Source organism: Rhodovulum sp. DZ06, assembly GCF_050586345.1.
In the GTDB taxonomy this organism is placed as follows: domain Bacteria; phylum Pseudomonadota; class Alphaproteobacteria; order Rhodobacterales; family Rhodobacteraceae; genus JBOCEF01.
In genome coordinates, this window is the sequence record NZ_JBOCEF010000019.1 from 1 (window position 1) to 57,671 (window position 57,671).

Genomic DNA, 57,671 nt, shown 5'->3' on the forward strand with positions numbered 1-57,671 from the left:
GATCCCCCTTGCATCCCCCTTCTTTTGTTTCTGGGATGGTGGCCGCCGTCGCGCCTTCCCTCGACCCGGGGCGCGGGGGGGGGGGGGGGGGGGGGGGGGGGGGGGAGGGGGGGGGGGGGGGGGGGGGGGGGGAGGGGGGGGGGGGGGGGGGGGGGGGGGGGGGTTTTCTCCCCCCCCCCCCCCCCCCCCCCGCCCCCGCCCGCGCCCCCGCCCGCGCCCCCACCCCCGACCCATGACGCGGAAACCGGGGCGGCCTGGCGCCGGGGCCGCTTGCGCCCTCTGCCCGGCGGGCCTAGCCTCCGGCCCGACAAGAGCTTTGTTGCATGGGGTGACGGGAATGACCTTCGACTTCGACCGCGTGATCGACCGCCGCGGCACGCATTGCGCCAAGTGGGACGCGATGGAGCAGATGTTCGGGGTCAGCCCCGATGACGGCATCCCGATGTGGGTGGCGGACATGGACTTCGCCGCGCCCCCCTCGGTGGCCGAGGCGCTGCGCGCGCAGGCCGAGCACGGCGTGTTCGGCTATTACGGCGATCCGTCGTCCTGCAAGGAGGCGATCTGCGACTTCTACGCGGCGCGCCACGCCTGGCGGCCGGACCCCGCCCATATCGCCTTCACGCACGGCCTCGTGGCCGGGACGGCGATCTGCGTGCAGGCCTTCACCGATCCGGGCGACTCGGTGATCCTGTTCACCCCGGTCTACCACGCCTTCCACAAGATCATCCGCGCCAACGGCCGCGAGATCCTGGAATCGCAGATGCCGATGGTGGACGGGCGCTACGAGCTCGACCTCGAGGCCCTCGAGGCGCAGCTCACCGGGCGCGAGAAGATGCTGGTCTTCTGCTCGCCCCACAACCCGTCGGGCCGGGTCTGGTCGCCCGAGGAGATCCGCGCCGTCGCCGCGTTCTGCGAGAAGCACGACCTGGTGTTCGTGTCGGACGAGATCCATTGCGACCTCGTCTTCCCCGGCGCGAAACACACTATCGCCGCCAATGCGGCGCCCGATTTCGCCCACCGCACGGTGGTGATGATCGCCTCGACCAAGACCTTCAACATCGCCGGGGCGCACATGGGCTCGGTGGTGATCTCGGACCCGAAGCTGAAGGCGCGCTTCGATGCGGCGCACATGGCCGCGGGCGCGTCCCCGAACGCCATCGGCATGGTGATGACCGAGGCGGCCTGGCGCGGCGGGGCCGACTGGCTCGACGCGCTGGTCGGGTATCTCGACGGCAACCGCAAGCTGTTCGACGAAGGGGTGAACGCCATCCCCGGGCTGAAATCGATGGAGCTGGAGAGCACCTACCTCGCCTGGGTCGATTTCTCGGGCACCGGGATGGAGGCGGCGGAATACACGCACCGCGTCGAGCAGGTGGCGAAGATCGCCGCCAACCATGGCCCCACCTTCGGCAAGGGCGGCGAGGGCTTCCTGCGGTTCAACTTCGCCACCCGCCGCGCGCTGGTGGAGGAGGCGGTCGGGCGGCTGCAGGACGCGTTCAAGGACCTGCAGTGAGGCGCCCCGCCGGATGAAGCGGAGGCCCGCCCCCGCGGCGGGCCTTTTTCGTTTCACGGATGGCGCGGATTGCGTGCATCCCGCCGCTGGCGCGGGCGGCGCGGCGTGCCAGGCTCCGCCCCCGATCAAGCGCCACGGGAGGGCTGCGCGGATGAGCGACGAGACCGGCGACGGAACCAATGCGGGGTGCCTGTGCGGCGCCGTGCGGATGCGGATCGACGGGGCGCCGAGCCGCGTCGTGCAATGCTGCTGCACCGATTGCCAGAAATCGACCGGCGGCGGCTCGGTGCTGGTGGCGCTGGCGCCGCGCGCCTCGGTGCATATCGAGACGGGCGAGACCCGCTCCTACGCCGTGCCGGGCGAGAGCGGCGCGGGCGTGACCCGGCATTTCTGCCCGCAATGCGGCACGCCGCTGTTCTCGGAGCTGGGCAAGTATCCCGACCTGCTGGCGCTGAAGGCCGGGGTCTGGGATGTGGACCCGGGGCTGAAACCCTCGGCCGTGCTGTGGGCGAGCAGCGCCGCGCCCTGGCACGTGCTGCCCGACGACATCCCGCGCTTCGACCGCGCCGCGGGCTGAGCCCGCCGCCCGGGATGCGCGAAAGGCCCGCCCGGTTCCCCGGGCGGGCCTTTTCCCTGCCGCGGCGCGGCCCCTCAGCGCGATCCGCCGGTCCAGAACCGCCGGTTGGCGCGCAACAGCAGCGCGGCCAGCCGCGCCTCGTCCATCGCGAGATCGAACAGCAGCTTCATCGGCTTCGCCCGCTGCACCGGGATCAGCCCCGAGACATCCGGCCCGTCGGCCTCCAGCTCGGCGTCCAGCGATTTCGCGAGGCCCACCATGGGGCTGTTCGAGCGGGTGGTGTGCACCACCAGCTTCTCGTGCCCCCGCGCCGCGGCGCGGTCGAGCGCGCGGGCCAGCAGCGCGTGGCCCACGCCCTGCCCGCGGAAGGGCTTCTCGACGGTGACGGCGGCCTCGACGGCGGGGCCATGCTCGTCGAGCTCCACCACCCCGCGCAGGGCGTGGTCCTGGAACCAGCCGATGACGTGGCGGTGCGGGGCGAAGGCCTCGTCCACGTGGTCCTCGAGCACCGAGGCCTTGATCGGGCCGTGGAAGCGGCGGCGCAGGTCGTCCTCCGAGAGGCGCAGGAAGTGGTCGGTCAGCTTCTCGCGCTCGGAGGAGAGCAGCGAGCGGATGATGCCCTTCGTGTGGCCCCCGGCGGCGGGCGCGGGCGCCTCGGGCGAGGGCGCGTCCGGCGCGTCGGGCGCCGCCTCGGCCCGGGGCGCGCCGGCGCGCGCGGGCGGGTCGATGGCGGCGTAGGGCGCGGCGGCGGGCGCCGCGGCGCGGTCCCCGTCCGGGGCGGCCACGGGATGCGCCGGGCGGTGGGCGGCGGCGCGGAGGATGTCGGAAAGGGCGGCCATGGGCGGCTCCTGCTCTGCATGCGGCGGATCGCGGCGCGGGCTCTTGAGCATGGCCAGTCGCGGCGGCGGTTCGCCTCCCTTGCCCCGGGAACATGCGCCCGACTTCCGCGAACGGCAACCTGCGCCCGGCGCATGGCCGCTATGGCGGCGCCGCTGCAACGCGGCATTCACCGCCGCGCCATGCGCAGGCCGGATTCGGGGCGGATTCGGGGCGGGGTCGGGGCGGGGTCGGGGCGGGGTCGGGGCGGCGCCCGCCCCCGTTCCCGGCCCCTCTTGCCGCGGCGCAGCGATGCCCGTTGACCTTCCCCGGGCAAAATCGTATCGCTTCTGCGAAATCGTGCGCAACAATCTGTCGCGCAACGCCGCAAACCCTCTCCCGGAGACGACGTCCATGAGCTTCAAGGTCCAGCCCGCCGCCCCCGCCCGCCCGAACCGCTGCCAGCTGTTCGGCCCGGGTTCGAACACCAAGCTGCACCCGAAGATGGCCGCCTCCGCCGCCGACGTGATCAATCTCGACCTCGAGGATTCCGTCGCCCCCGCCGACAAGCCGCAGGCGCGCAAGAACATCATCGAGGCGATCAACACCCTCGACTGGGGGACCAAGACCGTCTGCGTGCGGATCAACGGCCTCGACACCCCCTACTGGTATCGCGACGTGGTCGAGGTGCTGGAGGAGACCAACGGCCGCCTCGACATGATCATGATCCCCAAGGTGGGCTGCGCCGCCGACGTCTACGCCGTGGACGCGCTGGTCAGCGCGATCGAGGCCGCCAAGGGCTCGACCAAGCGCATCGCCCTTGAAGTGATCATCGAGACGGCCGCGGGCCTGGCCCACGTTGAAGAGATCGCCGCGTCCTCGCCGCGCCTCGAGGCGATGTCGCTGGGCGCCGCGGATTTCGCCGCCTCGATGGGCATGGCGACCACCGGCATCGGCGGCACGCAGGCCAATTACTACATGCTGTCCGGCGACGCGTCGTCGGAGTCCCGCGCGGTGTCCTACCCCGACCCGTGGCACCACGTGACCTCGGCCATCGTCTCGGCCTGCCGCACCCATGGCATCCTGCCGGTGGACGGGCCCTTCGGCGATTTCTCGGATGACGAGGGCTACATCGCCCAGGCCAGGCGTTCGGCCACCATGGGCATGGTCGGCAAATGGGCCATCCACCCCAAGCAGATCGCGCTGGCCAACCAGGTCTTCACCCCGTCCGAGGAAGCCGTGACCGAGGCGCGCGAGATCCTCGCGGCGATGGAAGAGGCCGACAAGGCCGGCTCCGGCGCCACCGTCTACAAGGGCCGCCTCGTGGACCTCGCCTCGATCCGCCAGGCGCAGGTGATCGTGAAGCAGGCCGAGATGATCGCCGGCTGATACGGAGACCCCGCCGCATTCCCGGCGCCGAATTGTTGCAATTGGAAAGGGCGCGTCCATCAATGGACGCGCCCGATCCTTTTCCGAGGGTCGTGAAAACGAGATGCGGCCGTCATCCGCCTGTCATCGTCCCGCGCCTACAGGGACGTCCCGGCGGCCGGCGGCGGCCGTATCCGATGACAGGGAGCCCATCCGAATGTTCCGACCTCTGCTGATCGCCACGACCGCGCTCGTCGCCCTGCCCGCCTTCGCCCAGGCGCCCGCGACGCCCGCGCAGGATCCCTGGTACCAGGACGCGCAGGCGGCGCTCCAGGACCGCCTCGCGCGCACGCCCAACACCAACCGCGCCAAGAACATCATCCTGTTCGTCGCCGACGGCAACGGCGTGGGCACCAACTTCGCCACCCGCGTCTGGGTCGGCCAGCAGCAGGGCGGGATGGGCGAGGAGCACGTCCTGCCGCACGAGCGTTTCGCGCACCTGGGCCTCTCCAAGACCTACAACACCAATTCCCAGACCCCGGACTCGGCCGGCACCGCCACCGCCTTCATGGCCGGGGTGAAGGCCCGCGCCGGGGTGATCGGCGTGGACGAGAGCGTGATCCGCGGCGACTGTTCGGGCGTCGCGGCGGGAGCGGTGCCCAGCATCGCCGAGATCCTCTCGGACCAGGGCAAGGCCGTCGGCATCGTCAGCACCGCGCGCCTGACCCACGCCACCCCCGCGACCGCCTACGCCCATGCCGCCGACCGCAATTTCGAGGATGACGGCGACCTGCCCGCGGGCTGCGCCGTGCCCGACATCGCGGCCCAGCTGCTCGAGGCGATGAAGGCCGGGACCGTCGACATCGCCATGGGCGGCGGCCGGCGCCATTTCCTGCCCGGCGACGTGAAGGGCGAGGAAGGCAAGTCCGGCAAGCGCGAGGACGGCCGCAACCTGGTGGCCGAGGCGCAGGCGGCGGGCATCGCCTATGTCTGGAACGACGAGACCTTCGCCGCCGCCGACCTGTCGGGCGGCGTCTCGGGCGCCGGGGTGCTGGGGCTGTTCGAGTCCAGCCACATGAAATACGAGCATGACCGCACCGGCGAGCCGTCGCTGGCCGAGATGACCGCCGCCTCCATCGCCGCCCTCGCGTCCCGCGGCGGCGAGAACGGGTATTTCCTGCAGGTCGAGTCGGGCCGGGTCGATCACGGCAACCACGCGGGCAACCTGCACCGCGCGGTCACCGACGGCGCCGCCTTCGCCGCCGCCATCGCGAAGGCGGTGGAGATGACCTCGGACCAGGACACGCTGATCATCGTCACCGCCGACCATGACCACGCCATCACCTTCCCCGGCTATTGCGGCCGCGGCACGCCGATCACCGGGCTGTGCATGAAGCCCTCGAAGACCGGGGTGATGCATACGGGCGAGCCGAACCTGGCCGATGACGGCAAGCCCTACACCGCGGTGCTCTATGGCAACGGCCCGGGCTCGGTGCTCAAGGAGCAGGCGGACGGCACCTATTCCGGCGCCCGCCCCGACCTGACGCAGGAAGAGGCGACCGATCCCGACTACCTGCAGCAGGCGCTGCTGCCGATGCGCTCGGAAACCCACTCGCCGGTGGACGTGGCGATCTATGCGAACGGCCCCTGGGCGCATCTCGTCGACGGCACCGTGGAGCAGAACTACATCTTCCACGTGATGATGCACGCCGCGACCGCCGAGTGACCGGCGCCTGAAGACCGGGCCGCGCGGCGGAGGGAACCTGCCGCGCGGCCCTTTCCATGTCCGACCCGCCTTGCAGGAGGCTCCGATGATCCTTTCGCGCCGCACCGCCCTCGTCGGGGGCCTGTCCCTCGCCCTCGCCCGCCCCGCCGGGGCGGCCGAGAGCTTCCGCGTGCGCGACCTGTGGAACAAGGACATGAGCTTCTCGGGCCTCGCCCGGCGGCTCGATGGCGAACGGGTCGAGGCGCAGGGCTACATGGCCCCGCCGCTGAAGGCCGAGAGCACCTTCTTCGTGCTGACCAACCGGCCCATGTCCGTCTGCCCGTTCTGCGAGACGGAGGCCGAGTGGCCGGACGACATCATGGCCGTGCACACCCGCCGGGTCTTCGACGTGATCCCCTACAACGTGCCCTGCACCGCGACGGGGACCCTGTCGCTGGGGACCGAGACCGAGGCCGAGACCGGCTTCGTGTCGCGCGCGCGGATCATCGAGGCGCGGGTCTCGCGCGGATGAGCGCGGAGGCCGGCGCCGCTTCCGCCCTGCGCGGCCTGCCGCTGGCGGTCCGAAACCTCTCGGTCCGCGCCGGGGGGCGCGAGATCCTGCGCGCCGGGGCGCTGGACCTCGCGCCCGGGCGGCTCCTCGGCCTGCACGGGCCGTCGGGCGCGGGCAAGACCACGCTGCTGCACGCGCTGGCGGGGCTCGCCGCGCCCTCGGCCGGGTCGGTGCGCTGGGGCGGGACCGACCTCGCCGCCCTCTCCCCCGCGGGGCGCGAGGGGTTCCGGCGCGCGCATATGGGCCTGATCTTCCAGGACTTCCTGCTGTTCGAGGAGCTCCCCGCCCTCGCCAACGCCGCCCTGCCCGCCGACTGGGCCCCGAGGGCCGAGCGCGCCGCGATCCGCGCCCGCGCCGCCGCCGCCCTTGCGCGGCTGGGGATCAAGGACCCGAACGCCGCCGTGGCGTCCATGTCGGGGGGCGAGCGGCAGCGGGTCTGCGCCGCCCGCGCGCTGGCCGGGGACCCGGCGATCCTGCTGGCGGACGAGCCCACGGCGGCGCTCGACCGCGCCGCCGCCGACCGGCTGACCGGGGACCTCGTGCGGCTGGCGCGGGAGGCGGGGCGCAGCGTGGTCTGCGTCACCCATGACGCGCGCCTCCTGGACGCGATGGACGAGACGCGGCGCATCGCCGACGGGCGGCTGGAGGGCTGAGGGATGGCGGGGATGGACGTCGCGCTGGACCTCTGGGACCGGCTGCCGCTGGACGTGCAGGACGGCGCCGTCGCGCTGGCGCTGCTGGCGCCGGGGCTGCTGGCCGGGGCGCTGGCCTGCCGCGGGCTGCGGCCCTGGACGGCGGCGCGGGCGCTGTTGCGGCGGAACCGGGGGCTGAACCTGCTGCTGGCGGGGCTGATGGCGCTGTCGGTGGGCCTCGGGGCTGCGCTGACGGCGCAGGAGCGGGCCTTGCGAGAGGGCGCGGCGCGGGCCGCCGACCCGTTCGACGTGATCGTGGCGGCGCCGGGGGACCGGATCTCCTTGATGCTGGCAGCCGTCTATCTTGAACCCACCGATGCGCCGCTGCTGGGGGGCGAGGTTCTGGCGCGCCTCCAGGCCGATCCGCGCGCGGCGCTGGTCGCCCCGATCGCCTTCGGGGACAGCGTGGGCGGGGCGCCGCTGGTCGGCTCCACCGCCGGGTTCGTCGCGCGGATGGGCGGGGTTGCGGAGGGCCGGGTGTTCGAGACCCGGGCCGAGGCGGTGGTGGGCGCCCTGTCGCCGCTGGCCCCGGGCGCAAGCTTCACCCCGGCCCATGGCGCGGCGGGGGCGGCGGACGAACACGCGCATGAGGGCGAGGCGTTCACCGTGGTGGGCCGCCTTGCGCCCACCGGCAGCCCCTGGGACCGGGCGGTGGTGGTCCCGGTGGAGGCGGTCTGGGACGTGCACGGCCTCGCCGACGGCCATGCGCCGGGGGCGGAGGCGGAGGCGGACCACGCCGAGGACCACGCGGGGCATGACCACGCGGACCACGACGAGCAGGACGACCACGGGACTCATGCTGACCACGGGCACGAGGCCCATGACGCCCACGACGCCCGCGCCCGCCTGATCGGCCCGCCCTTCGACCCGGCCTATTTCCCCGGAACCCCGGCCTTCCTGGTGTCGGGCGACACGCTCTGGGCCAATTACGCGCTGCGCAACGACTATGACCGGGACGGGGCGATGGCCTTCCTCCCGGGGGCCGAGCTGGCGCGCCTCCACGGGGTGCTGGGCGACGTGCGCCGGCTGATGTCGCTGATGGCCGGCGCCGCGCAGGCGCTGGTGGCGGCGGGGGCGCTGGCGGGGCTGGCCGCGCTCGCCCGCCTCTTCGCCCCGCGGCTGGCGCTGGCGCGGGCGCTGGGGGCCCCGCGGCGCTACACGCTGGCGGTGATGTGGAGCTATGCGGCCGCGCTGGTCGGCGCCGCGGCGCTGCTCGGCCTGCCCATCGGCTGGGCGGGGGCGCAGCTGGCCTCGTCGCTCGTGGCCGAGCGCACGGGGGTGGCGATGGAGGCCGCGCTCGGCTGGCCCGAGATCCGGCTCGCGGCGGCGTTCTTCTCCTCGGCCGCGGTGCTGGCGCTGGCGCCTGCCGCGCTGGCCCTGCGCCGCGACCCGCGCGAGGACCTGCGGGGGCGCTGAGGCCCTCGCCGCCTCCGCCGCCGCCCCCCGCCGCCCCTGCCCGGCGAATCCCCGAAGCGCGGCGCCGCGCCCATCCGGCGCCCAGAAAACAGGCGCCCGCCCGGCGCGGCGCCCGCGCCTTCAGCGCCGCCCGGCCATTTTCCCTGGCGCCGCCGCGTCCGCTTCACCGGACCTTTGACCCGACGGTCCAGCCGCTCCAAGCTGCGCTGCAATGCAAAAGCAAGGCAGGGAGCCTTCCATGACCCGATTCGCAACCGCCGCCGCGCTGGCCATCCTCGCCGCCGCCGCCACCCCCGCTTCCGCGCTCGAGAAAGTCACCTTCGGCACCAACTGGGTCGCCCAGGCCGAGCATGGCGGCTACTACCAGGCCATCGCAGACGGGACCTTCGAGGCCTGCGGCCTCGAGGTCGAGATCCGTCCCGGCGGCCCGCAGGTCAACAACCGCGCCCTGCTGATGGCCGGCAAGATCGACTTCTTCATGGGCGGCAACCTGCTCCAGCCCTTCTCGGCCGTGAAGGAGGGCATCCCCTTCGTCGTTGTCGCCGCGCATTTCCAGAAAGAGCCGCAGGTCCTGATGACCCACCCGGGCAAGGTGGAGAAGTTCGAGGACCTCGCGACCCTCGACAAGTACATCATCGGCGATGCGGGCTTCACCAGCTTCTTCCAGTACTTCGCCACCGCCTACGGCTTCGATCCGGCCAAGCGCGTGCCCTACACCTACAACCCCGCGCCCTTCATCGCGGATGAGGCCTCGGCCCAGCAGGGCTACGTGACCTCCGAGCCCTACGCGGTGGAAAAAGAGGGCGGCTTCGCCCCCGATGTCTGGCTGCTGGCCGATTACGGCTTCTCGACCTACGCCACCACGGTCGAGACGATGAAGCAGACGATCGCGGACAAGCCCGAGGCGGTGAAATGCTTTGTCGAGGCGTCCTCCATCGGCTGGGCCAACTACCTCTATGGCGATCCCTCGGCGGCCAACGCGCTGATCCAGGAAGCCAACCCGTCGATGACGGATGAGCAGATCGCCTTCTCGCGCGCCTCGATGATCAAGTACGGGATCGTCGATTCCGGCGACAGCCTCGAGCTTGGCATCGGCGGCATGAAGGCCGAGACCTTCAAGGACTTCTACGCCAAGATGATCGACGCAGGGGTTCTCGAGGAAGGCATCGACATCGAGAGCGCCTACACGCTCGAATTCTCCAACTCCGGCGTGGCGCTGCCGGTGAAGAAGAAGCTGCTCGGCGAGTGATGGACGCGCCGCACAGCTACGGGGGGGGCGACCGGCCCCCCTCGGACCCCGCCGGGGAAGCCGCCCGCGCCGCCCAGGCGCAGATCCGCGAAGCCCGCCCAAGGGCGCTGACCATCGAGGGCGTGAGCAAGGTCTTCGGCGGCGAAACCGTCGCCCTCCAGGGCCTGTCGCTCGAGGTCAACCAGGGCGATTTCATCTCGCTGCTCGGCCCGTCGGGCTGCGGGAAATCCACCGCGCTCAAGCTCATCGCCGGGCTGTCGGTCCCGACCGAGGGCCGCATCCGCTGGGAGGAGGGCGGCGCATCCCCGCCCCGCGGCGCGCTCGGCGTCGTGTTCCAGGAACCGACGCTGATGCCCTGGGCGACCGTGGCGCAGAACGTGTGGCTGCCGCTGCGCCTCTCGGGCCGGGCCTTCCGCGCCTGCCGGGACGAGATCGAGGACGCCCTCGCCGCCGTCGGCCTCAAGGGCTTCGGCAAGGCCTACCCGCGCGAGCTGTCGGGCGGCATGAAGATGCGCGTCTCCATCGCCCGGGCGCTGGTCACCAGGCCGTCCGTGATCCTGATGGACGAGCCCTTCGCCGCGCTCGACGAGATCACGCGCTTCAAGCTCAACAACGATTTGCTGGCGCTGCGCGACAAGATCGGCTGCACCGTCATCTTCGTCACCCACTCGGTGTTCGAGAGCGTGTTCCTCTCGGACCGGATCGTGGTCATGGCCGCGCGGCCCGGAAGGGTGATCGAGGAGCTGCACAACGACGAGCCCTATCCGCGCTCGGAGGAATTCCGCACCTCGGCCGATTACGCCGCCCGCTGCCGGGCGGTGTCGGACGCGCTGCACCAGGCGATGGAGGCCAGGGCATGAGCGAGCTTCCCGCAACCGCCGCCGCCCCCGCCGCGGCGCCGCTCCTGGATCCGGAAGAGATCGCCCGCCGCCGCCGCGCGCGGTTCGAGGCCTGGGCCCGCTGGGCGCTGCCGGCGCTGGTGATGATCCTGACCCTCGGGGGCTGGCAGCTGCTGGTCTGGGCGCGGGACATCCCGCCCTACATCCTGCCCGGCCCGATCAAGGTGGCCGAGCAGATGATTACAGACTGGTCGCTGCTCTGGGACGCCTCCTTGATCACCATGACGACCATGGCCGCGGCGCTGGCCGCGGCGGTGACGCTGGGCGTGGGGATCGCGGTGCTGTTCACGCAAAGCCGCGTGGCCGAGCTCTGCTTCTTTCCCTATGCCGTGATCATGCAGGTGACGCCGATCATCGCGGTGGCGCCGCTGATCATCATCTATGTCGACCACCAGTTCCTCTCGATGCTGATCTGCGCCTGGATCGTGGCCTTCTTCCCGATCCTGTCGAACACGACGCTGGGGCTGAACTCGGTCGATCATAACCTGCGCGATCTCTTCACCATCTACGGCGCGACGCGCTGGCAGCGGCTGATCCACCTGCAGCTGCCCGCCGCGCTGCCCTATTTCCTCGGCGGTCTGCGCATCGCCGGGGGGCTGTCGCTGATCGGCGCGGTGGTGGCGGAATACGCCATGGGCACAGGCGGGCGCGGGGCGGGGCTGGCCTTCACCATCCTCGAGGCCTCCTACCGGCTGGTGATCCCGCGCATGTTCGCCGCCCTCGTCCTGATCGCGGTGGTCGGGGTGGCGATCTTCGCGCTGACCTCGCTGATCTCGCACCTGAGTTTGCGTAAATGGCACGAAAGCGCCGTGAAGAGAGAAGTGTAAGAATGGATTTCCGCACCCTGCCGGACGCGCCCCTTCTGCGTCTGGAGAACCTGACCGCCCCCGCCTGCCTGCTGGGCGAGGCGGGGGACCTGGCCTCCGTCTCGCTGACCATCGACCGGACCGCGGGCAAGATCGTCGCCGACGCGCCCGAGGCGGTGGCGGTGGACATGGGCCGGGCCATGGTCCTGCCCTGCTTCACCGACGCGCATACGCATATCGACAAGGGCCATATCTGGCCCCGCGCCGCCAACCCGGACGGCAGCTTCATGGGCGCGCTTCAGACCGTCGGCGCCGACCGGGTGGCGCACTGGTCCGCCGAGGACGTCCGCGCCCGCGCCGATTTCGCCCTGCGCTGCGCCTTCGCCCACGGCACGCGCGCCCTGCGCACCCATCTCGACAGCATTCCGCCGCAGGACGGCATCTCCTGGCCGGTGTTCCGGGAGCTGCGCGCGGACTGGGCGGGACGGGTGGAGCTTCAGGCCGTCTCGCTGGTCCCCGCCGATTTCATCGAGCCGACGGGCGATGGCGGCGCCGCCTTCGCCGCGCTGGCCAAGGTGGTGGCGGAGGCGGGCGGCGTGCTGGGCGCCGTGACCTTCCCGGTCCCGGACCTTCCCGCCCGCCTCGACCGCTTCTTCGCGATGGCCGAGAAGCTGGGCCTCGACGCCGATTTCCATGTCGACGAGACGATGGACCCGACCTCGCGCACCCTTGTCGACGTGGCCGAGGCCGTCATCCGCACCGGCTTCCAGGGCCAGGTGAATTGCGGCCATTGCTGCTCGCTCTCGACCCAGTCCGAGGCAGAGCTGGCCGAGAGCATCGAGAAATCCGCCAGGGCCGGCCTCGCCGTCATCTCCCTGCCGATGTGCAACATGTACCTGCAGGGCCGCCACCCCGGGCGCACCCCGCGCGGGCGCGGCGTGACCGCGGTGCAGGAGCTGGCGGCGGCGGGGATCCCCGTGGCCTTCGCCTCGGACAACACCCGCGATCCGTTCTACGCCTATGGCGATCTCGACATGCTCGAGGTGCTGCGCGAGGCGGTGCGCATCGCCCACCTGGACCATGGCCGCCCCGACTGGGCCAGGGCCTTCACCGAGACCCCGGCGCAGATCTGCGGCGCGGCCCCGGCGGGCCTGGCCGTTGGCGATCCCGCCGACCTCGTCCTCTTCCGCGCCCGCGCGTGGTCCGAGCTTCTCTCCCGCCCCCAGTCCGACCGCATCGTGCTGCGCGGCGGGACGGCAATCGACCGCACCCTGCCGGATTACGCCGAACTCGACGGGTTGATGGGATGAGCGCCCCGGCGAAACCACGTGCATTCGTCCTCTACGCCCATCCCGTCCCCGACAGCTTCGCCGCCGCGGTCCACGCCGCGACGGTCGAGACGCTGGAGGAGGCGGGATGGGAGGTCGACGATTGCGACCTCTACGCCGAGGGATTCGATCCGCGCCTGACCCGCGAAGAACGCGAGGGCTATCACGACGTCGGCCCCAACCTCGAACCCGTGGCCGACTACGTGGCGCGACTCCGCGCCGCAGACGGGCTGTTTCTGTGCTTCCCCGTTTGGAATTTCGGGTATCCTGCTATCTTGAAGGGGTTCTTCGACCGGGTGTTCCTGCCCGGCGTCTCCTTCGCGCTGGAGGACGGAAAGGTCCGCCCCGCGCTGGGAAACATCCGCACGCTGGCCGCCTGCTGCACCTATGGGGCGAGCCGCTGGCGCGCGTTCCTCGCCGGGGATCCGCCGCGCAGGACCGTCACGCGGCCCCTGCGCTATTGCCTCCATCCCAGGGCCCGGACGCGCTTTCTCGCGCTCTACGACATGAACCGGGCCGACCACTCCGCCCGCGCGGCATTCCTCGCGCGGGTCAGACGCGACCTCGCGGCGCTGGACCTGCCCCCTCCCCGGGAGGCCGGCGCCGACTGACCCAGGCTTATCCTCGCATGCGCGCCCTCGTGATCCACTGCCACCCCGCCCCCGACAGTTATGCCGCCGCCGTGCGCGACACGGTGCTGAACCGCCTCGCGGCCGGGGGGGCCGAGACCCGCCTCGTCGACCTCTATGCCGACGGGTTCCGCCCGGCGATGACCCCTGCCGAATGGGCCTGCTATGACCGCTGCCCGGACAACGTGGAGCCCATCGCCGACCATGCCGCCGCCCTGCGCTGGGCCGACGCGCTGATCTTCACCTACCCGACCTGGTGGTACGGCCAGCCCGCCATGCTCAAGGGCTGGCTGGAGCGGGTGCTGATCCCCGAGGTCGCCTTCACCTCGCCCTCCGCCGGGCCGATCCGCCCGGGCCTGACGCATATCCGCAGCCTCGGGGTGTTCACCACCTGCGGGGCGTCGAGGAAGCTCACCTGGTGGGTCGGATCGCCGGGCAAGCGCACCCTGACGCGCGGGCTGCGGATGATCCTGCACCCGGCCGCGCGCACCTTCTTCGCGGCGCATTACGACATGGACGCCTCGACGCCCGAGAGCCGCGCGCGGCACCTCGCGAAGGTCGCGGCGCAGGTCGACCGGATGACCCGCAAGGCCCCCGCCAGCGCCCCCCTGCCCGAGCCCGGGATCGCCATCCCCGCCTGACGCGCCCCCTGCCCGCCCGCGCACCCGCCCGACGTTTCGAAGATGGGGGGCGCAGGGCGGGCCGGATGCGGCGGGCGAAGCCTGCCGCGATGGGCCGCTCTGCGCCCCCCTCCAAGGACCCCCCATGCACCGTTTCGACTGGGCCGCCCGCCCCGCCCCCGCCTTCGCGTCGATCGACCCGATGCGCGCCATCGCCATCCTGCCCACCGCGGCGATCGAGCAGCACGGCCCCCACCTGCCCGTCGGCGTCGACACCATGATCGCCGAGGGGATGCTGAACACCCTGCGCGCCCGCGCCCCTTCGGACATGGACCTCGCCATCCTGCCCGTGCAGGCGGTGGGCAAGTCGAACGAGCATCTCTGGGCCGCCGGCACCCTGACCCTGACCGCCGAGACCGCCCTGCGCGCCTGGACCGAGATCGGCCTCTCCGTCGCCCGCGCCGGTTTCCGCAAGATCGTCATCGTCAATTCCCATGGCGGCAATCTCGACCTCGTCTCCATCCTGTCGCGCGAATTGCGGGTGAAGGCGGGCATGCTCGCCGTCAAGTCCCAGTGGTTCGGCTTCGGCTCGCCCCAGGGGATGTATTCGGACGACGAGCGCGCCTATGGCATCCATGGCGGCGACGCCGAGACGTCCCTGATGCTGCATTTCCGCCCCGAGACGGTGGACATGAGCAAGGCCGAAGACTTCCGCTCCACCGCCGAGGACGGCGGCATCCAGCCCATCGGCGGCATCACCTATGGCTGGATGGCGTCCGACCTGAACCCCGCGGGGGTGGTCGGCAACGCCGCCATCGCGACGGCCGAGAAGGGCCGCGCCACGGCCGAGCACCAGGTGGACGGGTTCATCAAGCTTCTGCGCGCGGTCGAGGCGCATCCGCTCGACGGCTTCGCCCCCGTCGCCTGAGGGGGCCCCTCAGAACCAGACCTTCGCGCCGAAATTCAGCCCGTAGGTCCAGAAATAGTCGGTCGGGTGCAGGCGCATCCCGAACTCGGCCGACACAGTGTCCGACACCTGCCGCGACAGCGCCCAGGTGAACAGCGGCTGGACCCGCCAGCGCGTCTCCCGCTCGTCGATCTGCAGGAAGGCCGAGCGGATGTCGAGCCGGGTGCGCGAATAGAACGCCGTCGCCCCGGCGCCGAGGCGCATCTCCCAGGCCCGGTCCTCCGCCCCCCAGCGCAGGGCCGGGACCGACAGCTCCAGCCCCCCGGCCAGGATCTCCGCCTCCAGCGTCGCCCAGGTCGGGTCGGTCAGGATCCCGAACCCCGAGGGCGCGGCCAGGTCCAGCCGGTTCTCGTCATACATCACCGAGGCGCGCAGCAGCGGGATCCGCCCGCCCGGCAGCTCCAGCTCCGGCAGCTCCGCCTCGATCCAGCCGAACAGCGCCGGCTTGCGCCCCAGCCGCCACGAGAAATCGTCGGGAATGCCGTTGGGCGCGAGGTCGTAAAGCCCCCCCGCCGCGCCCTCGCCGTCCGAGCCCCCGGCCCCGCCGCCGCCCGAGCCGCCGCCGAACAGATCCTCGAGCCAGTCCTCGACCAGCGGGGCGGCGTATTCGTCATAGACGCCGATATGGGAGGTCTTGCCGAGGCCGAGGCCGATGGCGAAGCGCCGGTCTTCGGCGGCCGCGTCCGGCGGCGCGGCGCCGAGCGCCGCGGCCAGAAAAATTGCAGCGACGCGCGCGCACGGTAATGTTAATGAACTGTGCATGCAGCTTCCGGCCCTACACCCGCGCGCATTTTTCGGCAACCCGGACGCCACGCCAGACACGGCGGCAGTCTAACGAGATCTCGCGCGGAACGCAATACGGCCTTCTTGCGCTTCAGGAGTAAACATCGATGAGCGTTGGATACTATACCGGCACCCCGCCGCAGGACTTTCTGGATTTTCTTGACAGCTACCTGATTTCTTCGGGGAACGGTTCAGCCATCGACGCGCTTCTTGGCGTGATCACCACCTGGGAACTGGACGCGCCGCAGATCACCGCCATCGGCTCCACCGGCATGACGTTCACCTCGCCGACCGGCCAGACGCTGGAGATCGCCGGCAGCGGCTTCGGCCCGATCACCTCGATCACCGATCTCGAGGCCGCCTTCAACGACTGGGCCGCGGCCATGCTGGCCCTCGACGGCAGCGGCACGGCGACGCTCGACTCCATCACCCTGCGCGACGCCTCCTCCAACATCCTCGGGCAGCTGACTCTGACCGCCGGGTCGCTGGCGCTGACGGTGGGCGATCTCGAGGTCAAGTTCACCGGGTCCTTCCCGACCTCGGCCACCGCGCTCACGAACATCATCCTCGAATTCTACAGCCCGTCGGGGAGCGAAGCCGGCGGCACGTTCGACGGCGCGCTGCTGCCGCCCGAGTTCTACAACCCCGCCACCGCGCTGGCCGCCGCCTATGGCGTGACCGGCATCGAGGTGCGCGAGGCCGGCGTGCTGCAGGGCGAGGTGACCTTCACCCCCGGCGGCGCCGTGGCCACCGCCGCGGGCCATACCGGGACCATGACCGGGACCTTCCCGCTGACCCTCGCCGACTGGATCGAGGCGATGCTGAACGCCGAGGCCGGCAATTCCCCCGGCATCCTGTTCAACTCGCTGATCGTCGAGAACCCGTTCGGCGGGCAGGTGTTCGAGATCAGCTATCCCGGCCTCGACCTCGCGGCCTACGAGTGGGTCGAGGGCTCCGAGTTCGGCGACCACCTCTCGCTCGACGGCTATTACACCAGCGTCCTGGCGCTGGGCGCCGAGGGCAATGACTATATCGACGACTACCGCTGGGACGGGCTGACCTCCTGGGGCGCGATCTACGACGACATCCTCGACGGCGGCCCGGGCAGCGACGTCATCTTCTCCTATACCGGCGACGACCTGATCCTGCCCGGCGCCAATGACGGCGGCGACAGCATCCTGATCGGCCTCGGCGACAAGACCGTCGATTTCGACGCCGCCTCCGAGGCGCCGATCAGCTACTACCACCTCGACTACACCACCGCCGCCTGGGACATCATGGCCGAACAGGGCCTGGCGGGCCCGGCGGCGATGCTGTTCGACATCACCGACCTCTCCGGCCATGTCTGGAAGGGCTGGACCGGCGGGTCGGCGCGGTTCTACACCGACACCCTGCTGAACATGGACCAGATCAACGGCGACCTCGGCGGGCTCGGCATCACCGCGGGCGCGGGCGACGACGTGGCCAATCTCAGCATCTCGGCCCCGGGCAGCTGGGTGTCCTTCGAGGGCCTGCAGGGCGACGACACCATCATCGGCTCCGAGAACTGGGAAGTGCTGCGCCATGCCTCCTGGGCCGGGTCGGGCATCACCGTCACCGCCACCGGCGGCGACGCGGACGGCAACGACGGCACGGTGCTGGACGAGTTCGGCGACACCGACACCTTCGAGGCGATCGAGGAGGTCCGCGGCACCTCGTTCGACGATTACTACCACGGTTCGGTCGGCGACGACCGCTTCATCCCCTATGGGGGGAACAACTACTTCGACGGCGGCGCCGGGTTCGACCGCGTGCGCTATGACCAGAGCAACGTGCACGACGTCTATGTCGACATGCGCGACGGCAGCGCCTCGGTGCTGCGCGACACCGGCGATCCGTTCGGCCTCGAGCATTCCTTCGACACGCTGATCAGCGTCGAGCACGTGCGCATGGGCCGCGCGGGCCAGCAGACCTTCATCGGCGCCGACGTGGACGAGCGGGTCCGCGGCCGCGGCGAGTGGAACGATTACGACATGGGCGGCGGCGACGATTACGTCGAGGCCTATTACGGCGGCGAGCACTACGTGCGCGGCGGCGAGGGTTCGGACACGGTGCGCATCTACGCCGCGCTCGGCGACCTGACCGTCGACGTCCAGGCCGGCTACGTCGCCTTCGACGACGGCAACGGCTATTACGTCGAGGTCGACCGCGACGTCGAGGTGGTGAGCTTCAGCGACGTGACCGTCGATCTGCCGGTCGCCTTCGAGTACACCGACGCGGGCGTGCTGGGCGAGGTCGGCACGGTCACGGTCGAGCAGGCCGGCAGCGACCAGTGGCACACGGTCCTGTTCGCCGACACCATCGAGAACGCGGTCGTGGTCATGGGCCCGCCCAGCTTCGCCGGCGCCCAGCCGCTGAACGTGCGCGTGCGCAACGTCACCGACGCGGGCTTCGAGTTCCAGCTCGACGAGTGGGACTATCTCGACGGCGGCCACATCGCCGAGACGGTCAGCTGGATCGCCATCTCCGAGGGCGAGCACACGCTGGCCGACGGGCGGCGCATCTCGGCCGGGGAGACCTCCTCGAACCATGACTTCGCCAATGGCGCGGTCAGCTTCGACCGGGCCTTCGACGCGGCGCCGATCGTGCTGACCCAGGCCGCCTCGGTGAACGGCGCGGCCGCGGTGACCACCCGCGTCAGCGGCGTGAGCGCGGACGGCTTCAGCACCCGCGTGCAGGAAGAACAGGGCGGCGACGGCTTCCACGCCTATGAGGACATCGGCTGGATCGCGGTCGAGGCCGGGACCAACCCAGCCGAAGGCATCGTCGCCGGGATCAACGGCGCCATCGGCTCGGCCGGCGGGGCGCTCTCCTACGGGACCGGCTTCTCGGCCGCCCCCGCGCTCTTCGCCTCGATCCAGTCCTATAACGGGCCGGACCCGGCGGCGCTGCGCTACACCGCCAACACCGCCACGGGCGCGAGCGTGTTCACCGAGGAGGAGGACAGCTTCGACGCCGAGCTGTTCCACGCGAACGAGGCCGTGGGCTTCCTCGCGCTCGAGACCGGCGTTCTGGCCGGCGCCCGCCAGGGCATGCAGGCCGGGACCGCGCTGGTCGACCAGGCCGATTCCAACGAATGGCACTACGTCGCCTTCGACGCCCCCATCGCCGACGCGGTGGTGGTGATGGGCCCGCCCTCGCTCAACGGCGAACAGCCGCTGAACGTGCGGGTGCGCAACGTCACCGACGCCGGGTTCGAGTTCCAGCTCGACGAGTGGGATTACCTCGACGGCGGCCATATCGCCGAGCACGTGGGCTGGTTCGCCATCTCGGCGGGCGAGCACACGCTGGGCAATGGCGAGACCATCGTGGCGGGCCGTGCGAACACCAACCACACCTTCACCGAGGTGGACATGGGGACCGGCTTCGGCGCCGACACCCCGTTCGTCTTCGCCCAGGTCGCCTCGACCAACGGCGCGGCGGCGACCGCGGCGCGGATCCGCAACGTCGACAGCGACAGCTTCGAGGTGCTGGTGCAGGAGGAGCAGGGGGCCGACGGCTTCCACGCGGTCGAGGAGATCAACTGGATCGCGGTCCATACCGGCGTCGCGCCGGACCCGGAGGGGGTCGACTCGCTCACCGTCGGCTCCTCCGCCACCGCCGTGGACTTCGACATGTCCTTCGGCTCCACCCCCGTGGTGCTGGCGACGATGCAGAGCTACGCGGGGCCGGACCCGGCGTCGCTGCGCCTCGGCAACCTCTCCTCCTACGGGTTTGACCTGCTGGTGCAGGAAGAGACCTCGGCCGACGCCGAGATGGACCACGCGGACGAGCTGGTGGCCTGGGCCGCGATCTCGGCCGGGTACGAGATGCTCTGACCCCGCCTTCCACGGGACGGCTTCCGGCGGCCGCCGCGCGCAAGCGCGGCGGCCGTTTCGCGTTCGGGGCCCGGCGCATGTCTTCCCCCTGCCGCCCCCGCCATCGTTTCCACGCGGGAGAATGTAAAACCTGCTTTGCGGTTCCGGTTTCCGGGCCTAGGCTTCGGGCACGGGACGCGGCCGCGCACAAGGCCGGCGCCCGGACAATTCGGGAGGAATGTAAGATGAAGCTGCGCCATGCCGCCGCCGCCGTGATGCTCTCCGCCGCCGCGTTCGCCGCCGCGCCCGCGCCCGTGGCGGCCGCCGAGCCGACCCGCGTGGTGTTCCATATCGACGAGAACGACCCGCAGAAGATGAACATGGTCCTGAACAACGTTCAGAACCTGGCCTCCCACTATGCCGCCCAGGGGCGCGAGACCGAGATCGAGGTGGTCGCCTACGGCCCCGGCCTGCACATGCTGCGCGCCGACACCAGCCCGGTGAAGGACCGGATCTCGGCCATGGCGCTGGAGCATGACGCGCTGGCCTTCTCGGCCTGCGGCAACACCATGGCGGCGATGGAGAAGAAGTCGGGCAAGCCGACCGAGCTGGTCTCCGAGGCGCACATGACCCCCTCGGGCGTCGCGCGGCTGGTGGACCTGCAGCTCGACGGCTGGATCTACGTGCGGCCCTGACGCCCGCGCCCGGGGCGCCCCTGCCCGCCCGCCGGATCCCCGCGCGGGGCCGGGCGGGCGGGGGGGGCCGGTTTCCGCCGATCCCATGACCCGCGCGCCGCGCCGCCCGGGCCGCGCCCGCCAGTCGACGCAAGTCATGCGCGGCAGTCGGCGCCCGCCAGTCGGCGCCCGCCACGCCCGTCAGTCGGCGCGCGGCAGCGTCAGCGCCACGGCGGCGCCGCCGTCGATCCCGTCCTCGATCCAGGCCCGCCCCCCGTGCCGCGCCGCGACCAGCGCGCAGAGCGCTAGGCCCAGCCCCGCCCCCGCCTGCCCCGTCCCCGGCTGCTCCGCCCCAACCTGCTCCGTCCCCGGCCGCCCAGTCCCAACCAGCTCCGCCCCCGCCTGCTCCGCCCCAACCTGCTCCGCCCCGGGCTGCAACCGCGTGAACGGCTCGAACGCCGCCGCGCGCCGCTCCGGGGGCACGCCGGGGCCGTTGTCGGCCACCCGCAGCGCCACCATCCCGCCGCCCGCCGCCCGGGCCTCCACCACCGCCAGCAGGCGGCGGTCGCGGCGCTGATGGGCGAGGGCGTTGGCCAGCATGTTCTGCAGCGCCTGCCCCAGCAGCGCGAGGTCCCCGCGCACCGCCGGCAGCGGCCCGGCCCGGATCTCGGCCCCCGCGGCGCGGATCACGGGCGCCAGGTCCTGCAGGCAGCCGGAGAGGAGCGCGTCCAGCTCCACCCGCGCGAAGGCGGGGGGCGCGGCCTCGGCCCGGGCCTCGTCCATCAGCGCGTCGATGCGCAGCCGCATCCGCGCGGCGGCGGCGGCGGCGAGGTCCAGCAGCTCCGCCGCCTCGGGGGGGAGCGCGCCGCCCTCCCCCCCGGCCAGCGCCGCCAGCGCCCCCTCGACGGTGTTCAGCGGCTGGGCGAGGTCATGGGCGGCGATCAGCGCGAAGCGTTTCAGGGCCCGCGCCTGCTCCAGCTCCTCCATCTCCTGCATCGCGTCCTCCTCGGCGCCGGTCCCAAGGCCGCCCCGGGGGCCGGTCCCGGGGCCTGCGCGCCGGGCCGACGCTAGCGCGTGGGGTAACCAGTTCTCAACCATGGCGTGCATTTTCTTGCGTTGAATTGCGCGCATCTCCCCCGGGGCGCGCGGCGACGGGAAGGAGCCAGGGACAGATGGACGGCGACCCGCCAGTTCTCCAGACGCCGGAGCGCCTCCAGGACCTCGCGGCCTGGGCGCTGCATGACCTGCGCGCGCCGCTGCGGGCCTTCGACGCGACGCTGGAGATGCTGGACGCGGGCGGCGGGAACCCGCAGGCGCTGGCCATCGCGGCCCGCGCGGCCCGGCGCATGGGGGCGACGCTGGACGGGCTCGCCCGCTATGCCGAGCATCACGCGAGCCCGTTGCAGATCGGGCCGGTCCAGCCCCTGGAAGCGGTCGAGGCGGCCTGGGCGGCAGCCGCCGCGACCTGGGAGGACGCGGCGGAGGGGGCCGGGGATGCACAGGCGGATGCGGCAGCGGATGAGCCTGGGGATGCGCCCACGCTGCGCGCCCGCAGCGCCGCCGCAAGCCACGCCGCCCGCGGCCGCCCCGCGGCGACGCTGGAGACCGCGCCCGCCCTCGCCCACGCGCCCCCCTGCCTGGCCGACGCGGGCGCGCTGCAGGCGATCCTCTCCGCGGTGTTCGACAACGCCGCCAGGTATGGCCGCGCCCCGCACGGCGCAGCGCGGGTGCGGGTGGAGGCCGGGGCCCGGGACGGGATGCTGCGGCTGCTGGTGCGCGACGACGGGCCGGGGGTGCCGCGGCATCTCGCCGGCGACGCGTTCGAGCCGCTGCGCCGCCTCGTCGCCCGGTCCGAGGTCGAGGGCGCGGGGCTCGGCCTCGCCGTCGCCCGGCTTCTCGCCGTGCGCCAGAACGGGCGGATCGACTTCATCGCCGCGCCCCGCGGGGCCTGCATTTCACTCAAACTGCCGCTGTTCATTTCACCGACTTAGCGATGCGTTAAGGGCCCGCCGTTACGTGTCTTCGACCGGCAGACCCGAGAGAGACCCGGCGGTTGACCCATGAAAATACTGGTCGTTGAAGACGATGAGCTCGACGCGCTGCAGACCGTGCAGGCGATCGAAAAGGCCGCCCCCGGGGCCGCGCTGCGCCTGTGCCCGACCGCGGACGCCGCGCTCGCCGCGCTGGCCGAGGACGCCATGTCGCCGCCCGATTTCATCATCGTCGACCAGCACCTGCCCGGCGTCGACGGGGCGGAGTTCCTGCGCCGGGTCAAGCGGCTCGGCCTCGCGCCCGCCGCCCAGTTCCTGATGCTGACCGGCGACGCCTCGGACCCGACCCGGGCCGAGGCGCTGGTCACCGATTTCCACGCCTTCCTGACCAAGCCGGTCTCCCGGCGCCGCCTGTCCGAGATCCTGCGCACCGGCGACGCGCGGTGGGAAATCGAGGACCTGCCGCTCGACCTCAACCTCTACCGCAAGCAACGCCCCCCCGCCGCGGGGGGCTGAGCCCCCCAGCCGCGGGCGGCGCCGCCCCCTCGCGCCGCGCAGCGGACCCGACCCGACCCCCACCGCCTTGCAGGAGCATCGCGCCTTGAGCACCGCCTCCCAGACGCCGCCGCACGCCGCGACGCCGTCGCCCGCCCCTGCCGGAAGCCCCGGCGGACGGGTCCCCGCCCGCCCTGCGCGGGTGCTGGTGGTCGACGACGACGCCTGGACGCGGCGGACGATGACCGGGCACCTGGTATCCGAGGGGCTGGAGGTCGAGTGCGCCGCCGGCCCCGAGGAGGCGATCCGCCTCTGGCACGCGCGCGAGGGCGGGTTCGACCTGGTGTTCATGGACATCCGCTTCCCGGGGGGCGAGAGCGGCTATGACGCCGCGCTGCGGCTGTCGCGGATGGACGGGACCCCGCCCGCGATCTTCGGCATGACCTCGTTCGACATCGCCGGGGGCGACATCGACCCGAAGGATTTCGGGATGCGCGAGCTGCTGGTCAAACCGCTGTTCAAGTGGCTGGTGGTCAACATCGCCCGCGCCCATTGCCCGGCGGCCGACCCGCCCGACTGAGCCGCTGGCGCGCCGCGGGGGCCGGAACGGCAGGCGGCGGTGCGTGGACGGCGGACGGCGGCGCGGCGGGCGCAGGAGCGACGGTCGGCGGCACGGCAGGCGGCGGGCGGCAGGGCGACGCGCAGCGGGCAGCGGGCAGCGGGCCGGCGGTCGGCAGGACGGCGGACGGCGGCGCGCGGCGCGAAGGCGGCGCGGGCGACCGGGCCGCAGGGACGGCGCGGGCGCTCAGTCCAGGATCGGCTCCAGCCCCAGCATCCGGTCGATCGGCGCATAATCATCGGTCAGCGGCGCGGGCGCCTTGCGCACCACGATCGCGTCGATGAACCCGGCGTCGAGCGCCGCGAACCGCTTCGGGTCGGGCGAGCGGGCGGCGACCATGCCCACCGGGCTCGGCCCGTCCGAGGCGAGCAGCACGAAGACCCGCCGCTGGTTCGGCCCGGGCGTCGTCGCCTCGGTCCACACCTCGACCGACGCGAAGGACGCGCGCAGCGTCTCGACCATCGCCGCCAGCGCGTCGAGCCGGCCGGTATTGTCGATCAGGTTCATCGCGAACACCCCCCCGGGTTCGAGCCGCGAGGCGACCAGCGCGAAGAACTCCGCCGTCACCAGGTGCGCGGGCACGGCGATGTCGGTGAAGGCGTCGCCCACCACCACGTCGTAGCGCGTCGCCTCGCCCGCCAGCGCCGCGCGCGCGTCGCGGTGCAGGATCCGCACCCCCGCCGGGTCGAACCAGAAATCCGCCACCGCCTGCTCGGTCACCGCGGGGTCGATCTCGGCCACCGTGATCCCGCCGATGCCCCGGTCCGTCCAGGCCCGCGGGACCGAGTAGGACCCGCCCCCGATGTGGAACGAGGTGAAGTCCCGCCCGCCCATCCGCATCCGCGGCAGCGCGTCCAGCATCGCGGCATGGTCGGTGAACATCACCCGCGGATCGCCCTTCGCCGAGATCCCGTGCGCCAGGTGGTCGATGGCCATCATCCGCACCGGGCCGTCCGGCACGTCCTCGGCCATCGTCACCGTGCGGATGCAGAAATAGCTGCTCTCGCGGTCGCAGATCGGGTCGATGGCGAGGCCCACGCCCCCCACGCCCCCGACCGCAAGCAGCGCCGCGCCCACCGCCGCGCCCTGCACCCGGTTCGCCCGCCCCAGCCCGAAGCAGATCGCGGCCGCCAGCGCGTAGACCGCGGCGATCACCGCCAGCGTGGCGACCGAGCCGAGCCAGGAGACGAACAGGAACCCCGCCAGCAGCGTGCCCGCGATCGCCCCCACCGCCCCGGCGGCGAACATCGCGCCCAGCGCCTGTTCCGAGCGGTCGCGCCCGCGCATCGCCACCACGGCGAAGACCGGCGCCGGGACCCCGGCGAACAGCGAGGGCAGGAAGAACACCGCCCCCGTCAGCGCCGCGATGGCGGCCAGCGGATGCTCGAGCCCCTGCAGCAGCGGCCCGGCCGTCGCCCGCAGCAGCGGCGTCGCCCCGGCGGTGGCGAGCGCGGCGGCGACCATGGTCCAGCCGGTCATGCGCAGCGCCCGCTCCGACGCCGCCGCGGCGATGCGCCCGCCCCACCAGTGCCCGACCGAGAACCCGGCGAGGACGACGGCGATGATCGCGGTCCAGGAATAGAGGCTCATGCCCACATAGGGGGCGATCATGCGCCCGGCGACGATCTCCACCACCAGCGAGGCGGCGGACACGGCGCCCTGCAGCAGGACGAGAAGCGCCAGCGGCGCGCGGGGGGGAGTGGTGTCTGTCATGGCGCCATTTGGGGCGCGCCGGGCGAAGCGGTCAACAGCCGCGCGCGCCCGGGGCGGCGCGCGCCCACTAAAAAAAGCGTCGTGATCGCCCGAAGACTTGGGCGCAGCCCGCCCGGAGCCCGAACAGATCCGAAAACATCCCCGCCGACCGGGGCATCGACACCAAGGAGCCCCAAAAACACCGTAAATTCTACATTCAGATTTCGGCGGCCGGCGGGGCGGGCGCGAACGCCTCCGCGTCGGGGCGCACCCTACCCCGCGGGGCGCCGCGCGGCGCGGCCGGGGCGGCCGGTCAGACGGCGGCGGCGCGCGCCGCCGGATCCGCCCCGCGCTCCAGCAGCTCGAGCCGCGCCGCGGGGCTCATCCGCGCATCGGCGGCGAGCGCGCCCGCCCGGCCCGCGGCGGCGAGGGGCAGGCCCAGCTCGAACCCCAGCGCAAGCCAGCGCCTCGCGTGGCCGCGCATCCCGAAGCCGAGGGCGCGGGCGCGCAGCGCCTCGGCGCGCACCGCCCCCGGGGGCAGCGCGGCGACGCGCGGGCCATGATGCGCGGCCGCCCAGGCCTCCATCTCCGACAGGAACGCCTCGAGGGCGCGGGCTTCCATCTTCCTGATCTCGGTCATCGATATGTCGAGCATTCGGGCTCTCCTTTCGCGGCGCCGGTTTCGCGGCGCCCGTTTCGCGGCGTCTGGCGCGGGACATGCCCCTTGGTCGCGGCCCGGGCGCGGGCGGTTCAAAGTTTTTCGCGGGCCCCGGACCGGGGCGGCGGGGCCCTTCAACCGGCGCCCGGGAGTCCCATTTTCATTGCGGATCGGCGGTTCAGCGCGTATTGAGCGCCCTTTGATGGCGACATGCGGTTGGAACACATGCTCCCCTCCCAGACCTCCTCCCCGTATCAGGCGCCGGTCACGCCCCTGCACCCCGCCCCCGCGCCGGTGCGGCGCCCGGCGCCGTGGCTGCCGATGAACCGGGCCGAGATGAAGCGGCTCGGCTGGGACGAATGCGACATCGTGCTGGTGACCGGGGACGCCTATGTCGACCATCCCAGCTTCGGCATGGCCATCATCGGCCGGCTGCTGGAATCCCGCGGCTTCCGCGTCGGCATCATCTCCCAGCCCGACTGGAATTCGGCCGAGCCGTTCAAGGCGCTGGGCCGCCCGCGGCTGTTCTTCGGGGTCACCGGCGGCAACCTCGACAGCATGGTCAACCGCTACACCTCGGACCGCAAGCTGCGCTCGGACGACGCCTACACGGCGGGGGGCGAGGGCGGAAAGCGCCCCGACCGCTGCACCATCGTCTATACCCAGCGCTGCCGCGAGGCCTACAAGGACGTGCCCGTGATCCTCGGCGGGATCGAGGCGTCGCTGCGCCGGATCGCCCATTACGACTACTGGTCGGACAAGGTCCGCCGCTCGATCCTCGCCGACGCCAAGGCGGACCTGCTGCTCTATGGCAACGCGGAGCGCGCGGTGGTCGAGGTGGCCGAGCGCATCGCCGCGGGCGAGACGGCGAAGGAGATCACGGACGTGCGCGGCGTCGCGCTGTTCCGCAAGGTCCCCGAGGGGTTCACCGAGATCCCGGTGGACGACATCGACAGCCCCGATGAAGGGGCCCGCCGCACGGGCTTCGACACCGTGATCCGGCTTCCGTCCTTCGAGCAGGTGGAGAAGGACAAGGACGCCTATGCCCGCGCCTCCCGCGTTCTGCACCGCGAGGCGAACCCGGGCAACGCCCGCGCCCTGGTGCAGCGCCACGGCGACCGGGACCTGTGGCTGAACCCGCCGCCCATCCCGCTCACGACCGAGGAGATGGACGCGGTCTACGACCTGCCCTACGCCCGCGCCCCCCACCCGGACTACGGCGACGCCAAGATCCCCGCCTGGGACATGATCAAGACCTCGGTCACCATCATGCGCGGCTGCTTCGGCGGCTGCACCTTCTGTTCGATCACCGAGCACGAGGGGCGCAAGATCCAGAGCCGCTCCGAGGCGTCGATCCTGCGCGAGATCGAGAACATCCGCGACAAGACCCCGGGCTTCGCGGGGGTGATCTCGGACGTGGGCGGGCCGACCGCCAACATGTACCGGATGGCCTGCAAGGACCCGAAGATCGAGGCGGCCTGCCGCCTGCCCTCCTGCGTGTTCCCCGACATCTGCCCCAACCTCGACACCTCCCACGACGACCTGATCCGGCTGTACCGCAAAGTGCGCGAGGTGAAGGGGGTGAAGAAGGTGATGGTGGCGTCCGGCGTGCGCTATGACCTCGCCGTCACCAGCCCCGAATACGTGGAAGAACTGGTGACGCACCATGTCGGCGGCTACCTCAAGATCGCGCCCGAGCATACCGAGCGCGGGCCGCTCGACGTGATGATGAAGCCCGGGATCGGGACCTATGACCGGTTCAAGGAGATGTTCGACGCCGCCGCGAAGAAGGCGGGGAAGAAGTACTACCTGATCCCCTATTTCATCGCCGCCCATCCCGGCACGACGGACGAGGACATGATGAACCTCGCCCTCTGGCTGAAGAAGAACAAGTACCGCGCCGACCAGGTGCAGACCTTCCTGCCGTCCCCGATGGCGACGGCGACGGCGATGTATCACACCGGGGTCAACACGCTGAAGGCGGTGCGGCGCGGGGGCAATGAGGCGGTGGAGACGGTGCGCCGCGGCCGCCAGCGGCGCCTGCACAAGGCGTTCCTGCGCTACCACGACCCCGAGAACTGGCCCCTGCTGCGCGAGGCGCTGAAATCCATGGGCCGGGCCGACCTGATCGGGTCGAAGCCGCACCAGCTGGTCCCCGCCACGCAGCCCGGCGCGGCGAAGGCCAGCGCCCGCAACCCGTCCGGGCGGCCCAATTCGCGCGCCCGCACCTTCACCACCAAGGGCGTGCCCTTCCCCAAGGGCCCCAAGGGGCCGACGAAGAAACGCTGAGGCGCCGCGCGCGGGGCCTCCCCCGGGCGGCGCCCGGGCGGCGCCCGGCGGGCCTCAGCCCCCCGCCGGGGTCCCGGCCGGGGCCTCCGGGACCTCCGGGGCCTCGGCGCGCACCATCACCGCGGCGAAGAACCCGTCGGTGTCATGGCGCGCCGGGGTCAGGGACAGGGCGTCCCCCTCGAACGCGCCCGGCGCCGCCGCGGCCAGCTCCGGCGCCGCCTCGGCCACGGGAACCTGGCGGAAGTCCGGGGCCCCGGCCAGGAAGGCCGCCACCTGGTCCTCGTTCTCCTCCGCCAGCAACGAGCAGGTCGCATAGACCAGCCGCCCGCCCGGCTTCACCAGCCGCGCGGCGCTGGCCAGGATCCGGGCCTGCAGCGCGGCCAGCGCCGCCAGCCCCTCGCCCTCGTCGCGCCAGCGGGCGTCGGGATTGCGCCGCCAGGTGCCCGTGCCGCTGCAGGGCGCGTCCACCAGCACCCGGTCGAAGGTCCCCTTGCGGCGCTTGACCCACTTGTCGCTCTCGCCGCTCAGCAGCTTCGTCTCGACATTGTGCAGGCCCGCCTTGCGCAGCCGCTCGGCGCAGCGTTTCAGCCGCGCCGCGTTGACGTCGCAGGCCACGACATGGCCCTTGCCCTCCATCCCCGCGGCCAGCGCCAGCGTCTTGCCCCCGGCCCCGGCGCAGAAATCCACCGCCCGCTCGCCCGGCCGCGCATCCACGAGCGCGGCGACGAGCTGCGAGCCCTCGTCCTGGATCTCGATCTCGCCGGTCTTCAGCCCCTCGAGCCGGGCGAGCGAGAAGCTCTCGCGCACCCGCACCCCGAGGGGGGCGAGCGGGGTCGGCCCGGCGTCGAGGCCGAGCGCCTGCAGCTCCAGCACCACCGCCTCGCGGGTGGAGCGCAGCGGGTTGACCCGCAGGTCCACGGGGGGCGGGGCGAGGGTGGCCTCCATCTCGGCGGCGAAGGCGTCCCCGAAGCGGCGTTTCAGGGGGCCGAGCGCCCAGGGCGGGCATTCGAGGCGCACCCAGTCGGGCATGTCGGGATGCTCGAGCGCGCCCCCCTCGACGAGCTCCTCGGCCAGGCGCCGCTCGCGCCCGGTCAGGGCGGGCGGGGCGAAGCGGTCGCCGCTGAACAGGCGCGCGGCCTGCTCGGGCGTGCGGCCCTCGCCCAGCAGCAGCCAGGCCAGGACCCGCAGGCGCGCGTCGTCCGGGGCGTCGAGCCGCTCGAGGTTCCAGCCGAGCCGGGCGGTGCAGCGCAGCAGGGCGCCGAGCATCCCCAGCACGGCGCCGCGGTCGCGCTCCTCGATATAGCGGCGGGAGCGCAGGAAGGCCGAGGTGACGGCGTCGGCGGGGCGCGGGTCCTGCTCGACGGCGTGCAGCAGGTCGATGACGGCGGAGAGGCGAGCGGCAGGGGTCACGGCAGGGGGCCCAGTCTGGAAGCGCGGCGGACGGACGGCGCGGCGGGATGCGGGCGCGTGGGAGCGCCCCCGGGGGCCGAGAGGGCCGTGCGCGGCGCCGGCGCGGCGGCGGTTGCACCGCCTGTCTACCGGGCGGGCCGGCGTTTGCAAACCGGCATTCGCGGGGCGGGGCGGGCGGGACGGCGGGCCCGGCTGCTGCTGGGCGGCGATGGCCGGCCGCCGCGACGACGGCGCGGCTCCCCCTGAAAACATGGCGCCGGCTGAGGGACTCGAACCCCCGACCCCCTGATTACAAAGCTCTCTGGGTACTATATATAGTGGTTCCGCTTTGTTCCGGTTTATACCTAAGCCGCTGATATAACGAAATGTGTGATTTCCGGGGATACCAAATGATCCCTAGATATTCCGGCCCGCCGGCGACATAGTGGCGACACGAACGCCCCCGCAGATCGCTCACGGACCACGCCATGAAGCTCACCGAAAAGCGCGTGCGAGACGCCCGCCCAGGGCCCGGCACGCAGATCGTCTGGGACGAGACGGCCAAGGGCCTCGGCCTTCGCATCACCCAGAAGGGCGTGAAGTCCTACGTCGTGGAGTACCGCATCGACGACCTGAAGCGTCGCGCGACGCTGGGCCGGGCCGACGCGCTTTCGCTGGCCGAGGCGCGGGACAGGGCGCTCGCCTGGAAGCAGCAGGCCAGGGAGGGCGCCGATCCGCTGGCCGAGACCCGCGCCCGCAAGGCCGCGCCGCGCATGGACGAGGCGCTGGACAGGTTTCTGAACGAGTACATCCCGCGCCGCCTCGCGCTGGGCAAGATGGCCCCCAGCACGGCCGCCGAGTATCGCCGCCAGATCGAGCGACACCTGCGCCCGGCGCTGGGCCGGATGAAGGTGCGGGACGTCACGGCGCGCGACATCGCGGCGATGCTGGCCGACGCGCCCCTGCCCGAGCGGACGGGCAAGAAGAAGGCGGGGCGCGGCCCCCTCGCGCCGGTCGCGGCGAACCGGGTCACGTCCCTCTGCTCGCGCGTGTTCCGCCTGTGCGAGGACTGGGAGTGGCGTCCGCAACACTCCAATCCCGCCCGCAGCATCGAGAAGGCGCGCGAGGAGCCGCGGGACAGGACCTTCTCGGATCGCGAACTCGGCGCGCTGGGCGCGGCCCTGACCCGGAACGGCGCCAACGAGGAAGCGATCCTCGCGATCCGCCTCGCCGCGCTGACCGGGCTGCGGATCGGCGAGATCGTCGGGATGCGTTGGGAGGACCTGGACCTTGATGCGGGCCTGCTGACCCTGCCGCGCACCAAGACGGGCCGCCGGATCCACTCCCTGCCCGCCGCGGCGGTGGAGCTGCTGCGGGACGCGCGGCGCATCGGCGCCCATGTCATCGCGGGCCGCGAACGGGATCGCCCGCTCAACATGCGCACAGTGCGGGACGCGTTCGTCAACGCGGTCGAGACCGCGGGGTTGCGCGACGCCCGGATACACGACTTGCGGCGCACGGTGATGACCCGCGCCGCCGCCAGCGGGGCGAGCGCTCACCTGCTGCGCGACATGGTGGGGCACAAGACCACCGCGATGGCGGATCGCTACATCCGCAACGCGGGGGAGCCGCTGCTGGAGCTGCGCGAGCGGATCGGCGGCGAAATGGCCGCGCAGGTGATGGGCGGGATGAAGGAAGAATGACGGCGAGAAAGCCTCGCAAGCCGCCCGTCCGCTTCTTCAAGCTGAAAGACACCCAGCTCGACCTGCCGACGCCCGACGAACTGGAATCGCTTGCCGAGCAGCTTGAAGCGGCCGGGCTGGCCGCTCGTGTGAGCGGAACCTTCCTGACCGCTGCGCGCTTCCTGGATGACGACGCGGACCGCGGCTTCGTCGTTCACCTGTTCGAAGGATATGCCAATGCCGGCCTGCTGCCCCGAGAGGTCGCGGCATTCATGACCCTGTTGCTCGAGCCGATCTGGGAAGGTCAACCGGCGGAAGACCTGATCAGCGACGACGACCTGATGTTCGTGCTGACGCAGCCGCACAAGCCGCCACGCTGGACCGGCCCTTTGCACGACGCGCTGCTGACCGCCTTCTGGAGATACGCCGTCGGCGTCGGAAAAGACCTGAATGGAGCCTTCGGGCTGAGCAAGGGCCAGAAGGGTCGTGGAGCGATGGTTGACCCGGTGATCGACTTCGCAACGGCGAAATGGATCCACGTCGGCCGCGCCTTGCTCATGCGGGACGCCGCCGAGGCCTACCTGGCCAGACGAGGCAAGGCGCCCAAGCCTCGCTTCATCTCGATGGATGCCCTTCTGATCGAGATGGAGGCGCTGGGCGCAGAAGGCGCACCAGACGCCACGCGTCCGAAGGCGACGAGCAAGCGCACGCTCGAGCGCCGGAACAGCAGGTTTTTCGAGGCAATGACCAAGGAACGCTACGAGATCGCCTGAGCCGGCGCGCCAACGGATCTGAGTGCAGCAAACGCCTCCCTGCGTGGGAGCGCCCCCCGGGACGACGGGACCGATCCGCCGGTCAAGCGCCCCAACACGCCAGGAGCGACGACGGGGGGGCGCGCCGAGACATCAAGCAAAGAGGAGCGAGGACAGAAAGGCGATGAGCCCGGCGAAAACCGCCATGGCCATCCAGCTGATCGCCTTGGAAATGCCGTTCAGCGTCGCCTCGGTGCGGAACATGAAGCCCATCCAGTCCTCCCGGGTGGGCGATTGCAGCCGTTCCGCGTCCAGCTCATCTTCCTCGGCATCACCCTCCGGCCACTCGTCCTCTTCGCGGTCAGGCAAGCTGGCGGACCCCAGTCGCGTTCGCACCGTGAGGGACGCGGGGGGGATCGGGTCGTCCTTCCAGATCTCGTCCTTGCGCTGCCGCGTGGAAAGGAACGCTTCAGGCGTCTCGTCGAGATTGGCGATGTCTGTCGGCCTGTCGAGGAACTTGATCGGCCTGCCCTCATCCACGGACGGAGACCACTCCGCATAGAAGCCCGGAAACCTCATGACCTCAACAGACGCGTGCAGTTCAGCATCCGGCGCCGAAAGCTCCGCGACGAGCATGTCGAAGACGTCGGGCGCCAGGTTGGCCTGCAGATAGAAGCCTCCTTCACGAACACCATCGAACCCCCTGTCGGGCTTCATGCCGGCAAAATAGGCGCGCTGAGCAGCCGGCTCCTCCGTCCGGATCACGGAAACGCGCACGGTGTCATAGCGTCGAGCGCGTCCGAAAAAGGACAGGCTGTAGCGTCCGTACCCTGACGCCTGCACGACGCCCGTTGCGACCACGGCGATGTCGCCATGCGGAGCGCGCGCGTGCGCCGTGGAGCCGGCTTCAAGGTCGCCGTGATCATCGACGGCGCCGGTGAAGACCGGAAGGTCCCGTCGTAGTTCGACATCGACGCATGCGAGCTCCAAACGTCCGAACTCGAACGGCACATATGGCCGAGCCCCCTCGGGAATGACGCCGTCATCATCGGCCTCGAAGAAGCCGGACTCTCCGGGACCCGACGTCGTGTCGGGTTCCCCGCGATAGAGAACCTGCATGCCACACCCTTTTCAGCTGTCGGCGCAATGTCGATCCAGATCAGACGCCTCACCCTTTAGAAAAACAACCAATACCGCGAAAAAAATATTTCCGCGTCCGCGCAAATATTCACTGAGCAACCTCGCCCATCGGCAGCTCGGAGGCTGCGCGCGGACAGCGTTCTGGGGAACCGCTGCGAGGAGGGAAGCACGCCCGAGACGCTCGCCGATTTGCCGAAAACGGCGAGACAAAGAGGTCTCCTCAAGCAGTCAAAAACGCCGCCAAATCTGAGCGCTTTCGTGTCGGAGATCCGCCCGTGAGTTAGGGGCAAACCTCAGGGTACGCGGTTCAACAGACCGCAACCGAAACCATCCCCGAGGCAGCCCCATGCATATCGATCCCGTCCGCTTCTACACTCCCTCCGACCCGGAACTGCGCCAGGTCGCCGCCCGCCAGACCCTCGCCCGCTGGCGGCATGAAGGCCGAGGCCCCGCCTATCACAAGTCCGGGTCGCGGGTGCTCTACCGCGGCGCCGACATCCTCGCCTGGCTCGACGCCCGCCGCGTCACGCCCCTGGCGGAGGGCTGAGCGATGAGCGTCCAGTTCACCCTGCGCGCCGACGCCCTGCCCCGCGCCGACCGCCCCGCCGCCATCCATGCCGGGAGCGCGCCCGTCGAAGGCACGCCCGCGGAGCGGTGGCTGCGCCGCCTCGGCCTCGATCGCCCGCCGCCGGAGGCGTTGCGATGGCGGTGGGGGCGGCGGTCGGCGCTCGTCGCCCCGCTCACCCTCCCGGACGACCCGAAGCCGCGCGCGATCCTGCGCGTGTTCCTCCTCTCCAGCGGCGCCGAGAGCCGATGCCTGCCCACCACGCTGCTCACCGGCGCCTCCGAGGGATGCGCCATTCACCTACAGGACGGCGACGGCCCCTTGATCCTGTGCAGCGGCCTCGAGGACGCCATCGGGCGCTTCAATGACGTCGCCGGACGGGCCGCCCGTCTCTGGGCCGGCCTCGACGATGACCATCTCGCCGAGATCGCCCTGCCGACGACGCCCGGTCGCCTTCTCCTTCCCGCCAGGATGGAGGAGGGCGCCCGGCGCCGCCTGACCCGGCGCGCCGCCGCCGAAGGCTGGCGCGTCTCGCCCCTGCCCCGACGCGAGGGAGAAGACCGATGACCTGCCCCCTCCCTCCCGGCTTCCGGCGCGCGCCCTCGGGGATCGAGCTGCACAACCCCGCCTCGGACAGCTGGGCCCCGCTCTGCGGCCCGCTGGAGATCCTCGCCAGGACCCGCGACGGGGATGGCCTGTCCTGGGGCGTGCATGTCGCCCTCACGGACCCCGACGGACGGCGGCACGAGAAGCTGATCGCACGCCATCGCCTTTATTCCGAACCCGGCGCGGCGGTCGCCGAGCTGGTGGATGCGGGCCTGTGCCTGTCGCCCGGCCGCAGGGCGAAGGAGGCGCTGGCCGAGTTGTTGCTCACCGTCGAGCCCGCCGCGCGGCTGCGCATCACCCGCCGCCCCGGCTGGACCGACGACAGCCGCCGCGCCTTCACCCTCGGCGACGGCCGCGCGCTGGGCGCGGAGCAGGTGCGGCTGCAACCGGACGGCCCCATGCAGACCGCGGCGGCCATGACCGCCCGAGGAGATCTCGGCGACTGGCGGCGCGAGGTCGCCGCCCGCTGCATCGGCAACCCCTTGCTGGCGGCGGCGGTCAGCTTCGCCCTGTCCGGTCCGCTCCTGCGCCCGCTCGGGATCGAGGGCGGCGGCCTTCACCTGCGCGGCGCGTCCAGCCGGGGCAAGAGCACCGCGCTGCGCGTGGCCGCCGGCGTCTGGGGCGATCCGGGCGGGCTCGTCGCCAGCTGGCGCAGCACGGCGAATGGTCTCGAGGCGCTTGCGACCGGGGCCAATGACACGCTGCTGCTGCTCGATGAAATCGCCGAGATCGAGGCCCGCGACGCGTCGAAGGCCGCCTACATGATCGCCAACGGCCAGGGCAAGGCGCGGGCGCGCAAGTCGGGCGGCCTGCGCCCCGCGGCGACATGGCGGACCAACCTGCTGTCCTCGGGCGAGATCTCGCTGGCCGAGAAGCTGCGCGAAGAGCGCCTTCGACCGGCCGCCGGGCAGGAGCTGCGGCTGCTGGACATCCCCGCCGACGGCTTCGCCCATGGCGCGTTCGACCGGCTCCACGACGCGGCGGACGGGGCCGGCTTCGCCCGCGCGCTGGGCGCCGCCTGCGGGTCGGCGCATGGCACGGCAGGTCCGGCGCTGGTCGAGGCGCTCTGCGCCGATGGCGCCGCCATGGTCGAGGAGGCGCGGCGACTGATGGCGCGGGCCGAGGCGCGCCTGCGCGGCGCTCTGGGCCCAGAGCCGGACGGCCAGGTTCTGCGCGCGTTGAACCGCTTCGCGCTGATCGCCGCCGCGGGAGAGCTGGCCAGCGCATTGGGCCTGACCGGCTGGCCCGCGGGAGAGGCCGAGGACGCCGCGCTGGAGCTGCTGCTCCTCTGGCGCGACGCCCGCGGCGGCGAGGGCGCCACCGAGCTCGCCGCCGCCATCGGCCGCGTCCGGGACCACCTGTTGCGCCATCCCGGCCGGTTCGAGCCGTTGGCGACGGCGGGAGAGGTCCCCTGGAAGACCGAGCGGGACGGGTGGTCGAATGACGAAGCGGCCTGGTTCACGGACGAAGCCTGGACGCGGATCCACGCGCCCATGGCAGGCGAGCAGGCCGGACGCCTGCTGCGGGACGCAGGGGTGCTGATGCAAGTGGAACGCGATCGCCTGCAGCAGAAGCTGCCGCGGGCGGTGGACGGCGCCCGGCCGCGATGCTGGCGCGTGCGCCGCGCGGCGCTGGAGGAAAGCTGACGGGACAAGCGGGACAGGCGGGACACGTTTGAAAACAAGGGGAAACCGGCGGGGTCGGAGTGGGACGCGGGCGGCGTCGACGGGACGGCCTGTCCCGCTCGTCCCCGGTCCGTCACCGGCGGGTCCCGAAAAACCCTCCTGAAATCAACGATGTCCCGGCGTCCCGCTTGTCCCGGCCATGAGAGAAGCGCTTGCAGGGTCTCGATGATGAAAAATGCACAATATTCGAGGCGAAGCGCGTTCCCGGCCATATCGCATCGCCCCGCTCCGCCCCCGCGCGGCCCCTCTCGGTTCCGCGCGATGACGTGGCGGATCACGATCCGACCATCACAGCGTCCCGCATTGCACCGCCGACATCCTCATCCTACCGTCAGGCGGTCCCCAAATCCGAGGCACAGATGTCCGAACCCACCGGCCTGCGCGCCTTCCTCGCCGCCGCGCCCTTCGGCGAAGCCGACCTGCCCGGCCTCCTGCCCGAATGGCGCATCGCCCGGGTCACCGTGGCCGTCCGCGGCGCCGCCGCCCTCGCGCGCGACCCGCACGCCCCCTCGCAGATCCGCGGCGCCATGGGGCGGGCGCTGGCGGAAGGCGCCTCTCCGGCCGCGCTCGACCGCAAGGCCTGCGACTGGGAGGCGCCCTGCGCCTATGACCTGCTGTTCAACCCCATGGGCCGGATGACCGCGGGGCTCGAGATCCCCAAGCCCTGGGTCATGGCGCTGGACGCCGACGGGCCGGACCTCTCGGTCGCCCTCTCGCTCTTCGGCGTGGCGGGGGACTGGGCGGGCGAGGCGGCGGACGGGCTGGTGCGCGGCCTGCGCCGGGGCCTGTCACGCCCCGGCTTTCAGCGCCCCGAGATCCTCGGCCGCCGGATCGAGCGCGCGCAGGGCCTGCCCGAACCCGCCCTGCCCCTCGGGGCGCGGCTCGAGTTCCTCAGCCCGCTGCAGCTGCGCGGCGCCGGCGCGCCGCAGCTCGACCCGCGCAGCCTGCTCGCCTCGCTCGGCAACCGGGCCGCGGGGCTGGCGCGCTGGCACGGGCTGCGCCTGGCGCTGGACCCCGAGCGCTTCGTGCACGCGGCTGCGCGGGCGGCGGCGGCGGCGCGGTGGGACGGGGTGGAGGAGAAACGCTGGCGGCGCGGGTCGGCGGCGCAGAACCGGGAGATCCCCCTGGCCGGCGTGACCGGGCGGCTCGACCTTCCGGTGCTGGAGGGGGAGCAGGCGGCGCTGCTTGCGCTGGGCGCGCAGCATCACGCCGGGGCGCGCACGACGCTCGGGCTGGGGCGCTATGCGCTCAGCCCGCTGGGGCTGGCCGCCTGAGAGAAAACCGCTTCCACGCGGGACTTCCTGCCGGACATCGGTCTCACCGTGCAGCTTTTCGGCGTGCAGTCTCAATCCGCTTCCACGCGGGACTTCCTGCCGGACCCGGCGCCTGAAGGCAGGGCCTGCCGAGGGACGTCTCAATCCGCTTCCACGCGGGACTTTCTACCGGACTCCTGCTGCCCAACGCCACCCCCACCGCGGGGAGTCTCAATCCGCTTCCACGCGGGACTTTCTGCCGGACGGGAGTTCCTCGAGGAGGGGGATTCGGATGTCCACATGTCTCAATCCGCTTCCACGCGGGACTTTCTGCCGGACCCTTCAAGCTGACCCTCCGAACCTTCACCACGTCTCAATCCGCTTCCACGCGGGACTTTCTGCCGGACGCTGGCGGATACTGCAAGGAGTGCAGAGGATGTCTCAATCCGCTTCCACGCGGGACTTTCTGCCGGACAGCATCTCTGCAACGGCTTGCCAAGGCTAAGAAATCAGGAACAAATCTGCAAACGAAAAATCCTGGCGCCCGAAATCCAGCGCCAAGACCTTCGGCTCGAGGCATTTTCTCCAAATAGCATTCAGGAATCATGGGCTTGCGAGAGTCCTGCGGACGAATCCGAGGGCGCGGGGGCCTCCGCGGCGCCGCGCTCCGCCGCCCCCTCGCCGCCATGAACGGAAGAAATCAGCACCGCGGCCACGGCGCAGACCACACAGATCGCCCACAGGATGCCCCGCAAGCCGCGCCGGAACACCGGCGTCCCGCGCCTGCCGCGCAACACCGGGCCCAAGGCGACGGCGAGGAAGGCGAACAGGGCGCTGAGCGTGCACCCGGCGCCCGTCTGCGCCCAGGCCTTGCCGAACACCGCGCCCGCGACGGGCAGGTCGCCCAGCACCGGCGCCAGGGTGAAGCCGAGGCCGATCACCGCGGCGATGGTGGCGATCTCGGTCAGGCGCTCGGCGCTGTTCGCGGCCCGCTCGCTCTCGAGCGCGGCGGCATGGGCCATGGCGCGGTCGAGCTCGGCCGACACCTCCTCGAACAGCGCGTCGAGGCCGATGGCCCCGCGGAGCATATCGTTGAGCTCCCGCGCCTGGACCTGGTTGGAGACGCCGGTGAAGCGGTGAACGTGGGAGAATTCGACGAAGTCGTCGGCGATGGCGGCGAGGTCCTGGCGCAGGTCGTGGCGGGCCTCGCCCCTGTCGCATTTCGGGTTCCGCAGGTCCGCGGCGTGCTTGCGCGCAAGGTCGGTGAGGCGGGCGGAGAAGGCGAGCAGCGCGGCCTGTTCGAGATAGGCGAGCAGGACCATCTGCGTGTAGTGGCGGCGCACGTGGTGGACGACGTGGTTCTCGAAGAACCAGCCGCAGCCGACGGCGGCGAGCTGGTAGCTGCAGATGGTGATGCGCGAAGCGCCGCCGCGCTCCGCCTCGGGGTGGGGGGCGAAGCGGTCGTAGAACAGGACCGGCTCGGTCCGGTCGAGGAAGTCCTTGTTGTAGGGCCAGGGGTCGCGCCCCGCGACGTCGGCGGCGCCGATGCGATGCCAGTCTCCGTCCGAGACTTGCTCGAGCACCTCGGTCGGCCCGCCGCCGAGCGAGATCGTGGCCACCTGGAAGGCGCGTTCGTCGACGATCTGGCGGAAGCTCAGGGGTGATTTGGCCTTGCGCTTCCCCAGCTCGAGCGGCTTGAGCAACTCGGTCCACCAGCCGAATTTCGCCGGCGCGCCGTGGTCGAGGAGGTGTGCCTGCGCGCTGGCCTGGAGGCCGGCCGGGCCGGGGGAATGCGTGGTCCAGCCCTCGTCGCCATCGTAGAGCACCTGCACCGCGCTGGGCGAACGGCCGGGGGCGACGCCGTTGATCCAGAAGGGCGCGTGGGTGCGGCGCAGCTGGTCCAGCGCATCCTGGGCGAGCGCGAGGGTCAGGGGGACCGGCGCGTTGTCGTCCGGCGCGCCGTTGCGGTCTTCGACGACGCCGAGATGCGTGAGCTCCATGGCCACGACGGCGACGCCCACATCCATCAGGCCGAGGGCGAAGCGGTCGACCCGGTAGCGGCTCCACAGGCAGCGCTCGTCCAGGCCGTCCCAGAGGCGGGCGCGAATCTCCTTCGGCGCGCGGGCGCCGCGCGTGTACCAGTGCAGAACCGGGTCCTTGCCCATCAGGTCCGGATAGAGGAACCCCTGGACCGTTTCGTAGAAGTAATCAATTTCGTGGAAGAGGCCGACGCCGCCATCGGGGCTCCCTTCGGCTCCAGCACCGGTTGCGTTGAGAAACTTCGCACCCCTCACCCAATTTTCTTTTTCAAGCTTGGAGCGAACGTGATCCATCGCTGCATCTGGCGCAGACAGATCGGACAGAACCATCGGCCAGATGAGAGTTTGACGCAGAAGGTTGACCGGAATCTCCGGAGCGGGCTTAGTTCTTACATGATCTGTACTGGAGTTGTCCGGAGCCACTGCCGCATCCCTGTCGCATCGTGATGTGCCGTTCGACCAAAGCTTAACGCGCGAGACGAAGCATGAACCAGAGATTTCTATGGATCGAAGCGGTCAATTTCGACGCGACGATCTACGACACGAACGATCTCAGCGTCATTCGCGCGGGCAGCCTGATCCTCGGAGACCTGGGCGACGTCGCGCAAGGCGCACTGGAGACCCTCGCCCAGGCGCGCGAAGGCCTGGGCTTTGATCTCGAGTTCGCAGGCGCCTCGCAGGCGCGGTTCAGGCTGACCGGCGATGGGGATGACTGCGACGCCGCGCTCGCCGCGGTCCAAGCGGCGCTCTCCCGCGGGGTCTGGGCCCACATGTCGATCGTGGCGGGGCTGGGCGACACGCCCGAACAGGCGATCGCCGGCGCGCTGTCCCGGCGGTTCCGCACCTGGACGATGCCGGCCTGGCAGGAGCGCCCCTCCGACACGTTCGACGCGCTCGACAAGGTGCGCCCCGCGACGAAAAAGGACGGCCTCAAGGGCCTTCTGTCCGAAAGCACCAGCGCGCGGCTCAACCAGGGCCGCAGAAGACGCGAGACTTTCCTGACGGAGCGCGCGGGCGAGCGCCTCACTCAAGCCGGGCTCCGGGATAGGGACGATGGGGACCCAGGCGCCCTGAAGCTGTGCGCGTCGTTCGAAGACATGGTCCTGGGCCGCGGCGGCAAGACCTGCACCTCTCCCGAGAGCGCGCTGGGCAAGATCTGCCTGCTGCACCTCGACGGCGACGGCTTCGGCAAGGCCGCGCGCGCCGCGGAGAAGGCCGGCAGGCTCAGGGAGTTCTCGGACCGCCTGGAGACGACGATGGAGGCCGGGCTGGCGCGGATCATCGACGCCGCCGTCGACAGCGAAGCCCTGGAGGCGCCGGAAGGCGCGCGGCGCCTGCGGCTCGAGATTCTCGTCTGGGGCGGCGACGACATCACCCTGGCGCTTCCCGCGACGCGGCTTCTTCCGACGCTCACCGCCTTCCACGCGGCCATTGACGGACTGGAATTCGACGGCGCGCCGCTCGGGTTCACCGGCGGCGCGATCATCGCGAACTACAAGAGCCCGGTTCGCAAGCTGGTCGCCCTCGCCGAAACCGCCGTCCACACCTTGAAGGCTGGCGACGCGCGGGGCTGTTTCACGGTCGATGTGTTCGAGAGCGCCGATGTCCCTGAAAGCGACCTTGCGGGCCTTCGCGCGAATATCTTCGGCGAGGAAGCCCGCGCCCCGGGCGCCTTCGCCTTCCGACTGTCCGAGGCGTCGGCCTTGATCGACAGCCTGCGCAAGTGGAAGGGCGGCGCCGGCGACGCCTTCCCCTCGCGCAGCAAGACGTTCGATCTTCTCGCGCGCGACGGAGGCGCTGCAGATGACGAGACCATCGACACTTTGCTGCTCGATTATCACGAGCGCCTCGGGGGCGCGATGCAGGAAGGCGGGCGTTTCCTGCCGCCCGGCCCGATGGGTCGCTCGCGGATGTTGGAGCTGAAGCTTGGAATGATGCTGTGGGACTATGTCGGCCCCGACCTGCCCGGCGACGCCGTGGAGGCCGCGGCATGAAACGCAGAACCTATTCCGTCACGGCCGAGATCCGCAGCCCGTTCCTGTTTCCCGGGGCCGAGGCGCCGGCCAATGGCCTCGACGTCGCCGCGCTGAGGGACCGCGAAGGGCGCCCCTTGATCCCCCAGGACCAGGTCCGCGGCGTGTTGCGCGCGGCGATGGCCAAGGTCGCCGCCCACGCAGCCGACGCCCCGGAACCCTCGGTCGGCACGCTTTTCGGACGCGAGAGCGGCGACATCGCGCGATCAGGGACCTCCGAGGCTTCGCCGGAAGAAGCCTTCCGCCCCGAACGCGGACGGCTTCTTTTCTCGGACCTCCTGATGGACCAGGCGCCCGAACCCGTGCAGCCCGCCCCACGCGTGAAGATCGATGCCGAAACCGGGCGCGCGCAGGACGGCCACCTCCTTTCGGCGGAACTGGTCGCGCCTCTCGGCGCGGAGCGCCGCTTCAGGGGGCGCATGATCGCCTATCTGGCGGATGACGAAGTGGACGCCTTCGAGGCGGCCCTTGCAGCCGCCTGCACCTGGCCGTCCGCCGTCGGCGCGATGAAAAGCGCGGGTTTCGGCGAAATCGTCTCGCTCGCGGTCGTGCGCGAGGCGGCGACGGAGGCTCGGCCCCGGCCCGCGACGCCGTCGGGTCGGAAGATGTACCGGGTGCATATCGACCGACCGTTCCTGTGCGATGCGGAACGCTCGGCGGACAACGTGTTCAAGGGGCGCGAGCATGTCCCGGGGGGCGCTGTGAAAGGAGCGCTGGCTCGACGCCTCGCCCTTCAGGGCGCCTCGCCCCAGACCAGCGACGCCTTCACGCGCCTCAGCGTCAGCCACGTTCTGCCGGCCGCCATATCGTCGCCCTTGCCCCTGTCGCTCGTCGGCCTCGGGACGCAGGTCATCGACACCCTCGGCCGCGGAGAACGCGGGGCGGAGCTGATCGACGGCCAGGCGCCGCGGCCGCTCGATGACTGGAAGCACGAAACCTTCGCCGCCGCGGAGCGGCTCTACGGTCATGCCGCGGTGGAGGTCCGCCGCGACACCCGCGTTCACACCGCCATCGCCGCCGAGACGGGAACCGCCCTGCCGCAGAAGCTGTTCGTCGAGATCAGCGCCGACCCCGGCGACCATGACTGGGTATGCGAGATCGCCTGGCCGGACCAGGAGCCTGACCTGATGGCGCAGGCCGCGGCGATCCTCGGGGAAGGATTGGATGGCATCGGGCGCACCGGCGCGACGCTGCGCTTCGAAGAAACCATCCAAGCCCCCGCCCCGCGCATCAGGCCCTTCGCCGACAAGGACTACGCGGTGGTTCTGCAGACCGACGCGGTGATGACCTCGCCCTTCGAGAACCGGGACCCCTTCGCCGCCTACGCCGCCTACTGGCGGGAGGCGCTGCCCGGCGCTGAACTGATCGACTTCTGCGCCGCCCAGCGCCTCGCCGGAGGTTTTGTCGGCCTCCGCTTCCGCCCCGGGGGGCGTTACGCACCGTTCTGGCTGACCCGCGCCGGCTCGGTGTTCCTTCTGCGCAATGCGCCCGAGGAGCGGCTGAAAGCGCTGGTGGAACGCGGCCTGGACGCCCCGCGGGAAGGCGGCCGCATCCATGACTGGCGCTCCTGCCCGTTCGTCACCGAGAACGGCTATGGCCGCATTCGCGCCGATCACCAGCGGATCGCGTCGGACGCCGGATCATCTGCCCTCGACAAGATCCACCAGGAGGCCTGACCCATGACGAACGGTCGGATCATCCGAAGCGACATCGCCCTGAAGCTGGAAGTCGTGACGCCGCTGCACATCGGCTCCGGCGCCTCGCGCGTGATCGAGAAGGACGGCGAAACCGGCGAGTTGCGCCTGGTGCAGCGCGGCGAAGGCGGTCGGCCCTACATTCCCGGCTCAACGCTCAAGGGCGTGCTGCGCGCGCACTACGACGGCCCCGAGACCGCGGCCATCTTCGGCGAGATCGGAGCCTACGACACGGACGCCGACGCGGCGCGAGGCCGGATGGGCGTCCTGCTCTGCCGCGGCGCGCAGTTCCACGCCCCCGGCCCGGTGGACGGCCATTCGACGGCGGACGCCGAGACCGGCATCTTCCCTCACTCCCGCACGGCGATCGATCCCGGCAGGGGAACGGCCCTGGCCAATCGCCTGTTTCACATGGAGCTGATTGCCCCGGGAACGGTCTTCGACTGGACGTTGCGGCTTGAGGACCCGGGCGGGGTCGACGCCCTGAAGGAACCGCTTCTGGACGCGTTGAGCCGGTGGGGCGGAGCGCACGGCATGCAGATCGGCGCCGACGGCGCCAGCGGGCTGGGTGCGGTCAGGATCAGCGCTGCGCCAGAGGTGACGGACTGGGTCGTGGATCCGGGGACCGGCGGGCTGAAGCGGGCTCAGGCGGCAAGGGCGCAATGGACCCCGCGGGAGGCGGACGACGACGTCGTGGAGCTGACGCTGGAATGCGAAGGCCCCTTCCTGACGCGCGATCCTTCCCATGTCCGGGGCAAGGACCTCAGCGACGAAGAGCAGGAGAAAGACCCGCACATCAAGGCTCTGCACCTGGCGAACAAGCCACTGATCACTGGCCAGGCGGTCTCGGGCGCCCTGCGCCACGCCTATGCCTGGCGACGCAAGCTTTACAAGGACGACCTTCCCGGCGCCGACGAGATATTCGGCAGCGTCGAGGCGAAGGCGCTTCTGACCGTGCAGGTGATCGACGTGACCGCAAAGGCGGAAGCGCTGGCCACTTCGGTGCGCATCGACCGCTTTACGGGCGGCGCCATCGACAACGCGCTGTTCACGGTGCAGGCGGATGTGGGGGTGGCGATGCGGCTTCGGCTGAAGCTGGATGCGCGGCGGGCAGGCCCGGAGGCGGACCGGGCGCGAGACGAGATCGTGGAGGCTCTGAAAAGCGAGGGCCTCTCCCTCGGGCACGGCGCCGGAAAAGGCTTCGGCTGGTTCAAGGTGGGAGCGGCGGCATGACCGACACCGCACGATTTGAAGCGCTCGCGCGAAAGATGTTCGCGGACGGAGACGACGAGGACACGATTTTCGATGCGCTGATGGAAGCTGGCGTGGCGGACGAAATGGACGCCGAGGATATCGTCGAGCGCGCCAAGGTCGCCCCTCGAGCGCCCGCAAGAAAGCCCGCCCCCAAGCAGGCCCAGGCGCGCCGCAAGCCCGTATCGGACGCCCCGGAAGATAGGGAGAGGTGGCGGGCGCCTTACCGCTTCACGCCGCTCAACACCGTCGTCGTCGGACCGCAACCGGAGGTCGCCGCACTGCTGGAGAGCGACCAACCGGATGAAGGCCTTCACGCGACGCCCCTCCCGGAAGGGTTCTGCGGTGCGCTCGACATCTCGGTGATCTTCGACGGCCCGATGCTGATCGGCGTGAAGGACGGGGACGCCCAGGGGCCGATGAAGATCTCGGACCGCTGCTGCATCCCCGGCGCCACCCTGCGCGGCCTGATCCGGGCGACGGTGGAGACGGCCGCCTTCGGACGCATGAACCAGACAAACATGCACCGCCGCTTCGCCACCCGCGATTTCGACCACCCGATGCTGCGCAATGACCGCAAGCACGTGAACGCAGGTTGGCTGACGCAATCCCGGGACACACCCGGCGCCTATGAGATCGAACCCTGCGACTGGCGCCTGATCCGCATCCGCGACCTCCAGGGTCAGGGACGCGGCGACGGGCGCATGCATCTCGCCTGGCTGCAAAGCGGCATGCTCAAACGCTATGCCGCCTTCAAGATGACCGACGGAAAACCCGGCGACTGCGTCGACTTCGACGCCGCGCGCTCATTCTCCACCCTGCCTGATGAGAGAGGCCCGACGCCCGGCGCCGTCCCTGCACGAGATGGAGATTTCAGCGGCGTTCCGGTCTTCACCGACAGCTCGCCGACGACGCGCAAGGTCACCACGCGCACCCTCGACGACGAGGACCGGCAGAACGCATTCGGCCAGGCCAAGAAGCGCGAGGCCGTGTTCGCCGCCAGGGGCCACGGGCGTCGCCTGACAGTGCCCGCACAGGTCTGGGACAACTTCGTCGCCAACAACAGCAGGCCCTCGCGCCACGCGCCCAAGCCTGATGGCGCGTGGGCGCTGCTCAAGCCCACCCTTGACGCCGGCCGCCGGATCCCGGTCTTCTGGATCGGGGACTCCGAGGTGCTGGAGCTCGGCATCGCGCGCGTGTTCAAACGCGCCCACGCCCACTCGGTCGAAGACGTCCTGAAGCGCTCCAACCCCAGGCATGTCCCCGGCGACGGCGATCCCGACTTCGTCGAGGCCCTGTTCGGCTATGTCCGCGAACCCGAGGACGGCGCGGACCGGCAGAGCACCGAACGTCACCGCATGAACCACCTGCGCGGCCGCGTCTCGTTCGGCTTCGCCTGGCTGGACGATCCCGATCCGCGCATCTCCGCGGCGCAGGACGCGATCCTCTCGGCCCCGCGCCCCTCCTATGCGCCCTTCTACCTTTCCGGCGGAACCGACAAGGACTGGTCCGACCCGACGGCGCGCCTTGCCGGGCGCAAGGTCTATCCCGCCCGCAACGCCGACGCGCAGGCGGTGGAGCGGTTCCTCGCCAAGCCCACCGGCGCCCCGCCGGAAAACGACAATCCCGACATCCGCTCGAAGCTCCGGTTCCTGCTGCCCCGCAAGGACCGGCCCCTGCGCTTCGACGGCGAGATCCGGGTCCACAACGTGACGGCCGAGGAGGTGGGCGCGCTGATCTGGGCCCTGACGCTGGGGGGCGATCCGCACCTGCGCCACATGATCGGCCGCGCCAAGGCCGCGGGGGCGGGCCAGGCGCGGATCGAGCTGCGCCTGCGGCTGCGCCCCAATGCCGGGGGCGAGGCGCCCGACGCGGCCGCGTTCCGCGCGCGGTTCGAGGCGATGATGGAGGCCGCCGCCCCGGGCTGGCGAGGCTCCGATACGATCCGGGCGCTGCTGTCCGCCGCCGACCCCGCGGCCTGGGAGGGGCGGGAGCCGGAGCTGCGGTACATGCCGCTCAAGGAGCACCGCAAGCTGCAGAAGATCGTCGGCGCGAACGAGGGCAAGAACGCGGTCACGCAGCCGCCCTGGGCGAAGGACCGCGTGCTCAAGACCAACTGACGCCGCCGCCCGCGCTGGACAGACGAAAGGCCCCGGATCGCTCCGGGGCCTTTCGCATTCTGCAGCTGGGCCGAGGTCTCGATCCGCTTCCACGCGGGTATCTGCTGCCGACAAGAAATAGGGCTGCGTACAAGGCGCAGATGGCAAGTCTCAATCCGCTTCCACGCGGGTATCTGCTGCCGACGTCCTCGGCATGATATATGCCGAAGAAATCTATGTCTCAATCCGCTTCCACGCGGGTATCTGCTGCCGACTTGGCAGGCATCAATGCCGGCTGGGAATCGCAGTCTCAATCCGCTTCCACGCGGGTATCTGCTGCCGACCCGCTGCTGAACGGGGCCGCTGCCGCCGGATTCGGCGGGTCTCAATCCGCTTCCACGCGGGTATCTGCTGCCGACCGCACCTCTGGAAAGCATTGCGCGAAAAGACGATTCGAGCAAGAATCTGCAGACGAAAAATTCTCGCCCTCCACTTCGAAGCTCTCCAGGAAAAGTCGGCCCATGTTTTTCAGAATACACTCCAAATACCAAGGACATACAGATTTCCTGCGGACGATTTCGCCCGAAACCCGCACCCGGACCCCCGCCACCCTGCCCCGCGCCGCGCGGTGACGCAACGGCCGCGCACCCGCCCGCCGCGCGGCCTGTTCCGCGACATGGCCGAGCTGCGCGCCCTCGACGACGCCTGGGCCAAGGTCCGCAGCAATGGCGGCTGCGCCGGCGGCGACGGAGAGACGATCGACGCCTTCCAGCCCCGCGCCGCCCGCACCCTGCCCGCCATGGCCCAGGCCCTGCGCGAAAACCGCTGGCGCCCGCGCCCCCTGCGCCTGCTGCGCATCCCGAAGAAATCCGGCGGCACGCGCCCGCTCTCCATCCCCTCGATCCGCGACCGCATCCTGCAGACCGCCTGCGCCGCCGCCCTCACCCCCGTGCTCGACCCCGAGTTCTCCGAGGCCAGCTTCGCCTACCGCCCCGGACGTTCGGTCGACCAGGCGGTGCAGGCCATCGACCGCTACCGCCGACAGGGCTTCACCCACGTGGTCGAGGCCGACATCCGCCGCTGCTTCGAACGCATTCCCCATGACGCCCTGCTCGCCCGCCTCGAGGCCGCGCTGGCCGGGCACGAGGGCGGCGGGCGGGTCGCGGCGCTCGTCGCGCTCTGGGTCGAACACTGGGGCCAGGCGCTGGAGAGCCCGGGCCGCGGCCTCGCGCAGGGCTCGCCCCTCTCGCCGCTGCTGGCGAACCTGCATCTCGACGCGCTCGACGACGCGATGGAGCGGCCGGGGGTGCGCATCGTGCGCTTCGCCGACGATTTCGTGCTGCTGTGCAAGGGCGAGGCGAAGGCGCATGGCGCGCTGGGGATCGCCGCGGACGCCCTCGACGCCGCGGGGCTGGAGCTGCGCGACGACCGCACCCGGGTGACCAGCTTCGACGGGGGCTTCCGCTTCCTTGGGCACCTCTTCGTCCGCTCGCTGACCATGCGCCAGGTGAACGACCCCGATGACGACCCGGTGGAGCTTCTGCGCGCCGTCGCGGCCGAGGACGAGGCGGAGCTGCGCGCCCGCGACGGCGATGCGGCCGAGGTCGCGCGCGAACGGGCGGGCGGCCTCGACCGCGGCGCCCGCGTGCTGCACCTGGCGGGCGAGGACCGGCGCCTCGTGCTGCGCAACCTCTCGTTCGAGGTGCAGGGACCGGAGGGCCGCCCCCTCCTCGCCCTCGCCCATCGCCGGGTGGACCGGATCGAGCTCGGCCCCGGCGCCGAGGCGGACACCGAGGCGCTGCGCCACGCGCTGATGACCGACACCGAGCTGGCCTTCGTGGACGGCGAGGGCGGCACGCTCGGCTGGCTCTCGCCCGCGGGGGCCGAGCGGCGCGGGGCGCTGCAGCTGGCGCAGGCGCGGCTCTCGCTCTCGGACGACGCGCGGGCGGCGGCGGCGCGGGGGCTCGTGCTGTCGCGCATGGCGGGAATGCGGGCGCGGCTGCGGGCCATGCAGCGCGCGACGCCCCTGCCCGAGGCGCTCGAGGCCACGCGGGCGCTCGGCCGCCGGATCCGCGCCCTGCCCGAGGACGCCGACCCCGCCAGCCTGCGCGGCCATGAAGGCGCGGCGGCGAAGCTCTACTGGCCCGCCTATTTCGCGCTGCTCGAGGCGAAGGCCGAGGGGGCGACGACCGCGCCGCGCCGCCGCTCCCGCCCCGGGCATGACCCGGCGAACGCCGCGATCAACTGGCTGACCGGGTCATTGTCCCGCGACGTGCGCGCGGCGCTGATGCGGCGCGGGCTGCATCCGGGCTTCGGCGTGCTGCACGAGGCGCAGGCGGATGGCGAGGCGCTGGTCTGGGACCTGATGGAGCCGTTCCGCGCGCCGCTGACCGAGGGGGTGGCGGCGGCGCTGTTCGCCAATCGGCGGCTGCGGGCGGAGATGTTCCGCCCCGAGGGCGCGGCGATCCGCCTGACCGCCCCGGGGCGCAAGGCGTTGATCGAGGGGTATGAGCAGGCGGTCGCCCGCCCCGCCCCCGCGCGGCCGGGCAAACGCCGCCTGTCCTGGCGACGCCTGGTCCAGGCCGAGGCCTCGGCCTTCGCGGCGCACTGCCTGTCCCCGGACCGCACGCCCTGGACGCCCTGGCGCCCGACGGAGTGACCGATCCGCTTCCACGCGGGTCTCTTCGCCGGACATGGGCTTCAAATTGAGACGGGGCACCCCGATGTCAGGTCTCAATCCGCTTCCACGCGGGTCTCTTCGCCGGACGCTCTATGTGGAGTTCACCGCCGACGTGCCGGTCTCAATCCGCTTCCACGCGGGTCTCTTCGCCGGACATGCTTCTGCTTTCTTCCACCGGCAAGCACTGTCTCAATCCGCTTCCACGCGGGTCTCTTCGCCGGACGCGGAAGCGGGTCGGCGCCCTGCGCCGCCTTGTCTCAATCCGCTTCCACGCGGGTCTCTTCGCCGGACGGCCGTCCTCGCCCTGTGGGCGCTGGTGGCCACGGACTACCCGTGGGTCTCAATCCGCTTCCACGCGGGTCTCTTCGCCGGACGCCGCCATCGCCCTGTCGAAGGCCGCGGGCCTGTCTCAATCCGCTTCCACGCGGGTCTCTTCGCCGGACCGACCCCACCTTCACTGCCAGCGTTCGGCTGGAGTCTCAATCCGCTTCCACGCGGGTCTCTTCGCCGGACCGCATCTCTGCAACCCCTTGAAGGACATGACTTCCCAGACAAAAATCTGCAGACGACGTCCGACGGTCCATCCAAAATCCGCCGAAACGCACCTGGATGGCGGAAAAATTCAAAATAACACCCTCCTTTCAAACACTTGCAGAAAACCTGCGGACGAATCCGCCCGATTTCCGCTTGCGCGACCTCCTCGGAGCCTCCGAAATGAGCGTGCAGATGTCCACAAGTAAATGCCGCGGAGGACCGAAATGCCCGTGCAGGAGATGCTGACCGTCTTCACCTATGATGTGTCGGACAACCGTCGCCGCCGCCGCATCGCCCGCCTGCTGGAGGATGAGAGCACCCGCGTGCAGCGCTCGGTCTTCGAGGCCCGCATGTCCCGCCGCCGCGCGTCCCGCCTCGGCCGCCGGATCGAGGACCTGCTCGGCCCCGGCGACAGCCTGCGGGTCTACGCGGTCGGGGCCGACGGGATGGCGCGCTCCGAGGTCTATGGCGACGCCGCGCCGTTCGAGAGCGCGGAGGGCTTCTGGGTGGTCTGAGGGCGGCCGGGCGAAGCGGCGGCGCGCGGCGCCCCCTGGGCGCGCGTTTCCTATTGCCACAGAACAGGGGCGCCTTCTGCCCATAACCGGGTGGCGAGATGCAGATGCGCCCTTGAAATACCGCGGCGGATTAAGAATATGTTCACCACAAGCCGCTGCGCCGCACCGGCATGCAGGGGCCGGTTCCTCCTGTCGACCTGCGAGGCCGCGCACATGTCCCCGACGCTTCGCGTCATCCGCGCCTTTCCCTCGGGCAAACGTACCGCCGAGCTCCTGCGCCTGATGGACCAGGACTTCGATCCGCTGGCCCGCCGCCAGGTGCTGGCGGAGCTGGACGAGCTGGTCGAGCTCGGGCTGGTGCGCCGGTCGCGCGATGGGCGCTGGCTGCCGGTGACGGCGCCCCGGCGGCCCGGGGACGCAGGGCCCGGCGGCGGTGAGGGCGCGACGGACCCAGGCGCCGCAGAGCGGCTCTCGGCCGTGCAGGCGGAGATCCTTCGCGTCCCGCTCCCCGACGCCGCCGACGACGCGCCGGTCGCCGCGGCCGAGCCCCCCGCCCCGCCCCTGCGCGCGCTGATCGCCTATTATCAGGCCGCGCTGCGCGACGACCCGCGCGGCTCCACCACCGTGCCGCCCGAGGATCACGGCGCCGCCTGGCAGCTGGTCCACGGCGCCGGGCGCTTCGTCCCGGATGCCGGGCGCGGCGTGCAGCTGCGCATCCACACCGAGCGCCTCGGGCCGGAGTTCCGCAAGGCGCTGCTGCGGCGCGAGGGCGGCGAGCGGAGCCTCGCGCTCGGCTGGCCCATCGCGCTGGGGGAGAGATCCGGCGCGCCCGCGATCTGGCCGGTGGGCCTGCTGCCCGCCACCTGGCGGCGCGCGGGCGAGATGATCGAGGTGACGGTGGAGACCGACGCGGTCTTCGCCAATCCCGACTGGCTGCGGGACGCGGCGCGCGGGCTGGGCTGGAGCCAGGCGGACCTGCGCGAGCGGCTCGAGGGGACCGAGGGCGTGGGCCTGCCGTTCGAGGAGTTCCGCGACATCCTGCGCGAGGCCGCCTCGGGCGCCCTGCGCGGGCGGCTGGACCCGGAGCGGCTGGCGCCGTCGCTGCCGCTCTCGGCGCCGGGGCTGCACGACATGGCCGCGCTGTTCCTGCCGACGGAATCGAGCTTCACCCAAGGGGTGGTGCGCGACCTCGGGGCCATCGCGGATTGGGATGACGAGACCCTTGCGGGCACGGCGCTGGGCGGGCTGCTGGGCGCCGGGGACGCGCCCGGCGCCGCCCGTCCTGCCCCGGCGATCAATCTCGGCCCGCTGAACGCCGAGCAGCTGGACGCTCTGCACAGCGCGCTCTCGGCGCCGCTGACGGTGGTCTCCGGCCCGCCCGGCACGGGCAAGAGCCAGGTGATCGTCGCCATGGCCGCATCCGAGCTCGCCGCCGGGCGCTCGGTGCTGGTCGGGTCCAAGAACCACCAGGCGCTGGACGCGGTGGAGGAGCGGCTGGGCGGGCTGGCCGAGAACGTGGCCTTCATGGTCCGCACGCTGGACCCGGCGAAGAAGGTGGACGTGTCCCTCTCCGCCGTGCTGCAGGAGTTGACCATGGCGCCGGGCCGCGCCGCGCCGCCGCCGGACGCCGCGGTGGGACGCGCGCTGCAGGCCCTGTCGCAGCGGCGCAGAGACGGGCTCGGGGCGCGGCGGCGCGAGGAAGCGCGGCGCTGCGACATGGCGGACCTGCTGGAGCGGATCGAGGCGCTTCCCGAGGCCGAGGAAGAGCCGCCGGTGCAAGAGCCGCCCCGCGGTCTGCTCGCCCGCCTCCTCGCCTGGCTGCGCGGCGCCCCGGCGGCGATGCCCGCGCCCGTCGACGCGCGGCAGCGGCTGCAGGACGAACTGGACGCACTGCGCGCCCTACCGCCGGAAACCTGGGACGACCCGGTCGAACTGGGCGACGCCATCGCCGAGAAGGCGCGCGAGGCCCTGCCGCGCTTCCTCGCCGCCCGCGCCGCGATGAAGGAAGAGGACCGCCTCTCCCTCGCCGACGCCTGGGGCGCGCACGAGCTGTCGGGGCGCAGGGGCCATCCGCCCGCGGAGCTCGCCCGCCAGACGATCGCGCATCGCCCGCTCTGGCTCGCCTCGCTCCTCGGCGCGCCCAAGCGGATCCCGCTGGCGCCGGCGCTGTTCGACCTGGTGATCATCGACGAGGCGAGCCAGTGCGACATCGCCTCGGCCCTGCCCCTCTTCGCCCGCGCCCGCCGGGCGGTGATCGTCGGCGACCGCAACCAGCTGAGCTTCATCAGCCAGCTCGGCCTCGCCCATGACCGCAACCTGATGGAGACGCACGGCCTCGCGCCCGCAACGATGAGCCGATATGCGCAAAGCCGCCAAGCGCTGTTCGACCTCGCGCGCGCCGCCCCCGGCGCCGCGGCGGCGATGCTGCGCGACCAGTACCGCTCGGCCCCCGGGATCGTCGACTACCTGAACCAGGAGTTCTACCAGGGCGGCCTGCGCCCCGCGGTGGACATGGGGCGGCTGAAGACGCCGAAGGGGCAGAAGCCCGGCATCGCCTGGACCCATGTCCCCGCGCCCTCGGTCCCCGGCAAGGACAACCCGGCCGAGGCGCGCGCCGTCGCCGCGCATCTGCACGAACTGCTGGAGGTGCAGGGCTATGACGGCTCGGTCGGGGTGATCTCGCCCTTCCGCGCCCAGGTCGCGGCGCTGACCGAAGCCGTCGGCAAGCAGGTGAGCCCCGAGGCCGCGGCGCGCGCCGACCTGCGCGTCGCCACCGTCGACAGCTTCCAGGGGCAGGAGCGGGACCTGGTCCTGTTCTCGCCCTGCATCGGCCCGGCCAGCCCGATGAGCCAGACCAGCTTCCTGTCGCGCGACTGGCGGCGGCTGAACGTGGCGATCAGCCGGGCGCGGGCGGTGGCGCATGTGTTCGGCGACCAGGCCTTCGCGCGCAGCGGCAAGGTGCGCGCGCTCGCCCGCCTCGCCGCCTTCGCGACCGAGCCGCCCCGTCCCGCGTCGGCGGGCCTGTTCGACAGCGAGTGGGAGCGGCGCGTGTTCCATGCCCTCAAGGCCAGGGGGCTGGAGCCGCACCCGCAGCATTTCATCGCCGGGCGCAGGCTGGATTTCGCCCTGTTCGGCGAAGGGGGCGTGAAGCTCGACCTCGAGGTCGACGGGCGCCGCTGGCACATGACCGCCGACGGGCGGCGCAAGACCTCGGACCTGTGGCGCGACCACCAGCTGCGCTCGCTCGGCTGGAAGGTGCGCCGGTTCTGGGTCGACGAGTTGAATGACGACATGGAGGGATGCCTTGACATCGTCGAACGTGACCTTCGGGCGTAAACGGGCCCGCACCGTCCTCGCGGCGCTTCTCGGGGGGGCCTGCGTCGCCGCGCTGGGCGCGCTGGCGGTGAAGGTGATGGAGCTTGACCGCGAATACGGGACCATCGCGCGCAACATCGCCTATCATGAGCAGTTGCGCGACGACGCGCGGTCGGCGCGCGACCAGGTGGCCCGCGAGGTGGCGCGCTTGCGGGCGGAGTGGAAGGGCCTCGACGCTCAGCTTGCGGCCATGCGGGCCGAGGCGGCGGGGATCGAGGCCGAGCGGGCGCGGCTTCCGGCGCTGCGCGAGGAAGCGGCTCAGGCCGAGGCGACCATCGCGGCGGGCGAGAAGATGCGGCGCGCGCTGACGGGCCTGCAGGCGGACCTGGCGAAGACCACGGATCGGCACGACACGCTCTCGGCCGAGCTCGCCCAGCTCGTGGACGCGAAGACGGCGCTGGAGCAGGACCGCAAGGGTCTCGACGTCGCCGTGACGACCCTGCGACAGGCGCGGGACGACCTCTCGGCGACGCGGGATGCCCTCGGCCAGGAGGTCGCCGCACTGTCGCAGCAGAAGGAAGAGCTGACGGCAGCGGTCGCCCGCAGCGAGGCGCTCGCCGCCGAACGCACGGCGCTGGAACGCGCCCTGCCCGGCTTGCGGAGCGACGCCGAAAGCCTGCGCGCCACGGTGAGAGACCTGCGGGCCGAGGAAGACGCGCTGCGTCCGCAGATCGAACAGGCCCGCAAAGACCGTGCGGGCGCCGAGGCCGCGGCGCAGGCCGCCGCCGCCCGGCTCGAAGACCTTCGCGCGCAGGAAAGCGACACGCAGGGGGCGCTGGCCGCGCTCCAGGCCGAAGCCGAAGCGGCGCGCGACGCGCAGCAGGCGCTGGACGCCCGCCTCTCGGCGCTGCGTGCGGAGACCGCAGCAGCCATCAAGGATGGACACGCAGCCCGCACCGAGGCGGCGCGGGCGCGAGAGGAGGCGCGCGCGGCGCAGGCCACGCTGGCCTCTCTGGAACAGGAAGGCGCGCAGGCGCAGGCCGATCTCGAGGCCGTCCGGGCGGAGATCGCACGGCTTCAGCCGCGCGCCGGCGGCCTGGCGCAGGCCGAGGCCGCGCGCGACGCCGCCGAACAGGCCCTTGAGGGCCTGAGGAGCCGCCGCGACGCGCTCGGGGTCGAGGTGGCGCAGGTGCAGGCGGAGCGAGACGAGGCCCGGCGCACCCTCGCGGCGCTGCAGAGCCGTATCGAGGCGGCGACCGCCCGCGAAGCCGAAGCGTCCGAGGCCGCGCAGAAGGCCGAGGCCGCGCGGCAGGCGGCGGAAGAGCGCCTCGCCGCCCTGGCCGAGCGGCAGGAGGAGCTGGCGGCGCTGGAAACCCGGATCGCGTCGGCGCGCACTGAGCTTGAGCGCCTCAACGGCGCCGTGGGGGCCGCCGAGCAGGCGGAGCAGACCGCAGAGGCAGCACGCGAGGCCGCCGAGGCCCGGGCGCAGGCCGCCGCAGCGCAGGCGCGCGAGGCGCAGGACCGCCTGACCGGGCTGGCCGAAGCACGTGCCGAGGCAGAGGCGCTGCGGGCCGAACTGGCCGAGCTTCGCGGGCGGCGCGGCGCGCTGATGGAAGACCTAGACACGCTCAAGCTCAGGACGGCCGAGGCGCAGGCCGCGGATGCGCTGGCGCGGATCGACGCCGCCAAGCAGGCCGCCGCGAGGCCCGCCGCGGCGGTCGAGGCGGAAACGGAGGCGGAGGCGCTTCCCGCCTCTACGCCCGCGGCGCCCGCCGCGCCGACCCCGTCCGAATGACCCGGAGACCCTGACCGATGACCGACACCTTCACGCTCATCCTCGTCCTCGCCGGAGCGGCGGCGCTGCTGTTCCTGCTGCAGACCTTCCTCGCCATCCGCCACGACGCCGTCGCCAGCGCGGCCGGGCCGATGCGCACCGTCGAGGAACTCCAGGCCCAGTACGAGATGAAGCTGGCCGAGAAAGCGCAGCTCGACGAACGCATCCGCGAACGCGAAGCCGCGCTGACGGATGTCGCGGAGAACCAGGCCAAGGCGGAAGCCGTGAAGCGGCGCCTCGAGGAGCTGGAGATCGAATGGGCGCGCAAACAGGATATGCGTGATGAATTGACTGCCCTCCAGGGCGAAGTGGACGCCAAGGTCGGCGAACACACCGCGGTGACGTCTGAGTTGAAAGAAGCCGAGGAGAAGCTGGCAACGCACCGCGAGAAGCTCGCGAAGCTCGACGGCATCGAGGCGCGGCTCGCCGCGGGCGCGGAGGCGCTTCAGGCGCTGGAGGGCGCGCTGAACGAGAAGCGGGATGCGCTGAAGCTGCTTGAACAGGCCGATGAAAAGCTGAAGGAGGCGCAGTCCGCGCTGTCCGAGGCCAAGGCTGAGGAAGAAGCCGCCCGCAGCCGCACGGCGCGGCTCGAGGAAGACATCGCGGCCCGCGCGCGCGACCTGGAAGCGGCGGAGGCGGAGCTGCAGCGCAAGGAAGAGGCGCGCGCCAAGGTCTCGGACGCGCTCGAGACCTTGCGCGCAGAGCAGGCCGCGCTGAACCTCGACCTCTCGCCCCTGCGCGAGGAGGAAGCCGGCCTCAACGCCCGCATTGCCGCGCTGAAATCGCGGATCGAGGAGATGAAATCGCAGGCCGAGGGCGCAGGCGGGTCCGCGCAGGGCGGCGACGGCGCCGACCCGCTGCGCGACCTGCTCACCATCCCCGCCGTCCTCTCCACCCTCCAGGACCTGCCCGACAGCACCGCCGCGGACGAGGCCGACGCCCTGCGCCGGGTGAAGGCGCGCCTCGCGGGTCAGGGCCTCGTCTATCACGACCGCCAGGTCCACGCCTTCCACACCGCGATGAAGGTCAACGAAAGCACGCAGATGGCCGTGCTCGCCGGCATCTCGGGCACGGGCAAGAGCCAGCTGCCCCGCCAGTACGCCGCCGCCATGGGCATCGGCCTTCTGCAGGTTCCGGTGCAGCCGCGCTGGGACAGCCCGCAGGACCTGATGGGCTTCTACAACTACATCGAGGGGCGCTACCGGCCGACCGACCTGGCGCAGGCGCTCTGGCACATGGACGCGGTGAACCGGCCCGACACGCCGTTCGGCGATTCCATGCTGCTGGTGCTGCTGGACGAAATGAACCTGGCGCGGGTTGAGTACTACTTCTCCGACTTCCTCAGCCGCCTCGAAAGCCGGCCCTCCGCCGCCGAGGTGGGCGACGCGCGCCTGCGCAAGGACGCGGAGATCGAGCTGGAGATCCTGATGAAGGACGGGACGGGCGCGCCGCGGATCTTCCCAGGGTACAACCTGCTCTTCGCCGGGACGATGAACGAGGACGAGAGCACCCAGACCCTGTCGGACAAGGTCGTGGACCGCGCCAACGTGCTGCGCTTCCCGGCGCCGAAGACCTTCGCCGCCGGGGTCCGCCCGCACGCCTCGCCCGCGGCGCCCGAGGCGCTGTCGCGGCGTCGCTGGGCGCGCTGGGTGCAGCCGGGCCTGCCGTCCGGCGACGTGTCCACGGTCGACGAGGAGATCGTCCGCCTTGCAGACGTGATGCGCGGCATGCACCGCCCCTTCGGCCACCGGCTCGAGAAGGCGATGAAGCACTACGTCGCCAATTACAGCCCCGTGGATGGCGGCGACCGGATCCGCGACGCGCTGGCCGACCAGGTGGAGATGCGCCTGCTGCCCAAGCTGCGCGGGGTCGAGGTCGAGCAGCTGCGCGGCCCGTTCGAGGACCTGCAGAAGCTGGTGCACGAACGCCTCGGCGACGAGCCGCTGGCCACGGCGATCGAGGCGTCGGTTGCGCAGTCGATGGCGGAGTCGGGCCGCTTCACCTGGTCCGGCGTGTCCCGCTGATGCGCCGCCTGTCGCGCCCCTGGGGGCGGGAGGCGCTCTCGCGCCCCTTCGCCCCCGCCGACTGCCTGCTGACCGAGGCCGACGACGGCGCAGCGGTCCCCGGGGCGCATTCCCTCCTGATGCGCGCAGGCGGTCGCCGCCTGCTGCTCCACCCCTATCCGCGCAGCGCATCCGGCGAAGACCCGCCCCGCCGCGGCTTCCCCGTCCGGCCCAGGCGCGGCCAGGATCCGCAGGGCGAGGCCGAGGAACGCGGCGCCGAGGCGCTGCGCCGGATGAACGAGGTGCTCGCCCGGGTGCAGGAGCTGGAGGAGGCGCTCGACGATCCCGCCCGCACCTGGCCCCGCCTGCGCGCCGCCTGGGACCGGGCGCGGGACGAGGCCAACCCGCG

43 protein-coding genes, 2 pseudogenes and 2 CRISPR repeat arrays (1 of these 47 running past the window's edge) are annotated in these 57,671 nt (G+C 71.8%); of the genes and pseudogenes, 36 read left to right on the top strand and 9 right to left on the bottom strand.

Features of this window, described 5'->3' with window-relative positions; all coding sequences use genetic code 11:
• Positions 1-337 precede the first annotated feature (337 nt).
• Together ACQ5SO_RS10280 and ACQ5SO_RS10285 are read left to right on the top strand one after the other, a co-directional pair.
• Entirely contained in the window at positions 338-1,513 is a 1,176-nt protein-coding gene (locus ACQ5SO_RS10280) for a MalY/PatB family protein (protein ID WP_430941509.1), read from the top strand.
• A gap of 151 nt (positions 1,514-1,664) precedes the next feature.
• Positions 1,665-2,090 carry a GFA family protein gene (locus tag ACQ5SO_RS10285; protein ID WP_430941510.1) on the top strand — a complete coding sequence of 142 codons (426 nt, stop codon included), beginning with the start codon at positions 1,665-1,667 and terminating at the stop codon, positions 2,088-2,090.
• A 74-nt stretch (positions 2,091-2,164) separates the two neighbouring features.
• On the opposite strand, the gene ACQ5SO_RS10290 is transcribed toward ACQ5SO_RS10285, so the two are convergent.
• Complete coding sequence (locus ACQ5SO_RS10290) at positions 2,165-2,929, bottom strand: GNAT family N-acetyltransferase (protein WP_430941511.1); 765 nt, start codon at positions 2,927-2,929, stop codon at positions 2,165-2,167.
• 391 nt (positions 2,930-3,320) lie between these two features.
• Between ACQ5SO_RS10290 and ACQ5SO_RS10295 the strand changes: the two genes are divergently transcribed.
• The 12 genes from ACQ5SO_RS10295 to ACQ5SO_RS10350 all read left to right on the top strand — a co-directional run bounded on the left by ACQ5SO_RS10295 (position 3,321) and on the right by ACQ5SO_RS10350 (position 15,117).
• The gene (locus ACQ5SO_RS10295; RefSeq protein WP_430941512.1) at positions 3,321-4,295 is read left to right on the top strand and encodes an HpcH/HpaI aldolase/citrate lyase family protein; all 975 of its coding nucleotides are present in this window, start codon (positions 3,321-3,323) and stop codon (positions 4,293-4,295) included.
• A gap of 196 nt (positions 4,296-4,491) precedes the next feature.
• Positions 4,492-6,000 (top strand): alkaline phosphatase, encoded by a 1,509-nt coding sequence (locus ACQ5SO_RS10300; protein ID WP_430941513.1) that lies wholly within the window; start codon positions 4,492-4,494, stop codon positions 5,998-6,000.
• 85 nt (positions 6,001-6,085) lie between these two features.
• Positions 6,086-6,511, top strand: coding sequence for a hypothetical protein (locus ACQ5SO_RS10305; protein ID WP_430941514.1), 426 nt, complete (start codon positions 6,086-6,088; stop codon positions 6,509-6,511).
• A complete protein-coding gene (locus ACQ5SO_RS10310) occupies positions 6,508-7,203 on the top strand; it encodes an ATP-binding cassette domain-containing protein (RefSeq protein ID WP_430941515.1) in 696 nt (231 codons plus the stop codon). Before ACQ5SO_RS10305 ends, ACQ5SO_RS10310 begins: the two co-directional genes overlap by 4 nt.
• Positions 7,204-7,206: 3 nt before the next feature.
• Positions 7,207-8,658, top strand: coding sequence for an ABC transporter permease (locus ACQ5SO_RS10315; RefSeq protein ID WP_430941516.1), 1,452 nt, complete (start codon positions 7,207-7,209; stop codon positions 8,656-8,658).
• 238 nt (positions 8,659-8,896) lie between these two features.
• Complete coding sequence (locus ACQ5SO_RS10320) at positions 8,897-9,907, top strand: ABC transporter substrate-binding protein (RefSeq protein WP_430941517.1); 1,011 nt, start codon at positions 8,897-8,899, stop codon at positions 9,905-9,907.
• Entirely contained in the window at positions 9,907-10,767 is an 861-nt protein-coding gene (locus ACQ5SO_RS10325) for an ABC transporter ATP-binding protein (protein ID WP_430941561.1), read from the top strand. Before ACQ5SO_RS10320 ends, ACQ5SO_RS10325 begins: the two co-directional genes overlap by 1 nt.
• Complete coding sequence (locus ACQ5SO_RS10330) at positions 10,764-11,633, top strand: ABC transporter permease (protein WP_430941518.1); 870 nt, start codon at positions 10,764-10,766, stop codon at positions 11,631-11,633. Before ACQ5SO_RS10325 ends, ACQ5SO_RS10330 begins: the two co-directional genes overlap by 4 nt.
• 2 nt (positions 11,634-11,635) lie before the next feature.
• Positions 11,636-12,922: a cytosine deaminase gene (locus tag ACQ5SO_RS10335; protein ID WP_430941519.1), complete on the top strand. Its 1,287-nt coding sequence runs from the start codon at positions 11,636-11,638 to the stop codon at positions 12,920-12,922.
• Positions 12,919-13,551 carry an NAD(P)H-dependent oxidoreductase gene (locus tag ACQ5SO_RS10340; protein WP_430941520.1) on the top strand — a complete coding sequence of 211 codons (633 nt, stop codon included), beginning with the start codon at positions 12,919-12,921 and terminating at the stop codon, positions 13,549-13,551. The genes ACQ5SO_RS10335 and ACQ5SO_RS10340 overlap by 4 nt, the downstream gene beginning before the upstream one ends.
• A 17-nt stretch (positions 13,552-13,568) precedes the next feature.
• Positions 13,569-14,210: an NAD(P)H-dependent oxidoreductase gene (locus tag ACQ5SO_RS10345; RefSeq protein WP_430941521.1), complete on the top strand. Its 642-nt coding sequence runs from the start codon at positions 13,569-13,571 to the stop codon at positions 14,208-14,210.
• A gap of 124 nt (positions 14,211-14,334) precedes the next feature.
• Positions 14,335-15,117: a creatininase family protein gene (locus ACQ5SO_RS10350; protein ID WP_430941522.1), complete on the top strand. Its 783-nt coding sequence runs from the start codon at positions 14,335-14,337 to the stop codon at positions 15,115-15,117.
• Between the two features lie 9 nt (positions 15,118-15,126).
• On the opposite strand, the gene ACQ5SO_RS10355 is transcribed toward ACQ5SO_RS10350, so the two are convergent.
• On the bottom strand, positions 15,127-15,918 hold the full coding sequence (locus tag ACQ5SO_RS10355; RefSeq protein ID WP_430941523.1) for a hypothetical protein: 792 nt from the start codon (positions 15,916-15,918) through the stop codon (positions 15,127-15,129).
• 128 nt (positions 15,919-16,046) lie between these two features.
• Here ACQ5SO_RS10355 and ACQ5SO_RS10360 point away from each other — a divergent pair, with 128 nt between their 5' ends.
• On the top strand, positions 16,047-19,796 hold the full coding sequence (locus ACQ5SO_RS10360; protein WP_430941524.1) for a hypothetical protein: 3,750 nt from the start codon (positions 16,047-16,049) through the stop codon (positions 19,794-19,796).
• Positions 19,797-20,020: 224 nt separating this feature from the next.
• A complete protein-coding gene (locus ACQ5SO_RS10365; RefSeq protein ID WP_430941525.1) occupies positions 20,021-20,470 on the top strand; it encodes a DsrE family protein in 450 nt (149 codons plus the stop codon).
• Positions 20,471-20,650: 180 nt separating this feature from the next.
• On the opposite strand, the gene ACQ5SO_RS10370 is transcribed toward ACQ5SO_RS10365, so the two are convergent.
• Positions 20,651-21,445 (bottom strand): sensor histidine kinase, encoded by a 795-nt coding sequence (locus ACQ5SO_RS10370; protein WP_430941526.1) that lies wholly within the window; start codon positions 21,443-21,445, stop codon positions 20,651-20,653.
• A gap of 176 nt (positions 21,446-21,621) precedes the next feature.
• Here ACQ5SO_RS10370 and ACQ5SO_RS10375 point away from each other — a divergent pair, with 176 nt between their 5' ends.
• The 3 genes from ACQ5SO_RS10375 to ACQ5SO_RS10385 all read left to right on the top strand — a co-directional run bounded on the left by ACQ5SO_RS10375 (position 21,622) and on the right by ACQ5SO_RS10385 (position 23,515).
• Entirely contained in the window at positions 21,622-22,440 is an 819-nt protein-coding gene (locus ACQ5SO_RS10375) for a sensor histidine kinase (protein WP_430941527.1), read from the top strand.
• Between the two features lie 69 nt (positions 22,441-22,509).
• Positions 22,510-22,956, top strand: coding sequence for a response regulator (locus ACQ5SO_RS10380; RefSeq protein ID WP_430941528.1), 447 nt, complete (start codon positions 22,510-22,512; stop codon positions 22,954-22,956).
• Between the two features lie 85 nt (positions 22,957-23,041).
• Complete coding sequence (locus ACQ5SO_RS10385) at positions 23,042-23,515, top strand: response regulator (protein WP_430941529.1); 474 nt, start codon at positions 23,042-23,044, stop codon at positions 23,513-23,515.
• A gap of 225 nt (positions 23,516-23,740) precedes the next feature.
• On the opposite strand, the gene ACQ5SO_RS10390 is transcribed toward ACQ5SO_RS10385, so the two are convergent.
• Both ACQ5SO_RS10390 and ACQ5SO_RS10395 read right to left on the bottom strand, forming a co-directional pair.
• Positions 23,741-25,267 (bottom strand): fused MFS/spermidine synthase, encoded by a 1,527-nt coding sequence (locus tag ACQ5SO_RS10390; RefSeq protein WP_430941530.1) that lies wholly within the window; start codon positions 25,265-25,267, stop codon positions 23,741-23,743.
• Between the two features lie 292 nt (positions 25,268-25,559).
• On the bottom strand, positions 25,560-25,901 hold the full coding sequence (locus ACQ5SO_RS10395; protein WP_430941531.1) for a hypothetical protein: 342 nt from the start codon (positions 25,899-25,901) through the stop codon (positions 25,560-25,562).
• Between the two features lie 228 nt (positions 25,902-26,129).
• Between ACQ5SO_RS10395 and ACQ5SO_RS10400 the strand changes: the two genes are divergently transcribed.
• Entirely contained in the window at positions 26,130-28,193 is a 2,064-nt protein-coding gene (locus ACQ5SO_RS10400; RefSeq protein WP_430941532.1) for a YgiQ family radical SAM protein, read from the top strand.
• A gap of 54 nt (positions 28,194-28,247) precedes the next feature.
• Here ACQ5SO_RS10400 and ACQ5SO_RS10405 read toward each other — a convergent pair whose 3' ends face one another.
• Positions 28,248-29,603: an RsmB/NOP family class I SAM-dependent RNA methyltransferase gene (locus tag ACQ5SO_RS10405; RefSeq protein WP_430941533.1), complete on the bottom strand. Its 1,356-nt coding sequence runs from the start codon at positions 29,601-29,603 to the stop codon at positions 28,248-28,250.
• Between the two features lie 467 nt (positions 29,604-30,070).
• Here ACQ5SO_RS10405 and ACQ5SO_RS10410 point away from each other — a divergent pair, with 467 nt between their 5' ends.
• Together ACQ5SO_RS10410 and ACQ5SO_RS10415 are read left to right on the top strand one after the other, a co-directional pair.
• Complete coding sequence (locus tag ACQ5SO_RS10410) at positions 30,071-31,285, top strand: tyrosine-type recombinase/integrase (RefSeq protein WP_430941534.1); 1,215 nt, start codon at positions 30,071-30,073, stop codon at positions 31,283-31,285.
• Entirely contained in the window at positions 31,282-32,037 is a 756-nt protein-coding gene (locus ACQ5SO_RS10415) for a hypothetical protein (protein WP_430941535.1), read from the top strand. The genes ACQ5SO_RS10410 and ACQ5SO_RS10415 overlap by 4 nt, the downstream gene beginning before the upstream one ends.
• 132 nt (positions 32,038-32,169) lie before the next feature.
• On the opposite strand, the gene ACQ5SO_RS10420 is transcribed toward ACQ5SO_RS10415, so the two are convergent.
• Positions 32,170-33,135, bottom strand: coding sequence for a hypothetical protein (locus tag ACQ5SO_RS10420; protein WP_430941536.1), 966 nt, complete (start codon positions 33,133-33,135; stop codon positions 32,170-32,172).
• Positions 33,136-33,502: 367 nt separating this feature from the next.
• Between ACQ5SO_RS10420 and ACQ5SO_RS10425 the strand changes: the two genes are divergently transcribed.
• From ACQ5SO_RS10425 to ACQ5SO_RS10435, 3 genes are read left to right on the top strand one after another with little or no spacing between them, the layout of a single operon-like run.
• A complete protein-coding gene (locus ACQ5SO_RS10425) occupies positions 33,503-33,703 on the top strand; it encodes a helix-turn-helix transcriptional regulator (protein ID WP_430941537.1) in 201 nt (66 codons plus the stop codon).
• 3 nt (positions 33,704-33,706) lie between these two features.
• Positions 33,707-34,288 (top strand): DUF7146 domain-containing protein, encoded by a 582-nt coding sequence (locus ACQ5SO_RS10430; protein WP_430941538.1) that lies wholly within the window; start codon positions 33,707-33,709, stop codon positions 34,286-34,288.
• Complete coding sequence (locus ACQ5SO_RS10435; protein ID WP_430941539.1) at positions 34,285-35,973, top strand: DUF927 domain-containing protein; 1,689 nt, start codon at positions 34,285-34,287, stop codon at positions 35,971-35,973. Before ACQ5SO_RS10430 ends, ACQ5SO_RS10435 begins: the two co-directional genes overlap by 4 nt.
• 827 nt (positions 35,974-36,800) lie before the next feature.
• Here the strand turns inward: ACQ5SO_RS10435 and ACQ5SO_RS10440 are convergent.
• The gene (locus ACQ5SO_RS10440; protein ID WP_430941540.1) at positions 36,801-37,004 is read right to left on the bottom strand and encodes a hypothetical protein; all 204 of its coding nucleotides are present in this window, start codon (positions 37,002-37,004) and stop codon (positions 36,801-36,803) included.
• Between ACQ5SO_RS10440 and ACQ5SO_RS10445 the strand changes: the two are divergent.
• Positions 36,918-37,196, top strand: a pseudogene (locus ACQ5SO_RS10445) (hypothetical protein); the annotation flags it as partial. The gene ACQ5SO_RS10440 and the pseudogene ACQ5SO_RS10445 sit on opposite strands and share 87 nt — an antisense overlap.
• An 89-nt stretch (positions 37,197-37,285) precedes the next feature.
• Positions 37,286-37,740: direct repeats of the CRISPR family, unit length 37 nt; unit sequence GTCTCAATCCGCTTCCACGCGGGACTTTCTGCCGGAC.
• A 121-nt stretch (positions 37,741-37,861) separates the two neighbouring features.
• Here the strand turns inward: ACQ5SO_RS10445 and ACQ5SO_RS10450 are convergent.
• Positions 37,862-39,559, bottom strand: coding sequence for a hypothetical protein (locus tag ACQ5SO_RS10450; RefSeq protein WP_430941541.1), 1,698 nt, complete (start codon positions 39,557-39,559; stop codon positions 37,862-37,864).
• A 230-nt stretch (positions 39,560-39,789) separates the two neighbouring features.
• On the opposite strand from ACQ5SO_RS10450, the gene ACQ5SO_RS10455 reads away from it, so the two are divergent.
• From ACQ5SO_RS10455 to ACQ5SO_RS10500, 10 genes and pseudogenes are all read left to right on the top strand, one after another.
• Positions 39,790-41,298 carry a Cas10/Cmr2 second palm domain-containing protein gene (locus ACQ5SO_RS10455; protein ID WP_430941542.1) on the top strand — a complete coding sequence of 503 codons (1,509 nt, stop codon included), beginning with the start codon at positions 39,790-39,792 and terminating at the stop codon, positions 41,296-41,298.
• Positions 41,295-43,013: an RAMP superfamily CRISPR-associated protein gene (locus tag ACQ5SO_RS10460; protein WP_430941543.1), complete on the top strand. Its 1,719-nt coding sequence runs from the start codon at positions 41,295-41,297 to the stop codon at positions 43,011-43,013. The genes ACQ5SO_RS10455 and ACQ5SO_RS10460 overlap by 4 nt, the downstream gene beginning before the upstream one ends.
• A gap of 3 nt (positions 43,014-43,016) precedes the next feature.
• Complete coding sequence (locus ACQ5SO_RS10465) at positions 43,017-44,264, top strand: RAMP superfamily CRISPR-associated protein (RefSeq protein ID WP_430941544.1); 1,248 nt, start codon at positions 43,017-43,019, stop codon at positions 44,262-44,264.
• On the top strand, positions 44,261-46,402 hold the full coding sequence (locus tag ACQ5SO_RS10470; RefSeq protein ID WP_430941545.1) for a hypothetical protein: 2,142 nt from the start codon (positions 44,261-44,263) through the stop codon (positions 46,400-46,402). Before ACQ5SO_RS10465 ends, ACQ5SO_RS10470 begins: the two co-directional genes overlap by 4 nt.
• A 778-nt stretch (positions 46,403-47,180) precedes the next feature.
• Positions 47,181-48,938: pseudogene (gene cas1 / locus ACQ5SO_RS10475) on the top strand (CRISPR-associated endonuclease Cas1); the annotation flags it as partial.
• 99 nt (positions 48,939-49,037) lie between these two features.
• Positions 49,038-49,574: direct repeats of the CRISPR family, unit length 37 nt; unit sequence GTCTCAATCCGCTTCCACGCGGGTCTCTTCGCCGGAC.
• A 245-nt stretch (positions 49,575-49,819) separates the two neighbouring features.
• Positions 49,820-50,110 carry a CRISPR-associated endonuclease Cas2 gene (cas2, locus tag ACQ5SO_RS10480; RefSeq protein WP_430941546.1) on the top strand — a complete coding sequence of 97 codons (291 nt, stop codon included), beginning with the start codon at positions 49,820-49,822 and terminating at the stop codon, positions 50,108-50,110.
• A 213-nt stretch (positions 50,111-50,323) separates the two neighbouring features.
• On the top strand, positions 50,324-53,446 hold the full coding sequence (locus tag ACQ5SO_RS10485) for an AAA domain-containing protein (protein ID WP_430941547.1): 3,123 nt from the start codon (positions 50,324-50,326) through the stop codon (positions 53,444-53,446).
• Entirely contained in the window at positions 53,415-55,220 is a 1,806-nt protein-coding gene (locus ACQ5SO_RS10490) for a hypothetical protein (protein WP_430941548.1), read from the top strand. Before ACQ5SO_RS10485 ends, ACQ5SO_RS10490 begins: the two co-directional genes overlap by 32 nt.
• A 17-nt stretch (positions 55,221-55,237) precedes the next feature.
• Positions 55,238-57,283, top strand: a complete 2,046-nt coding sequence (locus tag ACQ5SO_RS10495) for a chromosome segregation ATPase-like protein (protein WP_430941549.1) — start codon at positions 55,238-55,240, stop codon at positions 57,281-57,283.
• Positions 57,283-57,671, top strand: the start of a protein-coding gene (locus tag ACQ5SO_RS10500; RefSeq protein ID WP_430941550.1) for a hypothetical protein. The gene runs 1,099 nt beyond the window's last position; only the first 389 of its 1,488 coding nucleotides appear in the window; its start codon is at positions 57,283-57,285; its stop codon lies beyond the right edge, outside the window. The genes ACQ5SO_RS10495 and ACQ5SO_RS10500 overlap by 1 nt, the downstream gene beginning before the upstream one ends.

Coding starts and splice junctions, on each gene's coding strand:
- ACQ5SO_RS10280 (WP_430941509.1), top strand. CDS start 338: ATGACCTTCGACTTCGACCGCGTGATCGACCGCCGCGGCACGCATTGC.
- ACQ5SO_RS10285 (WP_430941510.1), top strand. CDS start 1,665: ATGAGCGACGAGACCGGCGACGGAACCAATGCGGGGTGCCTGTGCGGC.
- ACQ5SO_RS10290 (WP_430941511.1), bottom strand. CDS start 2,929: ATGGCCGCCCTTTCCGACATCCTCCGCGCCGCCGCCCACCGCCCGGCG.
- ACQ5SO_RS10295 (WP_430941512.1), top strand. CDS start 3,321: ATGAGCTTCAAGGTCCAGCCCGCCGCCCCCGCCCGCCCGAACCGCTGC.
- ACQ5SO_RS10300 (WP_430941513.1), top strand. CDS start 4,492: ATGTTCCGACCTCTGCTGATCGCCACGACCGCGCTCGTCGCCCTGCCC.
- ACQ5SO_RS10305 (WP_430941514.1), top strand. CDS start 6,086: ATGATCCTTTCGCGCCGCACCGCCCTCGTCGGGGGCCTGTCCCTCGCC.
- ACQ5SO_RS10310 (WP_430941515.1), top strand. CDS start 6,508: ATGAGCGCGGAGGCCGGCGCCGCTTCCGCCCTGCGCGGCCTGCCGCTG.
- ACQ5SO_RS10315 (WP_430941516.1), top strand. CDS start 7,207: ATGGCGGGGATGGACGTCGCGCTGGACCTCTGGGACCGGCTGCCGCTG.
- ACQ5SO_RS10320 (WP_430941517.1), top strand. CDS start 8,897: ATGACCCGATTCGCAACCGCCGCCGCGCTGGCCATCCTCGCCGCCGCC.
- ACQ5SO_RS10325 (WP_430941561.1), top strand. CDS start 9,907: ATGGACGCGCCGCACAGCTACGGGGGGGGCGACCGGCCCCCCTCGGAC.
- ACQ5SO_RS10330 (WP_430941518.1), top strand. CDS start 10,764: ATGAGCGAGCTTCCCGCAACCGCCGCCGCCCCCGCCGCGGCGCCGCTC.
- ACQ5SO_RS10335 (WP_430941519.1), top strand. CDS start 11,636: ATGGATTTCCGCACCCTGCCGGACGCGCCCCTTCTGCGTCTGGAGAAC.
- ACQ5SO_RS10340 (WP_430941520.1), top strand. CDS start 12,919: ATGAGCGCCCCGGCGAAACCACGTGCATTCGTCCTCTACGCCCATCCC.
- ACQ5SO_RS10345 (WP_430941521.1), top strand. CDS start 13,569: ATGCGCGCCCTCGTGATCCACTGCCACCCCGCCCCCGACAGTTATGCC.
- ACQ5SO_RS10350 (WP_430941522.1), top strand. CDS start 14,335: ATGCACCGTTTCGACTGGGCCGCCCGCCCCGCCCCCGCCTTCGCGTCG.
- ACQ5SO_RS10355 (WP_430941523.1), bottom strand. CDS start 15,918: ATGCACAGTTCATTAACATTACCGTGCGCGCGCGTCGCTGCAATTTTT.
- ACQ5SO_RS10360 (WP_430941524.1), top strand. CDS start 16,047: ATGAGCGTTGGATACTATACCGGCACCCCGCCGCAGGACTTTCTGGAT.
- ACQ5SO_RS10365 (WP_430941525.1), top strand. CDS start 20,021: ATGAAGCTGCGCCATGCCGCCGCCGCCGTGATGCTCTCCGCCGCCGCG.
- ACQ5SO_RS10370 (WP_430941526.1), bottom strand. CDS start 21,445: ATGCAGGAGATGGAGGAGCTGGAGCAGGCGCGGGCCCTGAAACGCTTC.
- ACQ5SO_RS10375 (WP_430941527.1), top strand. CDS start 21,622: ATGGACGGCGACCCGCCAGTTCTCCAGACGCCGGAGCGCCTCCAGGAC.
- ACQ5SO_RS10380 (WP_430941528.1), top strand. CDS start 22,510: ATGAAAATACTGGTCGTTGAAGACGATGAGCTCGACGCGCTGCAGACC.
- ACQ5SO_RS10390 (WP_430941530.1), bottom strand. CDS start 25,267: ATGACAGACACCACTCCCCCCCGCGCGCCGCTGGCGCTTCTCGTCCTG.
- ACQ5SO_RS10395 (WP_430941531.1), bottom strand. CDS start 25,901: ATGCTCGACATATCGATGACCGAGATCAGGAAGATGGAAGCCCGCGCC.
- ACQ5SO_RS10400 (WP_430941532.1), top strand. CDS start 26,130: ATGCTCCCCTCCCAGACCTCCTCCCCGTATCAGGCGCCGGTCACGCCC.
- ACQ5SO_RS10410 (WP_430941534.1), top strand. CDS start 30,071: ATGAAGCTCACCGAAAAGCGCGTGCGAGACGCCCGCCCAGGGCCCGGC.
- ACQ5SO_RS10415 (WP_430941535.1), top strand. CDS start 31,282: ATGACGGCGAGAAAGCCTCGCAAGCCGCCCGTCCGCTTCTTCAAGCTG.
- ACQ5SO_RS10420 (WP_430941536.1), bottom strand. CDS start 33,135: ATGCAGGTTCTCTATCGCGGGGAACCCGACACGACGTCGGGTCCCGGA.
- ACQ5SO_RS10425 (WP_430941537.1), top strand. CDS start 33,503: ATGCATATCGATCCCGTCCGCTTCTACACTCCCTCCGACCCGGAACTG.
- ACQ5SO_RS10430 (WP_430941538.1), top strand. CDS start 33,707: ATGAGCGTCCAGTTCACCCTGCGCGCCGACGCCCTGCCCCGCGCCGAC.
- ACQ5SO_RS10435 (WP_430941539.1), top strand. CDS start 34,285: ATGACCTGCCCCCTCCCTCCCGGCTTCCGGCGCGCGCCCTCGGGGATC.
- ACQ5SO_RS10455 (WP_430941542.1), top strand. CDS start 39,790: ATGAACCAGAGATTTCTATGGATCGAAGCGGTCAATTTCGACGCGACG.
- ACQ5SO_RS10460 (WP_430941543.1), top strand. CDS start 41,295: ATGAAACGCAGAACCTATTCCGTCACGGCCGAGATCCGCAGCCCGTTC.
- ACQ5SO_RS10465 (WP_430941544.1), top strand. CDS start 43,017: ATGACGAACGGTCGGATCATCCGAAGCGACATCGCCCTGAAGCTGGAA.
- ACQ5SO_RS10470 (WP_430941545.1), top strand. CDS start 44,261: ATGACCGACACCGCACGATTTGAAGCGCTCGCGCGAAAGATGTTCGCG.
- cas2 (WP_430941546.1), top strand. CDS start 49,820: ATGCCCGTGCAGGAGATGCTGACCGTCTTCACCTATGATGTGTCGGAC.
- ACQ5SO_RS10485 (WP_430941547.1), top strand. CDS start 50,324: ATGTCCCCGACGCTTCGCGTCATCCGCGCCTTTCCCTCGGGCAAACGT.
- ACQ5SO_RS10495 (WP_430941549.1), top strand. CDS start 55,238: ATGACCGACACCTTCACGCTCATCCTCGTCCTCGCCGGAGCGGCGGCG.